Genomic DNA, 57,671 nt, shown 5'->3' on the forward strand with positions numbered 1-57,671 from the left:
TTGGGCCGCTCCGGGTCGGCGATCCAGGCGGCCCACGCGCGCTCGTCGGCCTCGTCGAGCTGGGACGGGTCGAACCAGGCGGCGGCGCCGTCGGCCGCGGCGAGGGCGACCTCGGCGACGCTGCCGGTGCCGAGCGCCCAGCTGTCGACGGTGGCGACACCGAGCGGCTGGGCGCCGTGCCCGTCGAGCCAGCCGGCGAGCTCGCCGGCGCCGAGGACGGTGAAGTCGAGCTCCACGCCGGCGGCGGGGGCCGGGGCGGCCTCCTCGGCGGAGCCGGGGTCGACGGCGAGGAGCCGCTCGCGCAGCGAGGGGTTGCGGATCTCCAGGGTGTCGAGGACGAGGGCGACGGCGGTGCGGTCGTACGGCTCGCGGGCCAGGTCCTGGACGCCCTTGGGCAGCTCCACGTCGCGGACCATCTCGGTGAGGCGGCGGTTGAGCTTCACCGACTCCAGGTGGTCGCGGAAGTTCTGCCCGGCCTTGCCCTTGACCTCCTCGGCGCGCTCCACGAGCTCGGCGAAGGAGCCGAACTGGTTGATCCACTTGGCGGCGGTCTTCTCGCCGACGCCGGGGATGCCGGGCAGGTTGTCCGACGGGTCGCCGCGCAGCGCGGCGAAGTCCGGGTACTGGTTGGGAGTGAGTCCGTACTTCTCCTGGACCTTCTCCGGGGTGAAGCGGGTCAGCTCGGAGACGCCCTTGGTCGGGTAGAGCACGGTGGTGTGGTCGGTGACCAGCTGGAAGGAGTCCCGGTCGCCGGTGACGATCAGGACCTCGAAGCCCTCCGCCTCGGCCTGGGTGGCGAGCGTCGCGATGACGTCGTCCGCCTCGAAGCCCTCGACGGCGAAGCGGGGCGCGTGCATGGCGTCGAGGAGCTCGCCGATCAGCTCGACCTGCCCCTTGAACTCGTCGGGGGTCTTGGAGCGGTTCGCCTTGTACTCGGGGAACTCGTCCGAGCGCCAGGTCTTGCGTGACACGTCGAAGGCGACGGCGAAGTGCGTGGGCGCCTCGTCGCGGAGCGTGTTCGCGAGCATGGACGCGAATCCGTAGATCGCGTTGGTCGGCTGCCCGGTCGCGGTGGTGAAGTTCTCCGCGGGCAGCGCGAAGAACGCCCGGTACGCCAGGGAATGCCCGTCCATGAGGAGCAGGCGCGGACGGTTCTCTTCGGTCATATCGGTCTTCTTCGCTGCTGTCTCGGCCACGGGACGATCCTGCCACGCGCCACCGACATTCCCGTCCACCGCTCGGTGGCCCGACCGGGCCTGGGCTCCTGTCGGTGGGGCGTGACAGGATCGGACCCGTACGAGAGTTCTTCCCCGGACCCGTCCGGGGCCCCACCGCTCAAGGGAGAGCGCGATGGTCAGCAAGCCGCCCGCCGGCGATCCGGTCCAGGACGCGCCGCAGGTCACGGCGCCGCAGCACGCCGCGGCCGGTCTGCCCGCCGTCGCGCACACACTGCGGATCGCGCAGGCGCAGATGGGCGTGCGGCGCACCGCGCAGACCCTGCTCAAGGTCAACCAGAAGGACGGCTTCGACTGTCCGGGCTGCGCCTGGCCCGAGGGCGACAAGCGGCACGTCGCGGAGTTCTGCGAGAACGGGGCGAAGGCGGTCGCCGAGGAGGCGACGCTGCGCCGGGTGACCCCGGAGTTCTTCGCCGCGCATCCGGTGGCGGACCTGGCGGCCCGCAGTGGGTACTGGCTGGGCCAGCAGGGCCGGATCACGGACCCCATGTACCTGGCGGAGGGGGCCGAGCGGTACGAGGCGGTGTCCTGGGAGCGGGCCTTCGCGATCCTCGCGGAGGAGCTGACGGCGCTCTCCTCACCCGACGAGGCGCTGTTCTACACCTCGGGGCGCACGAGCAACGAGGCCGCGTTCCTGCTCCAGCTGTTCGCCCGCGAGTTCGGCACCAACAACCTGCCGGACTGCTCCAACATGTGCCACGAGTCCTCGGGCTCCGCGCTCAACGAGACGATCGGGATCGGCAAGGGCAGCGTCTCCCTGGAGGACCTGCACCGGGCGGACCTGATCGTGGTCGCGGGGCAGAACCCGGGCACGAACCACCCCCGGATGCTGTCGGCCCTGGAGAAGGCGAAGGCCGCCGGCGCGCGGATCATCTCGGTGAACCCGCTCCCGGAGGCGGGCCTGGAGCGCTTCAAGAACCCGCAGACGCCGCAGGGCATGTTCAAGGGCGCCGCGCTCACGGATCTCTTCCTGCAGATCCGCATCGGCGGCGACCAGGCGCTGTTCCGGCTGCTCAACAAGCTGGTCCTGGAGACGCCGGGCGCCGTGGACGAGGAGTTCGTCGCCGCGCACACCCATGGGTACGAGGAGTTCGCCGCCGCCGCGCGGGACGCCGACTGGGACGAGACGCTGGCGGCGACCGGTCTGTCCCGGGCGGAGATCGAGCGGGCCCTGGAGATGGTGCTCGCCTCGGAGCGGACGATCGTCTGCTGGGCGATGGGGCTCACCCAGCACAAGCACTCCGTGCCGACCATCCGCGAGGTGGTCAACTTCCTGCTGCTGCGCGGCAACATCGGCCGGCCGGGCGCCGGGGTGTGCCCGGTGCGCGGTCACTCCAACGTGCAGGGCGACCGGACGATGGGGATCTTCGAGCGCCCCTCGGCGGCCTTCCTCGACGCGCTGGACAAGGAGTTCGGGATCGTCTCGCCGCGCCACCACGGCTTCGACGTGGTCCGCTCGATCGAGGCGCTGCGGGACGGCGAGGCGAAGGTGTTCTTCGCCATGGGCGGCAACTTCGTGGGCGCGACCCCGGACACCGAGGTCACCGAGGCGGCGATGCGCAGGGCCCGCCTGACGGTGCACGTGTCGACGAAGCTGAACCGCTCGCACGCGGTGACCGGCACGCGGGCGCTGATCCTGCCGACGCTGGGGCGCACGGACAAGGACGTGCAGAAGAGCGGCAAGCAGGTCGTCACGGTCGAGGACTCGATGGGCCTGGTGCACGCCTCGCGGGGCAACCTGCCGCCGGCGGGCCCGCGGCTGCTCTCCGAGCCGGCGATCGTGGCCCGGCTGGCGCGGGCGGTCCTCGGCGCGGGCTCGGCCACGCCGTGGGAGGCCTTCGAGGCGGACTACGCGACGATCCGCGACCGCATCGCCCGCGTGATCCCGGGCTTCGAGGACTTCAACGCGCGGCTGGCGGCGAACCCGGGCGGCTTCGCGCTGCCGCACGCGCCGCGCGACGAGCGGCGCTTCCCGACGGCGACCGGCAAGGCCAACTTCACGGCCGCGCCGGTCGAGTACCCGAAGGTGCCCGAGGGCCGGCTGCTGCTGCAGACCCTGCGCTCGCACGACCAGTACAACACCACGATCTACGGTCTCGACGACCGCTACCGCGGCATCACGGGCGGCCGCCGGGTGGTCATGGTGCACCCGGAGGACGCGGCGGCGCTGGGCTTCGCGGACGGGGCGTACGCGGACCTGGTGAGCGAGTGGACGGACGGCAGCGAGCGCCGGGCGCCCGGTTTCCGGGTGGTGCACTATCCGACGACCCGCGGCTGCGCGGCCGCGTACTACCCGGAGACGAACGTGCTGGTGCCGCTGGAGTCCACGGCGGACATCAGCAACACCCCGGCGAGCAAGTCCGTGATCGTGCGACTGGTTCCCCCGGCGGGTGACTGACCGGTCACGCGCCGCGCGGGAGGAGCGGGGATTCTGTATCCTCCACTCCCGCGCCGCGGCAGCCGGCCGACGGCCGAGGACGCCACGGGGGTCCTGTTGTCCACTCCTCCCTCCGGCGGACACCCGCCGGAGCAGCACCCGCCCGCACAGTCCCCGCCCCCACCGAGCGCGGCCCCACCGCCGCCGGTGCCGCAGAACCCGCCGGTGCCGCACAGCCCGCCGGTGCCGCAGAACCCGCCGATGGGGCAGATCCCGCCGGGGCGCCGGAGCCGGCCCGTGCCCCAGAGCCCTCCGGTCCCCCCGCAGAGCCCGTCGGCTCCCGCGCCCCCGACGACGCCACCTCCTCCCCCGCATCCACCCGCTCCACCCGCCTTACCGACCCCGCCCCCACCCCCGCCCTCACCCGCACCCGAGCCGCCCGCCCCGTCCCTCAGCGCCCTCGCCCTGGAGCGGATCGCACCGGGAAGTCCGGTGCCGCCGTCGCGGCGGGGCCGGTTGCGGGTGCTGGTCCGGGGGCTCCTGGTGATCGCCGCGGGCCTGCTGGCGACCGCGCTGCTCACCCAGGTCGTCACCTACGTCTACGACACCGTCTTCGCCGCCGACCGGGCCCGGGCGGAGGACGCCGCCCAGGACCGGCTGAACGACGAGAAGGCCCCGTTCACCGCCACGGCCGACTCCGACCTCTCGGCGCTCGACGGCGACGACTGGACGATCGTCCTCGACCGGACGCTCACCCCCGGGGAACAGCGCTCCCTGATGGCCGTGCCCGTCGAGGCCACCGGCTACGGCCGGAACGTCTGGCGGATCCTGGGGCCCCTCGGGGCGCGGGTCATCGGCACCACCCCGCACCTGGACGAGGGGAGGGACGGTGTCGTCTCGCCCCGGAGCGGGCCCACCACCCAGTTCCGTCTGAACCTCTTCAGCGACCGCACCTCCCAGCTGTCGGTCACCGGCATGGAGGCGGTCGACCTGCACTGCCGCCCCTCCGCCGCCCGCTTCGTCCTGGAGCACCCCGCCCAGGGCGAGGCGACCTATCCGGGCGTCCACTTCGATCTGCGCCGGCCGGCCGCCGACCCGGTCATCACCGACGAGGGGGACGACCAGGGGCAGCGGTACTTCGACCGGCGGCGGATCGACCTCGGCGGCGGCAGCGAGCCGGGCGGGCTGCGGATCGCGGCCACGGTCGGCACCGAGACCTGCGACTGGGCGATCAAGGCCGCCTACCGCGACGCGTCGGGGGCCCGCGGCGAGGTCGTGATCCGCGACGGGGACGAGCCGTTCCGCGCGGAGGCGCCGCCGGCCGCGCCCGACCAGTTCTACTTGGCACGGTTCGCCCCGTACCGGCTCACCCCGTGTCATGAGCCCGCGTACGCGGAGGACCGCCTCTGCCGTCTCTTCCTCGGGGGTGCATGACACAATCACCCACGCCTAAGCGTTTGCTCAGGCGTGGAAAGACGCAGCAGACCAGCCGTACGAAGACGAACGGAGCCGGACCCATGGGTGAGCAGCAGCATGTGAAGTTCCCGCAGGAGGTCATCGACGAGTACGCCTCGCTCGGTGTGGACCTGCCGGCGCTCTTCTCGGCCGGTCACCTCGGGAACCGGATGGGCGTGCAGATCCTGGAGGCCTCGGCGGACCGGGTCGTCGGCACCATGCCGGTGGAGGGCAACACCCAGCCGTACGGTCTGCTGCACGGCGGCGCCTCGGCGGTGCTCGCCGAGACGCTGGGCTCGATCGGCTCGATGCTGCACGGCGGGGTGTCCCGGATCGCCGTGGGCGTGGACCTCAACTGCACCCACCACCGCGGGGCGCGCAGCGGACTGGTGACCGGGGTCGCGACGCCCGTGCACCGGGGCCGGTCCACCGCCACGTACGAGATCGTGATCACCGACGAGCAGGACAAGCGGGTCTGCTCGGCGCGGCTGACCTGCATGCTGAAGGAGATCGGCCCGAAGGACGCGGGGAACCTGCCGGAGGCCGGTCACGCCACCGGGGCCTGACGCGCAGCACACCGGGGCCCCGGGACGGACTTCCGTCCCGGGGCCCCGTCGTATTCCCAACTCCCTTTACCTGATGGCCCCTTGCCCTCGGGCACGGCAAGCGCTTCACTGGCGGGCGACTCACACACCGAGGGGTTCCCGTTGAGGTCCACGCGCGCCACGACCAGGGTGACCGCCGGCACCGCCGCGGCTCTGGCGGGCTGCGTCCTCGCCCTGTCCACCGGGTGCGCGCGGGCGCCCGAGGAGCCGGCGCCGCGCGCGAGCTCACCCGCGGACGTGTGCGCGAGCCTGGTGTCGTACTGGGTGAAGGAAGCGCTCAAGGGGAGCAAGTGGGCGGGGCTCGACTGGGAGCAGAAGGGCCTGTCCAACGAGCAGTACGAGATCCACGACGAGGTCCTGCTCGCGGCGCGCGCCGAGGAGCGGCGGGCGGGCCGTGACGCCGCCTTCGCACTGGCCGACCGGGAGAGCCGGCGGCGCTGCGAGGAGGCGAAGGGAGCGACCGGAAGTTCGGAGAACTGGCGTCCGCCCAGCGAACAGAGAGTACCCACGGGCGGACTCTGACCCTCCTCTTCGTCACACTGCGTCACACCGGCGCAATAAAGGAGCGGAGCCCTCCGGTCAGACCGCGCGTCCGCTGGCACCGAGGCGAGTGTCCGATATCCGGAGAGGTAACAGGTTCGGTCGTCAGGAGCCAAAACCGCTCAAGCCCCTTAGCGGAACTGGGCGTTCTCAGCATGTGAACACCGCACTACCGACCGTTGTGCCCGGCTTTGCCCACCGCCCGCACACCGTCTCCCCCCGTCGGCATAACAAGACAGTCACATCCTGACCTCGGCGCTCCCCGACCTTCCCCACCTACGCCTAGAGTCACGGCCAGTCACCGCGCCGCCGGGCGCCTTCTCTGCACGGCACCCGCTCCACCCCGTACGGCCCGGCTTCGAAACGGCACCTCTAGCTACACAGCTTCACGGCACCGCCTCAGCTTGAGGGGGCCGCGCCAGGGAAAGGATTTCTTCGTGCGACACCGTTCTTTGCTCATCCTCACCAGCGTGCTCACCACGGGAGCGCTCACCCTCACCGCCTGCGGTTCGCGCGACGAGGGCAAGGGCGGCGGCGGCGACGACGCCGGCGGCACCACCACCGTGGTCATCGGTGTGGACGCCCCGCTCACCGGCTCGCTCTCCGCACTGGGCCAGGGCATCAAGAACTCCGTGGACCTGGCGGCCAAGACCGCCAACAAGAACAAGGAAGTCCCCGGGATCACCTTCAAGGTGGAGGCCCTGGACGACCAGGCCGTCCCCGCCTCCGGCCAGGCCAACGCCACCAAGCTGGTCGGCAACAAGGACGTCGTGGGCGTCGTCGGCCCGCTGAACTCCGGCGTCTCCCAGCAGATGCAGGGCGTCTTCGCCGCCGCCGGCCTCGCGCAGGTCTCCCCGGCCAACACGAACCCCTCGCTCAGCCAGGGCGACAACTGGGGCAAGGGCGAGTTCAAGCGCCCCTTCCCGACCTACTTCCGTACAGCCGCCACCGACGTGGTCCAGGGCAAGTTCGCCGCCCAGTACCTCTTCAAGGACGCCGGCAAGAAGAAGGTCTTCGTCGTCGACGACAAGCAGACCTACGGCGCCGGCCTCGCGGCGATCTTCACCGAGGAGTTCAAGCGCCTCGGCGGCCAGGTCGTCGGCACCGACCACGTCACCGTGAAGGAGACCGACTTCTCCTCCAGCGCCGACAAGGTCAAGTCCTCCGGCGCCGACTCCGTCTACTTCGGCGGCCAGTACCCCGAGGGCGGTCTGCTCTCCGACCAGGTCAAGAAGACCGGCGCCAAGATCCCCGTCATGGGTGGCGACGGCATCTACGACCCGGCCTTCATCAGCGCCTCCGGCGAGGCCAACGACGGCGACCTGGCCACCTCGATCGGTTACCCGGTCGAGAAGCTGGACACCGCCAAGAAGTTCATCGCCGACTACAACGCGGCCGGCTACAAGGACCCGTACGCGGCCTACGGCGGCTACTCCTACGACGCCGGCTGGGCGATCATCCAGGCCGTCAAGGCCGCCGTCGCCGCCAACAGCGGCAAGCTGCCGTCCGACGCCCGCGCCAAGGTCACCGAGGCCCTGGGCAAGGTCTCCTTCGACGGTGTGACCGGCAAGGTCTCCTTCGACGAGTTCGGCGACACCACCAACAAGCAGCTCACGGTCTACAAGGTCGAGGGCGGCAAGTGGGTCGACGTCAAGAGCGACACCTTCAACCAGTAGTACCCCGGTCCGCCCCCGGGCCCTGAGGCCCGGGCGGCGAGACCCGCCCCTCGCAGTACCGCACACCTGAACCAGCCCGCGCGAGGGCGCAAACAGCGCCCTCGCGCGGAGTCATATCCGACACGCTCATCGGAGGCCCTGCGGTGAACGAACTGCCGCAACAGCTGGCCAACGGCCTGGCCCTCGGTGCTCTCTATGGCCTCATCGCCATCGGGTACACCATGGTCTACGGCATCGTCCAGCTCATCAACTTCGCCCACGGCGAGATCTTCATGATCGGGGGCTTCGGCGCCCTCACCACCTACACCGCTCTGCCGAGCGGGACGTCCCTTCTGGTGGCGATACCGCTCATGATCGTCGGTGGCGCGATCGCCTCCGTGGCCGTCGCCACCGCCGCCGAGCGGTTCGCCTACCGTCCGCTGCGCAGCGCGCCGCGGCTGGCCCCGCTCATCACCGCGATCGGTCTGTCCATCGCGCTCCAGCAGCTGGTCTGGCAGTTCTACCCGGACGCCAAGAAGGCCGTCAGCTTCCCCGAGTTCAAGGGTGAGGCCTTCCAGCTCCTCGACAACCTGCAGATCCAGCGCGCCGACGCCTTCGTGCTCATCCTGGCACCGCTGTGCATGCTCGCCCTCGGCGTCTTCGTCTCCAAGAGCCGCAGCGGCCGGGCCATGCAGGCCACCGCGCAGGACCCGGACACCGCGAAGCTGATGGGCATCAACACCGACCGCATCATCGTCATGGCCTTCGCCATCGGTGCCGCGTTCGCCGCCGTCGCCGCCGTCGCCTACGGCCTCGACAAGGGCCAGATCAACTTCGAGATGGGCTTCATCCTCGGCCTCAAGGCGTTCACCGCGGCCGTCCTCGGCGGCATCGGCAACATCTACGGCGCCATGGTCGGCGGCGTGGTCCTCGGCATCGCCGAGTCCCTCTCGATCGCCTACATCGAGGACATCCCCGGCATGCAGCAGCTCGGCGGCGGTGCCTGGTCCAACGTGTGGGCCTTCGTCCTCCTCATCGTCGTCCTCCTCGTGCGGCCCCAGGGCCTGCTCGGCGAGCGCGTCGCGGACAGGGCGTGAGCGACATGAGCGAGAACCTCACCAAGACCGAAGCGGCCGAGGCCGCGGCCGCGACCCCGGCCGCCGGCAAGCCCGCGGGCCTGCTCTGGACGGTCGTCGGCGGCAGCGTCGCGACCGCCGCCAGCTCCTTCCTCGCCTGGACGTGGACCACCGCCTTCCCCGGCAACCTCACGATCTACGGCAACCCCGCCCCGCTCCAGCTGCTCACCCTCGTCGGAGCCGTCCTCACCGCCGCCTACGCGCTCTCCGCGCTGGGCGTCAAGGGACTCGGCTGGCTCACCCCGGCCGGCTCCCGCAAGGCGCTGTGGATCGTGGCCCTGGGCACCTTCGCCACCACCCTGTTCACGACGCTCTCGATCGTCGTCGAGCTGGGCGCCCTGGTGGACCTGGAGCCCGGCGCCGGCGTCGCCGTCATCGCCTCGGCCGTCCCGGCGCTCGCCGCGTACAAGCTGCCGGACGACAGCCGCCGGCCGGCCCGCGCCAAGGCCCTGCCCTCCTGGGCCGAGGTCCTGATCATCGTCGTCGTCTTCGCCCTCGGCCTCTTCGTGGTCACCTTCGGCATCGACACCGACGACTCGGAGCCGCAGCTCTTCATCGCGTACCTGATCCTGGTCGGCTTCTCCGCCACGGCCCTGGTCAAGTCCGGTATCACCGGGCGCCTTTCGCAGATGACGGCGCGCAACCGCCAGGTGACCGTCACGGCCAGCCTGGTCATGGCGATCGCCTTCCCGTTCATCCAGCAGAGCGGCGACACGTACACGCTGATCGCGGTCAACATCCTGATCTTCGCGACCGTCGCCCTCGGCCTGAACATCGTCGTCGGTCTCGCGGGTCTGCTCGACCTCGGTTACGTCGCCTTCCTCGGTGTCGGCGCGTACACCGCGGCCCTGGTCTCCGGTGCCACCTCCTCCGCCTTCGGCGTCCAGTTCCCGTTCTGGGCCGCGGCCCTCACCGGCATGGCCGCCTCGCTGGTCTTCGGCGTCGTCATCGGCGCGCCGACCCTGCGTCTGCGCGGCGACTACCTCGCCATCGTGACGCTCGGCTTCGGAGAGATCTTCCGCATCGCCATGGGCAACCTCGACGGCACCTCGGGCCCGCAGATCACCAACGGCCCGAACGGCATCCCGAACATCCCGCAGCTGGAGTTCTTCGGCTACAACTTCGGCGAGTCCCACACCGTCCTGGGTGTCGAGCTCGGCGCGTACGCCAACTACTACCTGCTCATGATCCTCATCATGGTGATCGTCGTGGTGGTGTTCTCCCGCGCCGGCAACAGCCGCATCGGGCGGGCCTGGGTCGCCATCCGCGAGGACGAGACCGCCGCCACCGCCATGGGCATCAACGGCTTCCGGGTCAAGCTGGTCGCCTTCGCCCTCGGCGCGGCCCTGGCCGGCCTCGCGGGCACGGTCCAGGCGCACGTCAACACCACGGTGGTGCCGGAGAACTACGTCTTCGCCGGCCCCGTGCCGCCGAACTCCGCCTTCCTGCTCGCGGCCGTCATCCTCGGCGGCATGGGCACGATCAGCGGTCCGATCGTCGGCTCCGCGCTGCTCTTCCTGATCCCGGCCAAGCTGTCCTTCCTGCAGGACTACCAGCTGCTCGGCTTCGGCATCGCCCTGATCCTGCTGATGCGCTTCCGCCCCGAGGGCCTGATCGCCAACAAGCGCGCCAAGCTGGAATTCCACGAGAACGACGAGCAGCCCGACGTACCGGAGCAGCGACAGCCCGCGGACGCGGAGTCCGGCGTCGGTACGGCGAAGGCGGGGGCGTGAACGCCATGACGACCACCACCGAGACCGGCACCGGGACGACCGCGACGGCGGCCGCCGTCCTGGAGGCGCGCGGGGTCACCATGCGCTTCGGCGGTCTGACCGCCGTCCGCGATGTCGACCTGACCGTCCGCCAGGGCGAGATCGTCGGCCTCATCGGCCCCAACGGCGCCGGCAAGACCACCTTCTTCAACTGCCTGACCGGTCTGTACGTCCCGACCGAGGGCCAGGTCAGCTACAAGGGGACGGTCCTGCCGCCCAAGCCGCACCTGGTCACCCAGGCCGGCATCGCCCGTACCTTCCAGAACATCCGCCTCTTCTCCAACATGACGGTCCTGGAGAACGTCCTCGTCGGACGCCACACCCGGACCAAGGAGGGCCTGTGGTCCGCGCTGCTGCGCGGCCCCGGCTTCAAGCGGGCGGAGGCGGCCTCCCGTGCCCGGGCCATGGAACTCCTGGAGTTCGTGGGCCTGGCCGCCAAGGCCGAGCACCTCGCGCGCAACCTGCCGTACGGCGAGCAGCGCAAGCTGGAGATCGCCCGCGCGCTCGCCAGCGACCCCGGTCTGCTGCTGCTCGACGAGCCGACGGCCGGCATGAACCAGGCCGAGACCCGCACCACCGAGGAGCTGGTCTTCGCGATCCGCGACCTCGGCATCGCGGTCCTGGTCATCGAGCACGACATGAAGTTCATCTTCAACCTGTGCGACCGGGTCGCCGTCCTCGTCCAGGGCGAGAAGCTGGTCGAGGGCACCTCCGAGGTCGTCCAGGGCGACGAGCGGGTCGTCGCCGCGTACCTGGGCACGCCCTTCGAGGGTGCGCCCGGCGCGGAGGAGGCCGCGGAGGTCGAGGCCGCCGAGGCCGCGGCCGGGGCGGAGTCCGAGCCGGAGTCCGAGTCGGAGTCGGAGCCGGAGCCGGAGTCGGAGGACGCGCCCGAGGAGGCCTCGGACGCCGAGGCCGAGCCGGCCACCGCCGAGGCTTCGGACGCCGAGGCCGCCGACGACGCCGAGGCCGCTCCGGCCGAGACCCCCGCGTCCCAGGACGCGGACAGCACCACCGAAGGAGACTCCAAGTGACCGCACTTCTGGAGGTCGAGGACCTCAGGGTCGCCTACGGCAAGATCGAGGCCGTCAAGGGCATCTCCTTCTCCGTCGAGGCGGGCCAGGTCGTCGCCCTGATCGGCACCAACGGCGCCGGCAAGACCACGACCCTGCGCACGCTGTCCGGTCTGCTCAAGCCCTCCGGCGGCAAGATCACCTTCGACGGCCAGGTACTGAACGGCATCCCGGCCCACAAGGTGGTCTCGCTGGGCCTCGCCCACTCCCCCGAGGGCCGGCACATCTTCCCCCGGCTGAGCATCGCCGAGAACCTCCAGCTGGGCGCGTTCCTGCGCAGCGACAAGGACGGCATCGAGCGGGACATCCAGAAGGCCTACGACCTCTTCCCGATCCTGGGCGAGCGTCGCAAGCAGGCCGCGGGCACCCTCTCCGGCGGTGAGCAGCAGATGCTGGCGATGGGCCGGGCGCTGATGTCCCAGCCGAAGCTGCTGATGCTGGACGAGCCCTCGATGGGCCTCTCCCCGATCATGATGCAGAAGATCATGGAGACCATCGCGGCGCTGAAGGCCGAGGGCATGACGATCCTGCTCATCGAGCAGAACGCGCAGGCCGCCCTCTCCCTCGCGGACTACGGTTACGTGATGGAGGTCGGCACGGTGAAGCTGTCCGGCACCGGCCGCGACCTGCTCGTGAACGACGACGTGCGCAAGACGTACCTCGGCGAGGAGTAGGCACCACGGACGAAGGCCCGCCCCACGACGACGTGGGGCGGGCCTTCCTCGTGTGTACGGGCCGGACTACTGCTCCTTGGCCTTCGCGGCCTTCTTCTCCTCGGCGTCCTCGATGACCGCCTCGGCGACCTGCTGCATCGACATGCGGCGGTCCATGGAGGTCTTCTGGATCCAGCGGAAGGCGGCCGGCTCGGTGAGTCCGTACTGGGTCTGGAGGATCGACTTGGCGCGGTCCACCAGCTTGCGGGTCTCCAGGCGCTGGGAGAGGTCGGCGACCTCCTGCTCCAGGGCGCGCAGCTCGGCGAAGCGGGAGACGGCCATCTCGATGGCCGGCACCACGTCGCTCTTGCTGAACGGCTTGACCAGGTACGCCATGGCGCCGGCGTCCCGGGCGCGCTCGACGAGCTCGCGCTGGGAGAAGGCGGTGAGCATGAGGACCGGGGCGATGGACTCGCCGGCGATCTTCTCGGCCGCGGAGATGCCGTCGAGGACGGGCATCTTCACATCGAGGATGACGAGGTCGGGGCGGTGCTCGCGGGCGAGCTCCACGGCGGTGGCGCCGTCACCGGCCTCGCCGACGACGGTGTAGCCCTCCTCCTCCAGCATCTCCTTGAGGTCCATGCGGATGAGGGCCTCGTCCTCGGCGATGACGACGCGGGTCGTCAGCGGCGGGACGTGCGACGTGTCGGCGTCGTCGTCGGCGGCGGGCTGGGGCGACTCGGGGGCGGTCACGCGGGCTCCTCGTTCAAGGCCTCGTTCGCAGGGTGATCGAGGCGGATACAGCTCCCCATGAGCCTACCCACCTCCTGTAAGGTAGGGGCACGGCGGGTGACCGCCCCCCTTCGTTTCGAAGGAAGCCCCGGTAGCCCAGCGGTAGAGGCAATGGTCTCAAACACCATCTAGCGTGGGTTCGAATCCCACCCGGGGTACATTAACGCGATTTCCAAGGTCACGCCCCGACTGCGGCTTCCGGGGGACCGTCACTCCGCCGGGGGTTCCCCGATGTGGTGGACCCGGACCAGGTTGGTCGAGCCCGGCACACCGGGCGGAGAACCGGCCGTGATGACCACGATGTCCCCCTTCTCGCAGCGCCCGATCCGCAGCAGCTCCTCGTCCACCTGCGCCACCATCGCGTCGGTGGAGTCGACGTGCGGGCCGAGGAAGGTCTCGACGCCCCAGGTGAGGTTGAGCTGGGAGCGGGTCGCCGGGTCGGGCGTGAAGGCCAGCAGCGGGATCGGCGAGCGGTAGCGGGAGAGCCGCTTCACGGTGTCGCCGGACTGCGTGAACGCGACCAGGAACCGGGCCCCGAGGAAGTCCCCGATCTCGGCGGCGGCCCGGGCCACCGCACCGCCCTGGGTACGGGGCTTGCTGCGCTCGGTCAGCGGCGGCAGCCCCTTGGCGAGGACGTCCTCCTCGGCGGCCTCGACGATCCGGCTCATCGTGCGCACGGTCTCGACCGGATACTTGCCGACACTGGTCTCACCGGAGAGCATCACGGCGTCGGTGCCGTCGATGACGGCGTTGGCCACGTCGGAGGCCTCGGCGCGGGTCGGCCGGGAGTTGTCGATCATCGAGTCGAGCATCTGGGTGGCGACGATGACCGGCTTGGCGTTCCGCTTGGCCAGCTTGACGGCCCGCTTCTGGACGATCGGCACCTGCTCCAGGGGCATCTCCACACCCAGGTCGCCGCGGGCGACCATGATGCCGTCGAAGGCCGCGACGATGTCCTCGATGTTCTCGACGGCCTGCGGCTTCTCGATCTTGGCGATGACCGGGACCCGGCGGTCCTCCTCGTCCATGATCCGGTGGACGTCCTCGATGTCCCGGCCGCTGCGGACGAAGGAGAGGGCGATGACGTCGGCGCCGGTGCGCAGGGCCCAGCGCAGGTCCTCGACGTCCTTCTCGGAGAGGGCGGGGACGGAGACGGCGACCCCCGGCAGGTTGAGGCCCTTGTTGTCGGAGACCATGCCGCCCTCGACGACCCGGGTGTTGACCCGGGGTCCTTCGACGGAGACGACCTCCAGGGTGACCCGGCCGTCGTCGACGAGGATGCGCTCACCGGCGGTGACGTCCTCGGCGAGGCCGGCGTAGGTGGTGCCGCAGCAGTGGCGGTCGCCCTCCATCGGCTCGACGGTGATGGTGAACTCGTCGCCGCGTTCAAGGAGTACGGGGCCCTCGCGGAATCGGCCGAGACGAATCTTCGGGCCTTGAAGGTCGGCGAGGACGCCGACGCTGCGGCCGGTCTCCTCGGAGGCCTTGCGAACGCGCTGGTAGCGCTCCTCGTGCTCGGCGTAGGAGCCGTGACTGAGGTTGAGACGGGCCACGTCCATCCCGGCTTCGACCAATGCCTTGATCTGGTCGTATGTTTCGGTGGCGGGCCCCAGGGTACAAACGATTTTTGCTCGGCGCATGAGGCGAGCCTAGGGCTTACCGGCGGGTAGCGAATGGGCCGGGCATGACTACTCAACAACCTTTCAGTGAAAGGTTGTTGACAAGTCTTGAATCTGTGCGAACGCCTGCTCTGATGAGCGATTTCCGCGGTCGGGGACCGGATGTCTCAGAGTGCGGGCGGGGCCATCGTGAACCGCGCGGCGACCTCGGCGGTGACCGTCTGCCGCTGCGGTTCGAGCTCCATCGGGGCCGGCGCGTCCACCGCCTCCGCCGCGAACGCCATCCGCATCCCGCCCATCGGCGCGGGGCCGCCCTGCCCGAGCCCGGTGTCGGAGAGTTCGAGCAGCGCCACCAGTGAGGAGCCCAGCGCCTGGGCGTACTCGCGCGCCCGGCGCACCGCCTCCCGCACGGCCTGCCGGCGGGCCTCCGCGTACGCCGGGGAGTCCGGGCGCAGCGCCCACCAAGGACCGTCCACCCGGGTCCACTCCAGATCGGCGAGGCGCGTGGTCAGCTCGCCGAGGGCGGTGAAGTCGGTCAGCTCCGCCGACAGGTGCACCCAGCCCTGGTAGCCGCGCACCCGCTCGCCGCGCCCGTGCCGGGCGGGCTCCGGGCTGACCGAGAGCGCGCCCGTCTCCAGCTTGGCGACAGCCTCCCCGTACGACTTGACCAGGGCGATCGCCTCGGCGTTGCGGCTCGTCAGGGTGGCCAGGACCGAGGAGCGGTCGGTGCCCCGGGCGCGTACCGAGACACCGATCCTCGCGAGTTCCGGATCGACCTCCAGGCGGCCTTCGCCACGGACCGTCACCTGGGGCGCCTCGGGGGTGGGCTGCTGCTGTGTCATACCGAACACTTTCCCACTCCGTAACCCGAAAGGTCTGTTGCGACCGTGCGGTCTGAGCCAGAATCTACGCGCGTTGTGCGCCACGGTCGGCGCCTTCGCCACAGAACCACAAGGGGAGAACACACATGCCGCTGAACCGCAGGACGTTCCTGGAGCGCTCGGCCGCCGCCGGGGCCGGAGTGGCCCTCACCGGCGCCGTCGCCGTTCCGGCCGAGGCCCACGACGGAGCCCCCGGCCACGGCCGCCCGCGTCCGCAGAAGCGGTACTCCTTCACCGTGATGGGCACCACCGACCTGCACGGGAACGTCTTCAACTGGGACTACTTCACCGACAAGGAGTTCGACGACAAGGCCCACAACGACGTCGGCCTCGCCAAGATCTCCACCCTGGTCGAGCAGGTCCGCGAGGAGAAGGGCCGCTGCAACACCCTCCTCATCGACGCCGGCGACACCATCCAGGGCACCCAGCTGTCCTACTACTACGCCAAGGTCGACCCCATCACCAAGGCGGGCGGCCCGGTCCACCCGATGGCGCAGGCCATGAACGCCATCGGCTACGACGCCGCCGCGCTCGGCAACCACGAGTTCAACTACGGCATCCCGGTGCTGCGCAAGTTCCAGGACCAGCTCGACTTCCCGCTGCTCGGCGCCAACGCGCTCGACGCGAAGACCCTGCGCCCGGCCTTCCCCCCGTACAGCATCCACCGGCTGCGCACCCCGCACGGGCGGGACGTCAAGGTCGCCGTCCTCGGCCTGACCAACCCGGGCATCGCCATCTGGGACAAGGCCAACGTCAGCGGCAAGATGGTCTTCCCGGGCCTCGAGGAGCAGGCCGCCAAGTGGGTGCCGAAGCTGCGCTCCCTCGGCGCCGACGTGGTCGTCGTCTCGGCGCACTCCGGCTCCAGCGGCACCTCCTCGTACGGTGACCAGCTCCCGTACGTCGAGAACGCGGCCGGGCTCGTCGCCGAGCAGGTCCCGGGCATCGACGCGATCCTCGTCGGGCACGCCCACACCGAGATCCCCGAGTACCGGATCACCAACAAGGAGACCGGCAAGGACGTCGTCCTGTCCGAGCCGCTCAAGTGGGGCCAGCGCCTCACCCTGTTCGACTTCGACCTGGTGTGGGAGAAGGGCCGCTGGACCGTCGAGAAGGTCGGCGCGCAGGTCCTCAACTCCAACACGGTCGCCGAGGACCCGGAGATCACCGGGCTGCTCGCGGACGAGCACAAGAAGGTCGTCGCCTACGTCAACCAGGTCATCGGCACCTCCACCGCCGCCATGACCACGGCCGACGCGCCGTGGAAGGACGAGCCGATCATCGACCTGATCAACGTCGTCCAGGCCGAGACGGTGAAGGCGGCCCTGGCCGGCGGCGCCTACGCGAACCTGCCGGTGCTCTCCCAGGCCTCCTGCTTCTCCCGCACGGCCCGCATCCCCTCCGGCACCATCTCCATCAAGGACGCCGCCGGGCTCTACCCCTTCGAGAACACCCTGGAGGCCCGACTGATGACGGGCGCCCAGCTCAGGGAGTACCTGGAGTACTCGGCGAGGTACTACGTCCAGACCCCGGCGGGCGCGCCCGTCGACACCGCGAAGCTCACCAACGCGGACAACACCCCGGACTACAACTACGACGCCGTGTCCGGGCTGACGTACGACATCGACATCGCCAAGCCCGCGGGGCAGCGGATCGCGAACCTGCTCTTCCAGGGCAAGCCGCTCGACCCGGCCGCGCAGTTCGTGCTCGCGGTGAACAACTACCGGGCCAGCGGCGGCGGCGCCTTCCCGCACGTGGCCAAGGCCCAGCAGCTGTGGGCGAACTCGGACGAGATCCGCAACACCATCATCCAGTGGGTGAAGGCCAAGGGCACGGTCGACCCGTCCCTGTTCGCCTCGGTGGACTGGAAGCTGACCCGGGACGGCGTGCCGGTGTTCTAGGACGGATCCGTCCCGGCACTCACACGTTCTGAGTGAGAGGCGTCAGCTTCTGGCCCTGGGCCGGGATGCTCGGCGCCTCTCGCGCGTCCAGGCCGAAGGTGGTGAAGGCGGTGCGGCGGGGCAGCGGGTACGGCTCCTCGCCGGTGACCGAGTTGAGGATGACGGCGCTGCGCCAGGCGGCGAGCCCCAGGTCGGGGGCGCCGACGCCGTGGGTGTGCTTCTCCGCGTTCTGGACGTAGACCGAGCCGGTGACCGAGTCGTCGAGCACCAGCCGGTACGCGCTGTCGATCCGGGGCCGGCCGGCGGAGTCGTGCCGCAGGTACGGGTCGAGGCCGGCGAGCATCCGGTCGACCGGGCGCTCGCGGTAGCCGGTCGCCAGGACCACGGCGTCGGTGGTGAGCCGGGAGCGGGTGTTCTGCTGGGCGTGCTCCAGGTGGAGCTCGACCTTGGTGGTGGCGACCCGGCCGGCCGTGCGGACCCGGACCCCCGGGGTGATGACCGCGTCCGGCCAGCCGCCGTGCAGGGTGCGCCGGTAGAGCTCGTCGTGGATGGCGGCGATGGTGTCGGCGTCGATGCCCTTGTGCAACTGCCACTGGCGGGGCACCAGTTCGCCGCGCACCGGCTCGGGCAGGGAGTGGAAGTAGCGGGTGTAGTCGGGGGTGAAGTGCTCCAGGCCCAGCTTGGAGTACTCCATGGGGGCGAAGGCCTCGCTGCGGGCCAGCCAGTGCAGCTTCTCGGCCCCCTCGGGGCGGGCGCGCAGCAGGTCGAGGAAGACCTCGGCGCCCGACTGCCCGGATCCGATGACGGTGACGTGCCCGGCGGCGAGCAGGGTCTCGCGGTGGGTCAGGTAGTCGGCGGAGTGGATCACGGGCACGCCGGGCGCGTCGGCGAGCGGGCGCAGCGGCTCGGGGACGTACGGCTCGGTGCCGACGCCGAGGACGACGTTGCGGGTGTACGCGCGGCCCAGCGCCTCGGCCTCGCCGTCGGCGTCCAGCTGGGTGAAGTCGACCTCGAACAGGCGCCGTTCGGGGTTCCAGCGGACGGAGTCGACCTGGTGCCCGAAGTGGAGCCCGGGGACCAGGCCGCTGACCCAGCGGCAGTAGGCGTCGTACTCGGCGCGCTGGATGTGGAACTTCTCGGCGAAGTAGAAGGGGAAGAGCCGGTCGCGGCTGCGGAGGTAGTTGAGGAAGCTCCACGGGCTGGCCGGGTCGGCGAGGGTCACCAGGTCGGCCAGGAAGGGGACCTGGAGGGTGGCGCCCTCGATGAGCAGGCCGGGGTGCCAGTGGAAGGCGGGCCGCTGCTCGAAGAAGGCGGTGGTGAGACCGCCCGGGACGCCCTGGGCGAGCGCGGCGAGGGAGAGGTTGAACGGGCCGATGCCGACGCCCACCAGGTCGTGCGGACGGTCGAGGTCGTGCTGGGGGGTGCTGCCGGTCATCGGTCGGTGCCGCCTTCCACGAGGGTGAGGATCTGTGCCAGGTCGCCGGGGGTGGCGTGGGGGTTGAGCAGGGTGGCCTTGAGCCAGAGCCGCCCGTCGGCCGCGGCCCGCCCGAGGACCGCGCGGCCCTCGGTGAGCAGGGTGCGGCGGATCCCGGCGACGGCCTCGTCGGGAGCGCCGTACGGCCGGAACAGCACGGTCGTGAGGGTGGGCCGGGCGTACAGCTCCAGGCCCGGGGCCTTCTCGACCCGTTCGGCCAGCTCCTCGGCGAGCGCCATGCAGGCGTCGACGAGGGCGCCGAGCCCCGAGCGGCCGAGGGCGCGCAGGGTGACGGCGGTCTTGAGGACGTCGGGCCGCCGGGTGGTGCGCAGCGACCGCCCGAGGAGGTCGGGCAGTCCGGCGTCGGTGTCGTCGTCGGCGTTCAGGTAGTCGGCGCTGTGTCCGAGGACGGCGAGGTCGTCGGCGTCCCGGACGGCGAGCAGCCCGGCGGCGGCCGGCTGCCAGCCCAGTTTGTGCAGGTCGACGGTGACCGTGCGGGCCCGGTCGAGGCCGGCGAGGAGCGGTCGGTGCCGGTCGCTGAAGAGGAGCGGGCCGCCGTAGGCCGCGTCCACGTGGAGGTCGGCGTTCCCGTGCGCCGCGCACAGCTCGGCGATCTCCGGGAGCGGGTCGATCAGTCCGGCGTCGGTGGTGCCGGCGGTGGCGGCGACCAGCAGCGGTCCGGGGAGGTCGGTGAGCGCCTGCTCCAGGGCGACCGGGTCCATGGTGCCGCTCGGGGCCGGCACGAGGACCGGCTCGGGCAGGCCGAGGAGCCAGGCGGCGCGCCGGAAGGAGTGGTGGGCGTTGGCTCCGACGAGCGTCTGCACGGTGCCGCCGCGTTCTCGCGCGAGGAGCAGGGCCAGCTGGTTGGACTCGGTGCCGCCGGTGGTGACCAGGGCGTCCGGGCGGGGCGCGGCCGGGAACGCCTCGGCGGCGAGGGCGGCCGTGACCAGGTCTTCGAGCACGGAGGCGGCGGGGGCCTGGTCCCAGGAGTCCAGCGACGGGTTCAGCACGGAGGCGGCGAGGTCGGCGGCGGCCGCGAGGGCGAGCGGCGGGGTGTGGAGGTGCGCCGCGCACAGCGGGTGCGCGGGGTCGGCCGCCCCGGCGGCGACCGCCCGCACGACGGCGGACAGCGCCTCGGCGGCCCCCGACCCGCTCCCGGGCAGCGCCTCCCCCAGGGCCTCCCGCACCTGATGGGCCACCGCCCGGGGGCCCCCGGCCGGGAGGGGGCCGCCGCGGTCCTCCGCTCCGGCGCGGAGGGCGTCGAGGACCGTGTCGAGGAGGGGACGGAGCTGCTCGGGGCCGGGGGCGCCTCCGGCGAGGGGTGCGGCACGCATGGACGACAGAGTGCCGGGGGTTCTGGGGGTTTGTCCGGAGAGTGGGGTGGTGTGACCCGAACGGGGGACGGGCGGGTGGGCCTTCGCCCCGCGGTGCGGGGCGAAGGCCCAGGATGGAGCGGGCTGCAGGTCGTGCCCGGGAAGCGGCGCGGTCGGCCCGAAGGGCGGGGCCACGGGCCGGGCGGGACCTCCCGGACGCGGCCTAGCCGCGCACGCGCAGCGCCCGGCGCAGGTCGTCGAGCTGGTCGACCAGCTTGCGGTGGAGGGCCGGGATGGCCTTGTCCTCGGCGAGGTGGCGGTCGCCGAGGGCGAGGGAGTCGGCGTCGACCGCGTCCGCGGGGAAGGCCCAGCGGCCGGCGGCCTCGGCGATGGCGGGGCCGCGGCGGTCGGCGAGGGCCAGGGCGGCCGGGTAGAAGCGGGCCACGTAGGGGTGCAGCAGCTCGGCCTGTTCGGGCTTCCAGAAGCCCTGGGCGGTGGCCGTGAACAGGTAGTTGGAGAGGTCGTCCGCGTCGAACATGGACGCCCAGGCGGCGGCCTTGGCCTCCTCGGTCGGCAGGGCGGCGCGACAGCGGGCGGCACCCTCCTGGCCGGTGGCGCTGGGGTCGCGGTCGAGTTCGGCGGCGATGGTGGCCTCGTCCGTGGCGCCGAGGACGGCGAGGCGGGCGAGGATGCGCCAGCGGAGCTCGGGGTCGAGCTCGGGGCCGCCGTGGACGGTGCCGTCGGCGAGCCAGGTGGCGATCTTGTCGGGGGTGGTGGCGCTGTCGATGTAGGTGCGCACGGCGGTGAGGCGCAGGCCGGGCGCGTCGCCGTCCTCGGTGCGGCGCATCAGGTCGCGGGCGATCTCGCAGATCGTGGCGAGGGCGGCGGGGCGGTCGGCGGCGGAGACGTACCGGTCGGCGATCTGGCCGCGGGCGAAGCCCAGGACGCCCTGGACGACGGCGAGTTCGGTCTCCTCGGGGAGGTGCGCGAGGGCGGAATCCAGGTAGTCGGCGGGCGCCAGTTCGCCGTCGCGGACCATGTCGCGGAGCGCGTTCCAGACGACGGCGCGGGTGAGGGCGTCGGGGACGCGGGAGAGGCCGCGCAGGACGGTCTCCTGTGACACCTCGTCGAAGCGGATCTTGGCGTAGGTGAGGTCGCCCTCGTTGAGGACGACGAGCGCGGGGCGCGGGCCGGTGAGTTCGAGCGGGGCGGCCTGGGGGACGTCGAGCTCGTGCCGGGCACGCAGCACGAGGTCGCCGGCGGCGTCCCGGTCGTACACGCCGACGGCGACGCGGTGCGGACGGCTGCCGTCGCGGTCGACGGTGAGCCGCCACTGCTTGCCCTCGCCCTCGACGCGCGGGGTGAGGACGTCGACGCCGGTGGTGCGCAGCCACTGCTCGGCCCAGCCGTGGACGTCGCGGTCGGTGGCGGCGGCGAGGTTGTCGATGAAGTCGGCGAGGGTGGCGTTGCCGAACTTGTGGCGCTTGAAGTGGATGTTGATGCCGGCGAGGAAGTCCTCCTCCCCCATCCACGCGACGAGCTGGCGCAGCGCGGAGGCGCCCTTGGCGTAGGAGATGCCGTCGAAGTTGAGGAGGGCGGAGGCGGTGTCGGGGACGGCGTCCGGGTCGGGGGCGACGGGGTGGGTGGAGGGCCGCTGGTCGGCCTCGTAGCCCCAGGCCTTCCGGGTCGCGCCGAAGTCGATCCAGGTGTCGGCGAAGCGGTCGGAGCAGGCCTCGTTGATGGTCTGGAAGCCCATGTACTCGGCGAAGGACTCGTTCAGCCAGATGTCGTCCCACCAGCGCAGGGTGACGAGGTCGCCGAACCACATGTGGGCCATCTCGTGGGCGATGACCATGGCGCGGGTCATCCGCTCGGTGTCGGTGACGGCGGAGCGGAAGACGAACTCGTCGCGGAAGGTGACGAGGCCGGGGTTCTCCATGGCGCCCGGGTTGAACTCGGGGACGAAGGCCTGGTCGTACGAGTCGAAGGGGTACGGCTCGTCGAACTTCTCGTGGTACCGGTCGAAGCAGGCCTTGGTGATGTCGAGGATCTCCTCGGCGTCGGCGTCGAGGTGGGGGGCGAGCGAGCGGCGGCAGTGGATGCCGAAGGGCAGGCCGGCGTGCTCGGTGCGGACGGAGTGCCAGGGGCCGGCGGCGACGCAGACGAAGTAGGTGGAGAGCAGCTGGGTGGGCGCGGCGGTCCAGCGCCCGTCGGCGCCGCGCTCCGTGACGCCGTTGGACAGGACGGTCCAGCCCTCGGGGGCGGTGACGGCGATCTCGAAGACGGCCTTGAGGTCGGGCTGGTCGAAGGCGGCGAACACCCGCTGGATGTCCTCCATGAACAGCTGGGTGTAGACGTACGCCTCGCCGTCGGTGGGGTCGGTGAAGCGGTGCATGCCCTCGCCGGTGCGGGAGTAGCGCATGGTGGTGGCGATGCTCAGGGTGTGCTCGCCCTCGGTGAGGGTGAGCGGGAGGCGGTTGCCGTCGAGGGCGGCGGTGTCGAGGGCTTCGCCGTCGAGGACGGCGGAGTGCAGGGCTTCCGGCTTGAGCTCGACGAAGCTGGTCCCGGCGGCGCGGGCGGTGAACCGGATGAGACTGGTGGACTCGAAGGTCTCGTCGCCGGTGGTGAGGTCGAGCTCCACGGTGTAGCGGTGGACGTCGAGGAGCTGGGCACGGGTCTGCGCTTCGTCGCGCGTCAGTACGGACATGGGGGCCATGCTGCCTGATGCCCCCCTGCCCCGGCAGGGGGGTTCGGATTTACGCCAGGCCGGCGCCGTCCAGGTGGGCGAAGGCCGCGGAGATCCGGGGCCGGTCGTAGCCGGCGGGGCCCTTGGCGCCGCTGGAGAGCAGGGCGTGCAGCAGGAGCCGGGCCTTGGCGGGGGCGAGCGGGCCGGCCGGGACGAGGCCGCGGTGCAGCAGGTCGTACTCGGAGCCGGGGCCGCGATAGGTGTGCGAGAGGGTCGCGCCCGCGCCCGTGCGGGAGGCGAGGACGACCGGGATGCGCTCGGCGAGCGCGGCGAGGGGTTCGACGAGCCCGGCGGGGACGTGGCCCGCGCCGAAGGCGGCGACGACGAGGCCGTCGTACCGGTCGGCGACGGCGTCGAGGAGTTCGCCGCGGTCACCGAGGGAGAGGGTGAGCAGGGCCACCCGTACGGCGGGGTCGACGGTGAGCGGGCAGAGCCGGGACGGCACGGCGGGGCGGAGCAGGATCCGCGGCTCGCCCTCGACGACGGCGCCGAGGGGTCCGGCGCCGGGCGAGGTGAACGTGGCGACGGAGGTGGTGTGGGCCTTGTGGGCGAAGCGGGCGGCGTGGATCTCGTCGGCGAGCACCACGAGGACGCCGAGGCCGCGGCAGCCGGGGTCGGCGGCGACGGCGAGGGCGGCGGCCAGGTTGGCGGGGCCGTCGGCGCCGGGCAGGTCGGGGCGGCGCATGGCGCCGGTGACGGCGATGGGCTCCTCGGTGGTGCAGAGCAGGTCGAGGAGGAAGGCGGTCTCCTCCAGGGTGTCGGTGCCCTGGACGACGACCGCGCCGGAGCCGGCGGCGACGGTCGCGCGCACCTCGTCGGCGAGGGCCGCGAGGTCCTCGAAGGAGAGCGAGGAGCTGGGCACGCGGCGGAAGTCGCGCAGCTCGACGTCGACGCCCTCGGGGGCGACGCCGAGTCCGGCGAGCACCTCGGTGCCGGTCATGCGGGCGGCGTCGCCGCCTCGCGCGGAGATGGTGCCTCCCAGCGTGAATACGGTGACCCGCGCCATCAGCGTGCTCCGTCCGCGATCGTCTCGTGGTGGCGGATGACCTCCGCGATGATGAAGTTCAGCAGCTTCTCGGCGAAGGCCGGGTCCAGTTTCGCGCTCCCGGCGAGTTCCCGCAGCCGGGCGATCTGCCGGGCCTCCCGGGCCGGGTCGGCCGGCGGCAGCTCGTGCTCGGCCTTGAGGACGCCGACCTGCTGGGTGCACTTGAAGCGCTCGGCCAGCATGTGGACCACGGCGGCGTCGATGTTGTCGATGCTCTCGCGCAGCCGGGTCAGCTCGGCGACGACGGAGGGATCGATGCCGCCGGTGCCCCCGGCCTCGCCGGTGCCGCTGGTGCCGTGGGTGCCACTGGTGTTGCCGGACTCGCTGGACTCGCTCATGAGCAGCGACCTTATCCGGATCTCGGCAGGATCGTGGGCGGGTGTTCGGGATCCGGAACGGTGGTGCTCCAGCCGCCCGGGACGCTTCTGCCCTGTTGTTCGCGGAAGCGGATGGGGGCGGTGCCGACACGGCGGGTGAACAGGCGGGAGAAGTAGGCGGGGTCGTCGTAGCCGACCCGGCGGGCGACGGCGGCGACCGGGAGGTCGGTCCCGGCGAGGAGTTCCTTGGCGCGGCCGAGGCGGACGGTGAGCAGGTAGTCCTTGGGGCTGCAGCCGGCGGCGCGGCGGACGGCGGTGCGCAGCTCGGCGGCGGTCATGCCGTGCCGGGCGGCGTGTTCGGCGACGGTGAGGCGGCTGAAGGCGTCGCGGGCGAGGGCGGTGAGGACGGGGTCGCCGTCGGCGTTGGTGTCGGCGCGGGAGCGGCGCAGGGCGACGAGGAGCTCGTGGACGGCGGCGCCGGTCTCGACCTCCAGGAAGGGGTTGCCGGGGCGGGCGGCGCGGGCGATGCGCCCGATCGCGGCGCGGGCGGGGGCGGCGTCGGCGAGGGGGACGACGGGCCGGTCGGGTTCGATGTAGCCGAGCTCGGTGTAGGTGGCGGTGGCGGGCCCGGTGAAGTCGACGAAGGACTCGTCCCAGCCGGTGCCGGGGTCGGCGGCGTAGTGGTGGGGCACGCCGGGGGTGAGCCAGATGACGGCGGGGGCGGTGACGGTGGTGCGGCGCCCGTCGGGGCCCCGGTACCAGCCGCCGCCCGAGCTGACGAGGACGGCGACGTGGTGGTCGAGGGTGCGCGGGCCGACGGTGGGCAGCGTGCCGTGCTGGAGTCCGACGCCGAGGCAGACCAGACCGAGGCGGTGGTGGACGGGTCCGGGCGTGAAGTAGCGCATCCAGGTGTGGTACATCGCGCGGCAGCCTCCTCAGCGCCCGTCGAAGGGTCCAAACTGCGACGATCTTTGTCCATGGACCGGTCCGCCGCCAGAGGGTGAAGGTGAGGCGCATGAGCGAGTTCGTGGTGGGTGACGAGGACTTTCTTCTCGACGGGCGGCCCGTGCGGCTGCTTTCGGGGGCGCTGCACTACTTCCGGGTGCACGAGGAACAGTGGGCGCACCGGCTCGGCATGCTGCGGGCGATGGGCCTCAACTGCGTCGAGACGTACGTGCCGTGGAACCTGTACGAGCCGGAGCCCGGCCGCTACGGGGACGTGGACGCGCTCGGGCGGTTCCTGGACGCGGTGGCGGACGCGGGGATGTGGGCGATCGTGCGCCCCGGCCCGTACATCTGCGCCGAGTGGGAGAACGGCGGCCTGCCGCACTGGCTGACCGGGCCGCTGGGGCGGCGGGTGCGCACGGACGACGCGGAGTACCTGGCGCACGTGGAGCGCTGGTTCCGGCGGTTGCTGCCGCAGGTGGTGGAGCGGCAGATCGGCCGCGGCGGTCCGGTGGTCCTGGTGCAGGTGGAGAACGAGTACGGCAGCTACGGCACCGACGCCGGCTATCTGCGGCGGGTCGCCGATCTGCTGCTCGCCTGCGGGGTGGAGGTGCCGCTGTTCACCTCGGACGGCCCGGAGGACCACATGCTGACGGGCGGTTCGGTGCCCGGGGTGCTCGCGACGGCGAACTTCGGCTCGGGGGCGCGGGAGGCGTTCGCGACGCTGCGGCGGCACCAGCCGGGCGGCCCGCTGATGTGCATGGAGTTCTGGTGCGGCTGGTTCGACCACTGGGGCACGGAGCACGTCGGGCGGGACGCGGCGGACGCGGCGGCGACGCTGCGGGAGATCCTGGAGTGCGGGGCGTCGGTCAACGTCTACATGGCGCACGGCGGGACCAGCTTCGCCGGGTGGGCGGGGGCGAACCGGGCCGGGCGGCTGCACGAGGGCGCGCTGCGGCCGACGGTCACCTCGTACGACTACGACGCGCCGGTCGACGAGGCGGGGCTGCCGACGGAGAAGTTCTGGCGCTTCCGCGAGGTGCTCGCCGCGTACGCGGAGGGGCCGCTGCCCGAGGTGCCGCAGCCGCCCACCCGGATCGGCGCGCCCGCGGCCGGGGCGATGGACGGGTGGGCGCCGCTCGCGGAGGTGCTGTCGGTGCTCGGTGGCGCGGAGACGGTCTCCCCGACGCCGCCGACCTTCGAACAGCTGGGCGTGGACCGGGGCCTGGTCCGCTACCGGGTGCAGGTGCCGGGCCCCCGGCAGCCGTACCCGCTGGCGGTGGCGGGGCTGCGCGACCGGGCCTCGGTGTACGTGGACGGGATCTTCGCCGGGGTGCTCGACACGGAGGAGGCCGTGCTGCCGGAGCCGGTGGCGGGGCCCGCGGTCGTCGAGCTGTGGGTGGAGTCCCTGGGCCGGGTGAACTACGGGCCGCGGCTCGCGGAGCCGAAGGGCGTCACGGGCGGCATCCGGCACGAGCGGCAGTACCTGCACGGGGTACGGGCCCGGGGCCTGCGGCTCGACGCCTTCGAGGCGGCGGCGGTGGACAAGGTCCCGTTCGTCCCGGCCCCTGCGGCCGCCGGCCCGGGGCTCCACCGCGGCACGGTGACGGTCCCCTCCCCCGGTGACGCGGCCCTGCGCCTGCCGGGCTGGACCCGCGGCTTCGTCTGGGTCAACGGCTTCTGTCTGGGCCGCTACTGGAACACCGGCCCGCAGGACGCGCTGTTCGTCCCGGGCCCGGTGCTGCGGGAGGGCCCGAACGAGGTGTGGGTGCTGGAGCTGGAGGGCGGGGCGGGGGGCGCGGTGGAGCTGGGGTAGCGGGCGCGGGGTTGCGCCGCGGGCGGCGGGGCGGCTCGCGCGGGGGTCAGCCGCGGGCGGCCGGGGCGGCTCGCGCGGGCGGGGGTGCGGGAGAACCCGTGCGCGCAGGAGGTGCCCTCGGGAGCCCCGTACGCACGGAGGTGCCCGGGGCTTCGCGCCCCGGGCACCCCGCGTCACGTGTCCGTCCGTCCGCTACAGCGAGGCAGCGGCCGCCTTGATCGCGGAGGCGAAGGTCGAGACCTCGGTGTAGACGCCGGGGTAGCCGGCGCGGGCGCAGCCCTCGCCCCAGCTCACGATGCCGACCTGGACCCAGGCGTTGGTGTTGTCCTTGCGGAACATCGGGCCGCCGGAGTCACCCTGGCAGGTGTCGACGCCGCCCTGGCTGAACCCGGCGCAGATCTCCTCGGCGGGGACGAGCGAGCTGCCGTACGCGGACTGGCAGGAGGCGTCCGAGACGAACGGGACGACCGCCTTGCGCAGGTAGCGCTGCTGGCTGCCGCCCTCGGTGGCGGCGCCCCAGCCGGCCACGGTGAAGTCGCCGTTGTTGTACGCGGTGGTCTCGGCGATCTTCAGGTTGGGCAGGCTGTTGATCGGCGAGGCCAGCTTGATGAGGGCCCAGTCCTTGCCCTGGCCGTTGTAGCCGGGGGCCTGGTAGACCTTGGTCGACCTGACCTTGATGGCGCTGCTGGACTGCAGGTCGACGACCCCGGCGGTGGCCGTGATGCTCGTGTTGGGGCCGGAGCCGTTCACGCAGTGCGCGGCGGTGAGGACGACCTGCGGGGTGATCAGGGAGCCGCCGCAGCCCATGGAGAGCCGGACCATCCAGGGGAACTCGCCCTGGGCGGCGCGGACGCCGCCGACGACCGGCGCGGGCGCGGCCGAGGCGGTGGTGGGCTGGAGGCTGACGGCGGCGAGGACGACGGCGCCGGCCGCAGCGATCTTCTGCAGCGCGCGGACCAGACTGTTCTTCTGCATGCGACTGCCTTCCTTCATGGGGGGTTGATCTTGATGGCATGAGCCCGTCAAGACGTGGTCCGGATTATGGACACCGCCCGACGGGGGCAACAAGAAGGCCTTTTCGGCCAGGCGGGGGACGCCCGGGGACACCGGCCACGCCGCCCGTACCCTGGACGGCAGGGGGTGGTCCGGGATGCCGCACAGCGACGAAGTCTCCCGTGTCGTCCACGGGTTCCCGCACCTCGACACGGTCCGGGCCGCCATCCGCGCGCTCTACCGACGTCTCTCCCCCGACGGCGTGCGGCGTTACGAGTCGAGCCTGCCCGCCTCCGACGTCGCCGTCGAGGACCCGGAGGGGCTCCACCTCGGCGCGCAGGCCGCGGCCCGCGCCCTCGTCCGGCACCTGCGGCTGCCCGACGCCCGGATGGTGGTGAGCTTCCGCGCGATGGAACACGCGGCGGGCGTCGAACTGACGGCCGGTCCGGAGTACTTCGTCGAGCTCAACGAACGCTTCGCCCGGCCGGCCCATCGCCGGGACATCGGCGCCGCCCTCGCCCACGAGATCACCCACGTCCTGCTGCACCGCCTCGGGCTCGCCTTCCCCACGACGCCCGAGAACGAGATCCTCACCGACGTCGTCACCACCTACCTCGGCGCGGGCTGGCTGCTGCTCGACGCGTTCCGGCAGGACGGCATGTCCAGTCAGAAGCTGGGCTACCTGACGCCCGAGGAGTTCGGCTACGTCCTCGCCAAGCGGGCCGAGGTCTTCGGTGAGGACCCGTCCCCGTGGTTCACCAGCGCGGTGGCGTACGACGCGTGGGTCCGGGGCCGGGAGGAGGCCGCCCGCGACTGGCGGCACCCTCCGCTCGTGGGCGCCGGCTGGGCCGCCCGGCGGCGCGCCCGGGCCGGCGGTGACGGCGTCTTCCCCTGCCCGGCCTGCGGTCAGCGGCTGCGCGTGGCGCCCGCGCGGGGGCGGGTCAGGGCCCGGTGCGGAGTGTGCGCCACCGTTCTGGAATGCGCACCCTGACCGCACGTCAAGGAATGGATTTGCGCCGTTCGGGCGACTCGGGTGAGGGTCGGGCGCATGAGCACGTTGTTCGAGGCGCTGTGGAACGGGGACGACGACGGGGTCGTACGGGCCCTCCGGGCCGGGGCGGACCCCGAGGCGCGGGAGGACGCCGAGACCGCGCTGTACCGCGCGGCCGTCGGCAACCAGCCGGTGGCGGTCCGGCTGCTGCTCGCCGCCGGAGCGGACCCGGCCCGGCGCGGCGGCGAGGACGACGCCGACCTGCCGCTGTGCGGGGCGGCCTGCGGCGGCCACGCCGAGGTGGTGCGGGCGCTGCTGGCCGCGGGCGTGGACCCGGACCAGGAGGAGGGCTACGGCTTCACCGCCCTGGCCTGGGCGATCCGGCTCGGCCACACGGAGGTGGTGCGTGAGCTGCTCGAGGCGGGCGCCGCCCCGGACCGGCCGGGACCCGACGGGCTCGCCCCGCTCGTGGCCGCCGCCCGGCGCGGCTCCACCTCGTGCGTACGGGCGCTGCTCGAACACGGCGCGGGCAGCCGGGCGGAGGCGCTCGACGAGGCCCGGCGGTGGATCGGCGCGGACATGGCGGCGGTGCTGCGGCGCGGGCTCGTCGAGGGCGGGGGCGCCGGGGACACGTACGAGGCGGTGGTGCGGCGGGTCCCCGAGGACGGCGGCGTGACCGTGATCGTCGAGCTGCTGCGCGAGGACGGCGCGCCGACCCGCGGCGACGAACGCCAGACCGGCCACGCGGCCATCGCCACCCTCCTGGAGGGCGCCCTCGGCCTCCGCACCCCGCACGAGGAGCTCGCGGGGCGCGCCCTGCGCTGCGGCGATCCGGCCCAGGACGCCTGGACGACGGCGGTCGCCGCGCTCACCGCCCGCCCCGACGACACCGTGGCGACGACCGCCACCACCTGGTGCGCCGCCCCCGACGCCCTCCGCCGCGCCCTGGGCGTCCAGGTCCTCGCCGCCCTGCCGGGTCACACGGCGCGGGCCCTGCCGGTGTTGCGGGGGCTGGCGCGGGAGGTGGGGGCGGAGTTGCGGGAGGCGGGCGCGGGGGGCGTGGCGGGTGCTGCGGCCGGGGCCGGGTCACCCTTCCCCCGCGAGCCCGCCCTCTCCCTCGCCGTCGCACTCGGGCAGTGCGCGGACGCGGGTGCCGTGCCCGGGCTGCTCGGGCTCGCCGGGCACCCGGACGGCGAGGTGCGGCGGCAGACGGCCGCCGCGCTGACCGGGCTCGTGCCCACGGGCCACGCCGAGGCGGTCGGGGTGCTCGTCGGGCTGAGCCGGGACCACGAGCCCCGGGTCCGGGACTGGGCCACCCTGGCGCTCGCCGAACTCCCCGACGACACCCCCGCCGTCCGCGAGGCCCTCGCCGCGCGACTCGCCGACCCGGACCCGGAGACGGCGGCCGAGGCCGCGCGGGGCCTGGCCATCCGTCAGGATCCGCGCGCCATAGAGGCACTGGCGCGCGTCCTGGCGGACGGCGACCCGGACGGCCCCGCCCGGGAGACGGCCCTGGCCGCCCTGGAACACGTGGCGGACCCCCGGACCCGGACCCGCCTGGAGTGGACGCCGCCGCGCGGGCGCTGACGGGGGGCGGCGGCGGGGCGGGCGGACCGGTCGGCCCGGGCCGCCTGTCCGCCCCCCTCGACCCGTCCCGGCCCACGGAAGGGCCCACGGAAGGGCCCGGGCGACGCCCGCGCCGACCCCGCCCGTTTCCACGGGTGACGACGGCGCCCCTCCCGCCCGGCCCCGTCGGCTGCTACCTTCCTCCCAGCACGGTCACCTAACAAGCGTTTGGTGGAAAGGGGGCTGATCCTTACGTGGGTGCCCACCGCCGAGGAGCTGCGACTGATCCGCGAGGTGATCGACCCCGAGGGCCTGCGGGACCGCGAGGTCCGGTCCTGATGACGGGGATCGGGACCCCACCGACCAAGCCGGTCGGCGCCGAGCACCCGATCGCGCAGACCGGCACGGGCCGGGTCGCCGGCCCCCGCCCCGTCCCGTGCCCCTGGTGGCTTCCACGGTCGAGGGCCGCACCGACCTCGGCGTCATGACCTCCGGACAGGTCGCGGAGGTGATCGAGGACCTGCCCGGCTGCGAGGAACTCGTCACCCGGACCGCGTCCGGGGCCGCGCACGTGCTCCGTACCCTCCCTTCTCTCCGACGGAGTCAGTCATGTCCCTCTCCAGACGCGCACTGCTGAGCACCGCCGGCGCCACCGCCATCCTGGCGGCCACCGCCCCGCCCGTCCTGGCCAGGCCACGGGTCCGCACCGCGAACGCCATCCGGCAGGTCCCCCTCCAGGGCGCGGTCAACGTCCGCGACCTGGGCGGATACCTCACCTACGACGGGGCCCGGGTCCGGCACGGCCTGGTCTACCGGGGCGACCACCTCGGCAAACTGACCGCCGCCGACCTGACCGTGCTGGGCGGCCTCGGCCTCGCCCGGGTGATCGACTTCCGGATCCCCCTCGAAGTCCAGTCCGACGGCACGGACCGCCTCCCGGCCGGCCCCGTTCTCGTCTCCCGCCCCGTCACCGACAACGGCCTGTACGGGCAGCTGCTCGCCGCGATCGGCTCGCGCGACCCGGTCCGGCAGGAGCAGATGCTGGGCGGCGGCCGGGCGGCGGCCTTCATGACCGAGGTGTACCGCACCTTCGTCACCAGCCCCGCCAACCGCGAAGGCTTCGGCACGACCCTGCGCGAACTGGCCGCCCCGGGCGCGGGCCCCCACCTCTACCACTGCACCTCGGGCAAGGACCGCACGGGCTGGACCAGCTGGCTGCTCCTCACCCTCCTCGGCGTACCGGAGCGGACGGCCACCGAGGACTACCTGGCCTCCAACACCTTCCGCGCCGCCAACGACGCCCGCGTCCGCGAGGGTCTCCGCCAGGCCGGCCTGATGCAGAACCCGGACCTGATCATCCCCCTCCAGGAAGTCAGCCGCCCCTACCTGGACGCCGCCCTCGCCGAACTCCGCACCGCCTACGGCAGCGTCTACCACTACCTGACGGACGGCCTGGGCCTGGACCTGCCGGTCCTGGCGGCACTGCGGCGGCGGTTGGTGGACTGACGGCGCGGGGGCATGGCGGCCCGCCGTCCCGGGCCGCCGTGGACCTCCGCACCAGGGCCTGCGACAAACCGACCGGAATTCCCCAACGCACCGATCCCATCGTGCAGTTAATCTTTCTGCGCCCACCGAAGCGTGATCGCGAAGCCTGATCGCACGAGCGTCTGGAGAGTGCCGCCGTTGAGTACCGATCTCAGCACCGCGACCGGCGCCCGGCAGTTTGTCACGGTCGTCTTCCCCGTACGGCTGCCTGCTCCGCCCCCGTGGGAGACCGGCCCCCTGCCGCTCCGGCTCGGCGCCCGCACGACCGACGCGGGAACCCGGCAGACCTACTTCACCCCCGCTGCCGCCCGCGCCCTGTACGGCACCCCCGAACGTCCGTGCCGCTGGCACACGTTCACGTCCGTGGCACACGGCGACCTCACGCTGCGGGCGATGGAGATCCTGCACACCGCCACCGCACAGCACCCGCGGCACGCCCTCGCCATCCTGCACCTCGACGTGAAGGGGCCGTCGCTGCTGACGACCCTGCGGGCCATCGGCCAACGGCCCACGGCGGGCCCCGACCCGCTCGACGGCCCACTCGACCCGGCCGTACTGCTCGCCGGCATCGCGGTGCCGATGACCGCCCAGGGCCCCTTCGCCATCGCCCGCCCCTACACCGTCGCCTTCCTGACCCCGCGCACCGAGCACACGGCCGCGTTACGGATCGACGGGCGGCTGCCGGACTCGGCCGACGGCTGGCTGTGGTCGCTCGCGTCCCGCTCCGCCGACGCGGACTTCCCCTCCGCGCCGGAGCAGTTCCCCCGGCAGACCGCCGACACGGTGCGCATCTCGGCGGACTGGAGCGCGCTGGTGCTGCGGCACGGAGCGGCGTTCCTGGGCCATCGCCCGGACACCGGCGACGGGGACTTCTACGAGTTCGCCGCGCTCCACTCCCGGACCGTGTACCTGGACGCGATCCTGCTCGGCACCATCCAGCGCGACCACGTCGACGAGCTCACCGAGGGCCTGTCGAACGTCTTCGACGGGCGGCGGCTGGCCCGCCGGGTGACCGCGCTGGAGCGCCACATCGCCGCCTTCCGCAGCACGTACTGGCGGCAGCACCTCACGGCGCACGGCCCGGCGAACGAGCTGCTCGTCGCCTTCCAGGCGCAGTACCGACTGGCCGACCGCTTCGCGGAGATCCTCGCCGAGGCCGCCGACTACAGCCGGCTCGTGCAGACACAGGACAACCAGCAGATCGCGGGCGCGCTCGGCGTACTGACGATCCTCGGCCTCCCCCTCAGCACCGCCCTGGGCATCCTCCAGGTCCTGGGGGACGAGAGCCCGGCGCACATGCTGATCGGCCTCGGCGCGGCCCTGGTCGCCACCGCCGGCGCCTTCGCCACCCGCTACGGCCGCATCGTCCTGGCCTCGCTGAGCGGGGACCGGCGGTAGCCGGACGAGGCGGAGAAGTGGCTGGCGGGCACCCGTCGGCCTTGGTAGCTTCCGCGAAAAACAGTGAAGAGGACACGGGCGACGTGACGGTGAACGAGGGGGAGCCGATCCGGTTGTACCGGAAGGCTTTGCGCTACGCGGAGGCGGACCCGGAGGTCTTCCTCAGCACGGCACGGAGGGCGGCGGAGTCGATCCTGTTGGATATCGCCATACAGCAAGCGGTCGGCTCGAAGCCGACGCTGGAGTCCTTGTTGACGACCCTCACGGCGAAGGGCCTGGTCCCGCAGAAGGTCGTGCTCGCCGTGCGGACCATCCAGAACTACGGCAACTACGGCAGTCACGCGCAGGACGCCGCCGATGAGGAGATCTCCACCGAGGACGTGCAGCCGTGCCTCAACGCCCTGACGCAGCTGGCGGTCTGGTACGGCAGGACCACCGCGTCGTTCGCGGAGGACGAGGCCCAGCACGAGCTGTCCGCGATCAAGCACCGTTCGGGGACGACCCGTCTCGCCGACTCGACGCTGATCGTCGTGAAGGCGGTGCTGCTGGGCTGCGGGTTCGACGAACTCCTCGGACGTCGCCGTCATCGCGTGGTGCATGTGCAGATGCCGTGGTCGGACAGACTGGTGACCGACGTCGCCGGGGGCCTGCTGGACCTCGCCGTCTACAACGAGCAGCGGTTGCTGCGCATGAGGGAGACGGACCCGGAGGTCGCCTCCCAGGTCGTCCCCGTCGGCCAGGTCGGCTACTCGATGGGCGGCCGCAACTTCTACCTCCTCGCCGCCCGGGACGGGCGCTGGGGAGACACCTCGGGCGAGGAGTTCCTGCGGGACCCCGCAGGGGCGACGATCGCCGTGCCCAAGCACAGCGACATGTTCGACAACATCCTGCGGGCGTTCTCGACGGACGAGGCGGGACTGGCGGAGAAAGGGGTGCGCATCCTCGACGTGCCGCACCACCTGGGCCTGGAACTGTTCCACCTCAACGGGGACGTCCTGGCGGTCGGCGGTCAGAACCTGCGGATGCACGCCCTGGAGGACGACGCGTACTTCGAGCTGCTGAACTCCGACATGCTGCCCGCGGAAGCCCAGGCCCAGCTGCGGTCCGCGGCCGCGAACGTCCTGCTGGCCAACCGCACCTGGCTGGAGGAGCTGAAGGTGCCGCCGGAGCAGTTGCACCAGGAGTCCATGCGTTCCTTCCACGATCTGAGTTCGGAGGAGGCGCGGTTCGAGGAACTGGTGCGCGACCTGGTCACGCACGCCTCGTTCCCGCTGCAGAACACCGGTGAGAGCAGGGAGCGGCTGGTGCGGCACGTCCTGTTCGAGAGTTACCGGCTGGGGCGCCCGTGACCCGGCCCCGCCGTGTGCTCGTGGCCGGGGGCACCAACTTCGACATCATCGTGCACGCCGGGCGGCTACCCGAGGAGCACGAGAAGCTGCGCGGCGGCGAGTACAGCGCCCAGCCGGGCGGCTCCGCCGCCAACACGGCGCTCGGCCTCGCCCGGCAGGGCTGCGAGGTGCGGCTGGTGTCGGCGGTGGGCGACGATCTGCTCGGCCGGGTGTGCCTGGAAGACCTGAGGGCGGGCGGGGTGGGCACCGGGCTGATCCACGTCGAGCCCGCCGCGAGGACCGGCATGGCGATCGTCCTGGCCGCCGGTGACGGCAAGCGGATGATGACCTTCCCCGGTGCCGACCGCGACGCGGCGATCGCCTCGGTCACCGCGGACGACGTCCGCGGGGTGGACCACGTCCACCTCGTCGGGGAGCCTCGGCCGGCGCTGGCCCGCCTCGCGTCGCTAGCCCGGGAGGCCGGCCGTTCCGTCTCCGTGGAGTGGAACGGGCGGGACATGGGGGCGTCCCTCGGGCGGGGGGCGCTGAACTTCATGAACGCGGACGAGGCCGCCCGCCTGCCCGACGCGGTCCCCGGCGACCCCGAGGGCACGGCCCTCAGGTACGCCGCTGCCCTGTCCGGTCATGTGATCCTGACTCTGGGGCCGAGCGGCGCGCTGTGGGCGTCGCCGGACGGCAGGGTCGTCACCGAACCGACCGTGGCCGTCCGCCCGGTGGACCGGACCGGGGGCGGCGACGCGTTCGACGCGGGTTTCCTCGCCGGCTGGTTGAGCGGGGAGGACCCGGCGTCCTGCCTGCGCCGAGGGCTCGACGCCGCACTGCACGTGATCACGAAGATTGGAGCTCAGCCGTGACGAGATGGCTCGGCATCGCCCTGTTGCCCAGCGCGGAACACCGCACGACCGCGATTCGCCTCCAGGGGGAGGTGGGCGGCGACCACGTGTTGCGGCCGCCGCTGAGCCCGGAGGGCAACCTGCCCCATGTCACGGTGTTCCAGGGCCCGTTCCTCGACTCCCTCGACCCGGCGGCCGAGCTCGACCGGATAGTCGACACCGTGGACGCACCGGAGCGGATCGCCCTGGCTTCGCACGGGGTCGTCTACCAGCCCACCGGCTGGGTGTTCCTCTCGCTGGAGCGACCCGCCCTGCTGGAGAGGATCCAGCAGGCGACGCTGAAGGCGCTGGAGCCGCATCTGGACCGGGCGGCGTTCGACCCGTCCAAGGACGTCTCTCGGTTCACCCCGGACGAGCGGGAGAGCTTCGAGCGGTACGGGTACAGGTACACCGGACCCGCGTACGCGCCCCACATCACGTTGGGGCGTGCCGAGGAGGCGGTGGCCAAGGAGCTGGTCCGGTCGGCGCCCGAGCGGGTGGACGTGCCGGGGACCTGGGACTTCGACCGCTTCAGCTTCTACGTGATGGGCGAGAACGGCGCTCATGCGGAGATCCTGGAGGAGAGGATGCTGACCCCGAGGTGACATCGGAGAGTGAGCTCCTCGCCGTCGCGGGTGAGGCTGTCGACGCGGGGGCGCGCTGGCTGGCCGGGGCGGACGCGGACTGGGCCCGGGCCCGGCGCAAGCCCTCGGGTGAGGAGGTCACCGACGCCGATGTGGAGATCGAGCACCGGGTCTCCGCGTTCCTGCGCCGGCGGACCCCGGACATCCCGGTCATCGGCGAGGAGAGCTTCGCCGGGGGGCCGTTGCCGGACCGGTGCTGGCTGCTCGACCCCGTCGACGGCACGATGAACTTCGCCCGCGGCGCGCCGCTGTACGGCATCTCGCTGGCGTACGCGGAGGGCGGATCGCCACGGCTCGGGGTGGTCGACGCACCTGCGCTCGGCCGCCGCTGGTCGGCCGGCGGGAGCGTTCCGGCCGACCCGATCGCCACCGAGCCGCCCGAGGCCGTACGGGAAATCCGGCGGGCGGTCGTCGGCCTGACCGGCACCGGCTCCGGCGATCCACGGGCGCGGATCCTGCTGGCACTGCTGTACGACGAGGCCTACCGGATCCGGCTGCAGGGCGCGATGAGCCTGGACCTCGTCGGGGTCGCAGAGGGCTGGATCGACGCCTGTCTCTGCGTCGGCCCGAAGCCCTGGGACGTGGCGGCGGGAGTCCCGCTGGTGCGGGAGCGCGGTCTGGCGGTCCTGGGCGCGGACGGGGCGGACTACGGCTTCGGCTCGCCCGTGCTCGCGGCGGGCAGCCGCCGGGCGGCGCGGGAGCTGCTCGAACGGTGGGGGCAGGCCGGCGTGGCCGGCCCCTGACCGGGCCGGGGGCCGTGGGCGGTCGATAGGGCGTCCGGGAGCTCCGTGGGGCTAAGCGCGTACGGCGATTCCGTCCAGGACCATCGACAGGTACTGGCGGGCGATCTCCTCCGGGGTGTGCCGGCCGCCGGGGCGGTACCAGGACGCGGCGACCCAGACGGTGTCGCGCACGAAGCGGTAGGTGAGCCGGAGGTCGAGGTCGGGGCGGAAGACGCCGGCGGCGACCCCGCGCTCCAGGGTGCCGAGCCAGGCCTTCTCGAACCTGACCTGCGAGTCGGCGAGGTACTGGAAGCGGTCCTGGTCGACGAGGTGGCGGGACTCCTTCTGGTAGATGGCGACGGCGGCGCGGTGCCGGTCGATCTCCCGGAAGGATTCGGTGACGAGGGCCTCGATGGTCTCCCGGGGGCCGAGGCCGGCGGCGAGCACGGTGTCGTAGCCCTCCCACAGCTCGTTCAGGAAGGTCGAGAGGATCTCGTCGAGCATCGACTCCTTGGAGTCGAAGTGGTAGTAGAGGCTGCCCGCGAGCATGCCGGCCTCATCCGCGATCCTGCGGACGGTGGTGGCGTTGTAGCCCTGGGCGGCGAACACCTCGGCGGCGATGTCGAGGAGCTCGCGGCGCCGCTCGGGCGACGCGGTCACCTGGGGCTTCTTCTTGGCGGATGTCTTGGTCGTCGGCACACGTCCATTCTGGTACCACGCGTGCCGGCTGCCGACCGGGACCGGCCCGACGGTCGTGCGCGAGGAGCAGGGGGCCGGTCGGGGCACGACGACGGTCCTGGTGTCGGCCCGGGTGGTTCCTTCGGCCTCATGACTCGCGTGCGGGCGCGTCGTCGTTCCCGCGCCGGATCGTCCGCAGCGGCCGGCCCGGCACCCAGGTGCGCAGGATGAGCTCCTCGCCCTCGACCGCGGTGCGGACGACCTCCGTCGGCTCGACCCGGAAGAGGTGGAACGGCAGGGGCTGGCCGGCCTCCTTCGCGTACCACTCCAGGGTCCGCGGGTCGGTGACCTCGACCGCCCGGCCGGAGACGCGGACGTCGCCGCCGCCCATGCCGGTGCCCTCGCCGGGGTTCGCCAGCAGCGAGCAGCGCGGGTCGCGCAGGAGGTCGAGCGCCTTGCGGGAGTGCGGCATCATGCCGAGCCACAGCTCGTCGCCGCGGAAGTCCGCCTCGATGCCGCTCAGCCGCGGCGAGCCGTCCTTGCGGAGGGTCGCGAGGGCGTGGTGGGTGTACTGCCCGAAGCGCTCGCGGACGGTGGTGGCGAAGGCGGGCTCGGCGGCCTCGAAGGCGGCCCAGGTGGCGGGGGCCTCGGGGGCGTCGGCGTTCGGGGTGGCAGTGGTTCCGGTGTCTCCCATGACTCAAGGAGACAACGGAAACCCGACAACCTCTGTCCTGATTACTCCGAAATCACTCCGGAGTCAGTCCGGAGTGGGTCCGGAGTGGGTCCGGAGTGGGTCCGGAGTCAGTCCGGACTGCACCTGGGGCGTCCCGGGTCACTCCGCGTGCTCGGCCGCTGCCCGCTCCCCCTTGCTGCGCTCGACGCAGAACTCGTTCCCCTCCGGGTCGGCCAGGACCGCCCACCCCAGGCCGTCCGGGCGGCGCTGGTCGTCGACGAGGGTGGCGCCGAGGGCGAGGAGGCGCTCGACCTCCTCCTCGCGGGTGCGGTCCTCCGGCTGGAGGTCGAGGTGGATCCGGTTCTTCACCGACTTCTTCTCCGGCACCTGGATGAAGAGCAGGCCCGCGCCCGGCGACTCCACCAGTACTTCGGTGTCGCCCGGCCGGTCGTCGTCGGAGAGCTTGGAGTCGAGGACCTGGGCCCAGAAGCCGCCCAGGGCGTAGGCGTCGGCGCAGTCGATGGTGATGTGGCGTACGAGAGAGCTCATCCGGTCACTATCGCCCGCGGGGAACGCTTCTGACCATCCGTTTTCTCACGGTCGTCCGCCGTCCCGTACAGGCCACTCGATCGTGCGCGGGCTCAGTGCCGCGGGCGGTTCCTCTCCAGCTCCTCGATGTCCGCGAGCATGGCGTCGGCCAGGTCGCGCTCGGCGGCGTAGTACCGCTCGGCCCACTTGAGGGTGAGCAGCGGGTACGCCCAGGAGGCGTCGGCCCCGGCGTCGGCGACGTCCGCCTCGGCGCGCAGCCGCATGGTCTCGGCGTGCTCCCGGTGTCCGGCGAGGATCTCGCGGGTCCGCTCGGGTTCGAGGAGGTGCCCGAGCCAGAGGCGCAGCATCGGCCCGTGCTTGAGGACCGGCGGGTCGAGGGGGGCGGTGCGCGCCCAGGCCCGGACGGCGGCGAGGCCCTCGTCGGTGATGCGGTAGACGCGCTTGTCTCGGGAGCCGGACTCGGGGGCGACCAGGCGGGAGGTGGCGTAGCCGGCCGCCTCCAGGCGCTTGAGCTCGGCGTAGATCTGGCTGAAGGACGGGCTCCAGTAGAAGAGGCCGAGCGAGCGGTCGGACCACTTCTTCAGGTCGTAGCCGGACAACTCCCGCCCGAAGGAGAGCAGTCCGAGCACGGCCCAGCTGGTCGCGGGCAGCGCGGGCACCTTCTCGTCGTCCACCACGGTGGGCAGTCTACGGCTCTCTTCCCTCCTCTCCCTATGCCTGCTAGAAGTATTTCGATTAGGCATAGAGCCGATCGGTTTCGGGAGGAGCTCCCCGTGAAGTTCTCGATGATCTTCGAAGCACAGCTCGTCGACCCCACCCCCGCCCGCGAACAGCAGGTCATCCACGACTGCGTCGAACAGGCCGTCCACGCCGAGGAGATGGGCTTCGACCGCATCTGGGCGGTCGAACACCACTCCCTCACCCAGTACGCCCACATGAGCGCGTCCGAGATCTTCCTGACCTGGGTCGCCGCCCGCACGCGCACCATCCGGATCGGCCACGGCGTGGTGACCCTGCCCTTCGGCTACCAGCACCCGGTGCGGGTGGCCGAGCGCACCGCCATGCTCGACGTGCTCTCCGGCGGCCGGGTCGACATCGGCGCCGGCCGTGGCGCGACCCGGCAGGAGACCCGCATGTTCGGCGTGGACCCGGCCGACACCCGGCCGCAGATGGAGGAGGCCCTGCGGATCCTCGCCGCCGCCTGGCGCGAGCCGGAGTTCGAGTGGCACGGCTCCCTCGACATCGGCCCCGGCGCCGTCCTGCCCCGGCCCGTGCAGGGCCCGCACCCGCCGCTCTTCATGGCCTGCTCGCAGCACGACTCCCTCAAGCGTGCCGCCGAACTCGGCATCGGCGCCCTGGTGATGGGCTTCGCCGGCGCCGACGACGTCCGCGCGATGCGCGAGGCGTACGACGAGGCCATCGCCGCACGGGACGGCTCTCAGCTGGTGTCCACCGAGGTCAACGACCACTTCTCCGCGCTCTGCCCGACGATCGTCCTGGACGACGCCGCCCGCGCCCTGCGCCTGGGCACCCGCGGCCAGCGCTTCTTCGCCGAGTCCATCGCCCACTGGTACGGCGGCGCCCCCGCGCCCACCGGATACGCCGAGGACGAGGACCACGCCGGAGCCCTCGCGCAGGAGCGGCGGGAGCTGGTCGCCCGGCTGCACGAGGCGAACATCCCGGCCCGGCCCGTCGACACCGGCACCTACAACACCGACCACGCCTACGGGGACGCGGACACCGCCATCGCCTACGTCGAACGGCTGCGGCGGATCGGTGTCGACGAGGTCATGTGCCTGATCCAGATGGGGACCGTGCCGCAGGAGGTCTGCATGGAGACCATCCGGCAGTGGGGCGAGAAGGTCATCCCGCACTTCCGCACGCCGGCGGCCGCCGCGTGAGCCGGCTCGACGGCCGGACCGTCGTGGTGACCGGCGCGGCCCGCGGGCAGGGCGCCGCCGAGGCGCGGCTGCTCGTCGCGGCGGGCGCGCGGGTGGTCCTCACCGACGTACGCGAGGAGGAGGGCCGCGCGGTCGCCGCGGAGCTGGGGCCGGCGGCGCTCTTCGTGCGGCACGACGTGACCTCGGCCGAGGAGTGGCGGGCCGTGACGGACGCCGCGCTCGGCACGTACGGGCGGCTCGACGGCCTGGTCAACAACGCGGCCCTGTGGCGGACCGCGCCCGTGGAGTCGGAGACGTACGAGAACTTCGAGCTCCTGCTGCGGGTCAACCTCCTCGGCCCCTTCCTCGGCATGCGGGCGGTGCTCCCGGCGCTGCGCGCGGCGGGCGGGGGCTCGGTCGTGAACGTGTCGTCGACGGCCGGTCTCGTCGGTGTCCCGGGCCACGCGGCCTACGGGGCGGGCAAGTTCGGGCTGCGCGGGCTCAGCCGCTCGGCGGCCCGGGACCTCGCCCCGTACGGCGTCCGCGTCAACTCGGTGCATCCCGGCGCCGTCGACACCCCGATGACGGCGGCGGTCGCGGACCGGGACTGGTCGCACGTGCCGCTCGGCCGGATGGGCCGGCCCGAGGAGGTCGGCGAGCTGGTCGCCTACCTGCTGTCCGACGCCGCATCGTACGTGACGGGCGCCGAGTTCACCGTGGACGGAGGGCTCACCGCATGACGGCCGACCCCCTGACCCCGGGCGCCCGCGCCCTGTGCGACGCCCTGTCGGCCGGCTTCCCCCGTCCCGGGGCGGGCGCGGCGGCGCTGCGGGCGGCGGCGCGGGCGCACCTGGGCGCGCTCCCGCCGGGCGCCACGGACACGGAGGCGGGCGGCGTCCCGGTGCGCGTGTACGCGGGGGCGGCCGGGCTCGTCGTCGTCTTCGCGCACGGCGGCGGCTGGGTGCTGTGCGACCTGGACACCCACGACCGGCTGTGCCGCGCGCTCGCCTCCCGCACCGGGGCGACCGTCGTCTCGGTCGGCTACCGGCGCGCGCCCGAGCACCGCTTCCCGGCGGCCGAGGACGACGTGTACACGGCCCTGGGGTGGGCGGCGGCCCGGTACCCGGGGCGTCCGCTGGTCCTGGCCGGCGACTCCAGCGGCGGCAACCTCGCCGCGGCCGCCGCCCTGCGCGCCCGCGGTCCCGGCGGGCCCGAGGTCGCCGGGCAGCTCCTGTTCTACCCGGTTCTGGACCACCGTCTGGCCGGGGCGTCGGCGGAGACGTACGCGGAGGGCTTCTTCCACACGACGGCCCACATGCGCTGGTACTGGGAGCAGTACGTGGGCCCCGGCGGCGACCCGGCGCCCGCCTCGCCCGGTCTGGCGCCCGACGTCGCCGGCCTTCCGCCGGCCCTGTTCGTCCTCGCCGACTGCGACCCGCTGCGCGACGAGGGCCTCGCCTACGCCCGCCGCCTGTCCGCCGCGGGCGTCCCGGCGCAGGTCCGCGTCCACACCGGCATGTTCCACGGCTTCCTCGGCGGCGCGGGCGTGCTGCCGGAGGCGGACGAGGCCCTGGACGGGGCGGCGGACTGGCTGGGGCGGCTGACCGACCGAGGAGCTGGTCGACCGGGGGGCTGATCTGCCGAGGGGCTGACCGAACACAGGGGCTGACCTGCTGAGGGTCTGACCGACCGAGGGGCCGACCGGCGCTCCCGGGCACCGCAGCGGCCTCGGAGCGGCGCTTCGCGGGTCCCCGCAACGAGCACCGGCGCCCTACCCAGTCGTCCGGTCGGGGACATTCGGGGGGCGCCGCGCTCAGTTCCGCACGTCGTTGTACGGGACGTTCTCGGGGGGTCCGGCCGGTCAGACCGTCAGGGAACGGTCCGTCGGACGGATGGGGGCCGGCAGGGAGCTGGCGCCCGTCAGGCGGCGGTCCACGCCACGGGCGGCCGAGCGGCCCTCGGCGATGGCCCAGACGATCAGCGACTGGCCACGGCCGGCGTCGCCGGCGACGAAGACACCATCGACGTTGGTGGCGAAGTCCGCGTCACGGGCGATGTTACCCCGCGCGTCGAGGTCCAGACCAAACTGCGCCACCAGGCCGTTCTCCACGTCCGTGCCGGTGAAGCCCATGGCGAGGGTGACCAGCTCGGCGGGGATCTTCCGCTCGGTGCCCGGCTTCTGGGTCAGCTTGCCGTCGACGAACTCGACCTCGACCAGGTGCAGGAAGCGGACGTTGCCCTCCTCGTCGCCCTCGAAGTGGGTGGTGGAGACGGAGTAGACCCGCTCGCCGCCCTCCTCGTGGGCCGAGGTGACCTTGTAGAGCATGGGGAAGGTCGGCCAGGGCTGGCCCGGGTTCCGCTCCTCGCCCGGCTTGGGCATGATCTCCAGCTGGGTCACGGAGGCCGCGCCCTGACGGTGCGCCGTGCCGACGCAGTCCGCGCCGGTGTCGCCGCCGCCGATGACGACCACGTGCTTGCCCTCGGCGGAGATCGGCGAGGAGACGAAGTCGCCCTCGACGACCTTGTTGGCGAGCGGCAGGTACTCCATCGCCTGGTACACGCCCTTGAGCTCCCGGCCCGGGACGGGCAGGTCGCGGGCGGTGGTGGCGCCGGCGGCGACGACCACCGCGTCGAACCGCTTGCGCAGGTCCGTCGCGGTGAGGTCGCGGCCGATCTCGATGCCGGTGCGGAACTTGGTGCCCTCCGCGCGCATCTGCTCGATGCGGCGGTTGATGTGCCGCTTCTCCATCTTGAACTCGGGGATGCCGTAGCGCAGCAGTCCGCCGATGCGGTCGGCCCGCTCGTACACGACCACGGTGTGGCCGGCCCGGGTCAGCTGCTGGGCGGCGGCGAGACCCGCCGGGCCGGAGCCGATGACCGCGACGGTCTTGCCGGACAGGCGCTCGGGGGCCTGCGGCCGGACGTCGCCGCCGTCCCACGCCTTGTCGATGATCGAGACCTCGACGTTCTTGATGGTCACGGCCGGCTGGTTGATGCCGAGCACGCACGCCGCCTCGCACGGAGCCGGGCACAGGCGGCCGGTGAACTCCGGGAAGTTGTTGGTGGCGTGCAGCCGCTCCGACGCCGCCGACCAGTCCTCGCGGTAGGCGTAGTCGTTCCACTCGGGGATGAGGTTCCCCAGCGGGCAGCCGTTGTGGCAGAACGGGATGCCGCAGTCCATGCAACGGCCGGCCTGCTTGCTGATGATCGGCAGCAGGGAGCCGGGGACGTAGACCTCGTTCCAGTCCTTGACTCGCTCGCCCACCGGCCGGGTCTTGGCGACCTCGCGCCCGGTGGTCAGGAAGCCCTTGGGGTCAGCCATGGGTCGCCGCCTCCATCATCTTCTCGGTGGTCTCGGCCTCGGAGAGACCGGCGAGCTCAGCGGCGTCCTTGGCGGCGAGCACTGCCTTGTACGTGGTGGGGATGATCTTGCTGAACCGGTCCGCGTGGGCGGGCCAGTCGGCCAGCAGCTTCTGGGCGACGGTCGAGCCGGTCTCCTCGGCGTGGCGGCGCACGACGTCGTGCAGCCACGCCTTGTCGGTGTCCGACAGGGCCTCGACGGCACCCAGGTTGCCGGAGTTGACGTTGTTCCGGTCGAGGTCGATCACGTAGGCGACGCCGCCCGACATGCCGGCCGCGAAGTTGCGCCCGGTCTCGCCGAGGACGACCGCCGTGCCGCCGGTCATGTACTCGCAGCCGTGGTCGCCCACGCCCTCCGAGACGACCAGCGCGCCGGAGTTGCGGACGCAGAAGCGCTCGCCGGTGCGGCCGCGCAGGAACAGCTCGCCGCCGGTCGCACCGTACGCGATGGTGTTGCCCGCGATGGTGGAGTACTCGGCCAGGTGGTCGGCGCCGCGGTCCGGGCGGACCACGACCCGGCCGCCGGAGAGGCCCTTGCCGACGTAGTCGTTGGCGTCGCCCTCCAGGCGGAGGGTGACACCGGCCGGCAGGAAGGCGCCGAAGGACTGGCCGGCGGAACCGGTGAAGGTGATGTCGATGGTGTCGGCGGGCAGGCCCGCGCCACCGAACTTCTTCGTCACCTGGTGGCCGAGCATGGTGCCGACGGTCCGGTTGATGTTGCGGATCGGGACCTGGGCGCGGACCGGCTGGGCGGCCTCGGCGGACTCGGCGCCCAGGGCCTCGGCGGCGAGCTCGATCAGCTCGTTGTCGAGGGCCTTCTCCAGGCCGTGGTCCTGCTCGACCAGGGCGTGGCGGACCGCGCCCTCGGCCAGCTCGGGCACGAAGAACAGCGGCTCCAGATCCAGGCCCTGCGCCTTCCAGTGGGAGACCGCACGGCTGGTGTCGAGGAGCTCGGCGTGGCCGACCGCCTCCTCCAGGGTGCGGAAGCCCAGCTCGGCGAGGAGCTCGCGGACCTCTTCGGCGATGAACTCGAAGAAGTTGACGACGAACTCGGGCTTGCCCGAGAAGCGGTCGCGCAGCACCGGGTTCTGGGTGGCGATGCCGACCGGGCAGGTGTCCAGGTGGCAGACGCGCATCATGACGCAGCCGGAGACCACGAGCGGCGCGGTGGCGAAGCCGAACTCCTCGGCACCGAGGAGCGCGGCGATGACCACGTCGCGGCCGGTCTTGAGCTGGCCGTCGGTCTGGACGACGATCCGGTCGCGCAGGCCGTTGAGCAGCAGGGTCTGCTGGGTCTCGGCGAGGCCGAGCTCCCAGGGGCCGCCCGCGTGCTTCAGCGAGGTGAGCGGGGAGGCGCCGGTGCCGCCGTCGTGGCCGGAGATCAGCACGACGTCCGCGTGGGCCTTGGACACACCGGCCGCGACCGTGCCGACGCCGACCTCGGAGACCAGCTTCACGTGGATGCGGGCCGCCGGGTTGGCGTTCTTGAGGTCGTGGATCAGCTGGGCCAGATCCTCGATGGAGTAGATGTCGTGGTGCGGCGGCGGGGAGATCAGGCCGACGCCGGGCGTCGAGTGACGCGTCTTGGCGACCCACGGGTAGACCTTGTGGCCGGGCAGCTGCCCGCCCTCGCCGGGCTTGGCGCCCTGGGCCATCTTGATCTGGATGTCGTCCGCGTTGACCAGGTACTCGCTGGTGACGCCGAAGCGGCCGGAGGCGACCTGCTTGATCGCGGAGCGGCGCTCCGGGTCGTAGAGGCGGTCCGGGTCCTCGCCGCCCTCACCGGTGTTGGACTTGCCGCCCAGCTGGTTCATCGCGATGGCGAGGTTCTCGTGGGCCTCGCGCGAGATGGAGCCGTACGACATGGCGCCGGTGGAGAAGCGCTTGACGATCTCGGAGACCGGCTCGACCTCGTCGAGGGGGATCGACGGGCGGTCGGTGCCGAAGCCGAACAGGCCGCGGAGCGTCATGAGGCGCTCGGACTGCTCGTTCACCCGCTCCGTGTACTGCTTGAAGATGTCGTACCGCTTGGAGCGCGTGGCGTGCTGCAGGCGGAAGACCGTCTCCGGGTCGAACAGGTGCGGCTCGCCCTCACGGCGCCACTGGTACTCGCCGCCGATGTCCAGGGCGCGGTGCGCCGAGGGGATGCCGGTGGCGGGGTACGCCTTGGCGTGGCGGGCGGCGACCTCCTTGGCGACGACGTCGAGGCCGGCGCCGCCGATCTTGGTGGCGGTGCCGTTGAAGTACTGCTCGACGAAGGCGGCGTCGAGGCCGACGGCCTCGAAGACCTGCGCGCCGCGGTAGGAGGCGACCGTGGAGATGCCCATCTTGGACATGACCTTGAGGACGCCCTTGCCCAGCGCGTAGATCAGGTTGCGGATGGCCTGCTCGGCCTCCAGGCCCTCGATGAAGGTGCCGGCCCGGACCAGGTCCTCGACGGACTCCATGGCCAGGTACGGGTTGACCGCGGCGGCGCCGTAGCCGATGAGGAGGGCCACGTGGTGGACCTCGCGGACGTCGCCGGCCTCGACCAGCAGGCCCACCTCGGTGCGCTGCTTGGTGCGGATGAGGTGGTGGTGGACGGCCGCGGTGAGCAGCAGCGACGGGATCGGCGCGTGCTCGGCGTCGGAGTGCCGGTCGGACAGGACGATCAGGCCGGCACCGCCCTCGATCGCCGTGTCGGCCTCGGCGCAGATCTCCTCGATGCGGGCGGCCAGCGCGTCGCCGCCGCCGGAGACCCGGTAGAGGCCGGAGAGCGTCGCGGCCTTCATGCCGGGCATGTCGCCGTCGGCGTTGATGTGGATGAGCTTGGCCAGCTCGTCGTTGTCGATCACCGGGAAGGGCAGCGTGACGCTGCGGCAGGACGCGGCGGTCGGGTCGAGCAGGTTGCTGCCGGGGCCGAGCGAGGAGCGCAGCGAGGTCACGAGCTCTTCGCGGATGGCGTCCAGCGGCGGGTTGGTGACCTGCGCGAACAGCTGGGTGAAGTAGTCGAAGAGCAGCCGGGGCCGCGCGGACAGGGCCGCGATGGGCGAGTCGGTGCCCATGGAGCCGATCGGCTCGGCGGCACTGCGGGCCATCGGGGCGACGATGACGCGGAGCTCTTCCTCGGTGTAGCCGAAGGTCTGCTGGCGGCGGGTGACCGAGGCGTGGGTGTGCACGATGTGCTCGCGCTCGGGGAGGTCGGAGAGCTCGATCTCGCCGGTCTCCAGCCACTCCGCGTACGGCTGCTCGGCGGCGAGGGCGGCCTTGATCTCGTCGTCCTCGATGATGCGGTGCTCGGCGGTGTCGACGAGGAACATCTTGCCGGGCTGCAGGCGGCCCTTGCGGACGACCTTGGCGGGGTCGATGTCGAGGACGCCGACCTCGGAGGAGAGCACGACGAGGCCCTCGTCGGTGACCCAGTAGCGGCCGGGGCGCAGACCGTTGCGGTCGAGGACCGCGCCGACCTGGACGCCGTCGGTGAAGGTGACGCAGGCCGGGCCGTCCCAGGGCTCCATCAGGGTGGAGTGGTACTGGTAGAACGCGCGCCGGGCCGGGTCCATGGAGTCGTGGTTCTCCCACGCCTCGGGGACCATCATCAGGACCGCGTGCGGGAGGGAACGGCCGCCGAGGTGGAGCAGCTCCAGGACCTCGTCGAAGGAGGCGGAGTCGGAGGCGTCCGGCGTACAGACCGGGAAGATCCGCTCGATGCCCCGGCCGTCGGCGCCGCTGCCGAAGACGTCGCCGGCGAGCTGGGCCTCGCGGGCCGTCATCCAGTTGCGGTTGCCCTTGACCGTGTTGATCTCGCCGTTGTGCGCGACGAAGCGGTACGGGTGGGCGAGCGGCCAGCTCGGGAAGGTGTTGGTGGAGAACCGGGAGTGGACCAGGGCCACGGCGGTGGCGCAGCGACGGTCCGACAGGTCCGGGAAGAAGGGCTCCAGCTGGCCGGTGGTCAGCATGCCCTTGTAGACGATCGTGCGGGCGGAGAGCGACGGGAAGTAGGTCCCGGCCTCGCGCTCGGCGCGCTTGCGCAGGACGAAGGCCTTGCGGTCCAGCGCGATGCCGCTGTTCTCGCCGTCGGCGACGAAGAGCTGGCGGAAGACCGGCATGGTGGCGCGGGCGGAGGCGCCGAGCAGCTCGGGGGCGACGGGGACCTCGCGCCAGCCGAGGACGTTCAGACCCTCCTCGGACGCGATCGTCTCGATCCGCGAGACGGCCTGTGCGGAGCCGTCGGCGGGGAGGAAGGCGATGCCGACGGCGTACGCGCCGGCTTCGGGGAGCTCGAACCCGGCCACCTCGCGCAGGAACGCGTCGGGGACCTGGAAGAGGATTCCGGCGCCGTCCCCGGAGTCGGGCTCGGAGCCGGTGGCGCCTCGGTGCTCGAGGTTGCGCAGTACGGTCAGCGCCTGCTCGACCAGCGCGTGGCTGGCTACACCGGTGAGGGTGGCCACGAACCCGACACCGCAGGCGTCGTGTTCGTTACGGGGGTCGTACATCCCCTGCGGGGCGGGGCGACCGTCCATGGGCGACCAGGCGTCGGAACGCATCGGCTCTCCCGTCGTCGTCGTGGCATATGCAGCAGCCGAGGGACGACGTTGGCCCTCCGCGAAATTTCGTGCAGGTTACATGATGGCTGGCTTCTCGGAAAGTGGATAGCTCATTCCAGCATGCGGACACCGCGCGTGCGAGCGGTGGCAATGATCCAGCGGTGGGACATGGGAACTGAAGGGCTCCCATGGCTCCCATGGGGGGGGGACGGATCGAGATTTCCGGGGGTCTTCCGCGACCCGTCACAGAGCGGGCCTCATTGCCCGCGGCGCTTACGCCTCATGCCCGGTGGTCAGGCTTTCGAAACCGCCGGGTAACCGGCTAGTTATGTGGCGCTGCGCATAGTGTCTCACCGGAACGGTGGATCCGCTCCGGGAGATACGTCACAGAGACAGGGGCCCTCGGTCGTGTCTTCGGACATGCGAAAGGCCCCCGGGTCAGGGACCGGGGGCCTTCGCAACACGTGCGGGGCGGGCGGGGCCTACAAGGCGGCGCCGAAGAGCATGCCGAGCCCGTACGTGAGGGCGGCGGCGGCGCCACCGAGGACGAGCTGGCGCAGGCCGCTGAACCACCAGCTGCGGGCGGTGACCCGGGCGACCAGGGCGCCGCAGGCGAAGAGCCCGAGGAGCGCGAGCAGCACGGCCGGCCACAGCGCGGTCGCGCCGAGCAGGAACGGCAGCACGGGCAGCAGGGCGCCGAGCGCGAACGAGCCGAACGACGACACCGCGGCGACCATCGGCGACGGCAGGTCGTCGGGGTCGATGCCCAGCTCCTCGCGGGCGTGGATCTCCAGCGCCTGCTCCGGGTCCCGGGACAGCTGCATGGCGACCTCGCGGGCGAGTCCGGGCTCGACGCCACGGGAGACGTAGAGCGCGGCCAGCTCCTCCATCTCGTCGACCGGGTGCTTGCGCAACTGACGGCGCTCCACGTCGAGTTCGGCCTGGACCAGCTCGCGCTGCGAGGCGACCGAGGTGTACTCGCCGGCGGCCATCGAGAAGGCGCCGGCCGCGAGACCGGCGAGGCCGGTGATCACGACGGTCTGCGTGGAGACGGCGCCGCCGACGACACCGGTCATGAGGGCGAGGTTGGAGACGAGTCCGTCCATCGCGCCGAAGACCGCCGGGCGCAGCCAGCCGCCGTTGACGTCACGGTGGCTGTGGTTGTCGCGGTGGGCCTCGTGGAGCGGTGCGACGGCTTCGATGATGGACATGCTTCTCCCCTGTCTTTCCAGCGGGTTCGGCACGCCCGCCCCCTTCGACATCATCGAAAATACGCCCGATGTAAGGGTCGCGCCAGCAAGGCAGGCCGTACTTACTAAGGCTCGCTTTACTGAGGCAACCCTGCCTGACCTGCTGTCACCCGGGTGACAGAAACGTTTCCTTGGAGGGTCGGACCCCCTCGCGTGGCAGGCATTCGGGCGAGCGCGAGAGGGGAGCGAACATGATCGGCGAGACGGTGTGTGACATCCGGGAGCGCGCGAGGGGCGCGCTGCTCGGACTCGCGGTGGGCGACGCGCTCGGCGCGCCCGCCGAGAACCTGCGCCCCTCGGAGATCCGGCGCCGGTGGGGCCGGATCGAGGGCTTCGTGACGGACCGCCCCGCGGGCACGGACGACACCGAGTACGCCATCTTCTCCGGCCTGCTGCTCGCCCGGCACGGCTCGGCGCTGACCGTCGCCCACGTGGAACGGGCCTGGCACCACTGGATCGCCGACCTCGACGAGGGCCCGTTCCGCGGCGCCGGCTTCTCCGAGCGCGGCACCCTGGAGAACCTGCGCCGGGGCCTGGCCGCCCCCATCTCCGCCCAGCACCGGCACGCCTGGAGCGACGGTCTCGCCATGCGGGCCGCACCCTTCGGGGTCTTCGCGGCGGGCCGCCCCGCCGAGGCGGCCCGCCTGGTCGCCATCGACGGGAGCGTCAGCCACGAGGGCGAGGGCATCTACGGCGGCCAGGCCGTCGCCGCGGGCGTCGCGGCGGCGATGGGCGGCGCCTCGGTCACCTCGGTGATCGCGGCGGCCCTGTCCGTCGTCCCGATGGACTCCTGGACGGCCCGTTCGATGCGGCGCGCGGTGGTCGCGGCGCAGCGCGTCCAGCCCGACCCGCTGACCCGCGAGCGCACGGTCCGCTCGGCGGTCGTCATCGGCGGCTACCCCTGGACGGACCTGGCCCCCGAGGCCGTCGCCCTCGCCTTCGGCGCCTTCGCCGCCGCCCGCGGCGACTTCCGCACCGCGGTCCTGACCGCCGTCAACATGGGCCGCGACGCCGACACGACGGCTGCCGTGGCAGGCGCCCTGGCCGGCGCGTCGGGCGGCCTCGCCGCCGTCCCGGAGGAATGGTCCACCGCCATCAGCCCGGTCACCGGCAGCTGCCTGCCGTCGATGCGGGGGTACCACGTGCTGGACATCGCGGACTTGCTGACACCGGAGGAGGACGCCCTATGAGTGGTGACACGACGCTGGCAGCCGGAGACAGGCCGGCGGCCCCGGGGAACAGGCCGACGGCCCCGGGGGACAGGGCGGCAGCCCCGGGGGACAGGGCGGCGGCGGGCCACGCCGCCCCGGACCCCGCTCCCGAGAACCCGCCCCCCGTACGCCGCCGCGCACGACGCGCCCCCGTGCTGGGCACCCGGAGCCCCGCGTCCCGCGCCAGGGCGACGCGCCGCGACACCGTCGAGGGCCTCCTCCTGGGCCTGGCCGCGGGCGACGCCGCCGGCTGGCCGGCCGCCCGGCACCGCGCCTCCCGCATGCCCGAATGGACCCGTCGTCTCACCCGCGAACTCGACACCTTCGCCGAACAGAACGCGACGACCACCCTCCCCGTCCCCATCGCCCTCAACCAGCCCCCCGAGCCCCTCCGCCTCGGCCCCTCCGACGACGCCGAATGGGCGGTGTTCACCGCCGAGGCCCTGCTCGCGTCCGCGGGCCCGCTCTTCGCCTCCCTGCCGCCCGAGCGCCGGCTGCGCGCCGCCGTCGACATGGCCTGGAACGCGCTCGCCAGCCAGGTCGCAGCCGCCGCCGACCGCGCCCCCGAGGTCGAGTCCGCCGTCCTTCCCCTCCGCGCCCGGATCTCGGTCCGGGCCGGGCTCGGCAACCTCGCCGCCGGTCTCCGCCCGCCCGCCACCGGCCACGACAACCCGCACTACTTCGACGACGCGGCCTGCGTACGCGCCGCCGTACTCGCCCTGGTGCACCCCGGCGACCCGGCCGCCGCCGCCGAACTCGCCGAGTTCGACGCCCGCTACACGCAGGACGGCGACGGCGTGCACGGCGCCCGGGCGATGGCCGCGGCCACGGCGGCCGCCGTCGGCGGGGCCACGCCCGACGAGGCCGTGGCGGCGGCCCTGGCACAGCTGCCGCCCGCCACCGAGATCGGCCGCAACGGCCGGTACGCCGTGGAGCTGGCCCGCACCGCGGCCTCCGCGTTCGAGCTCGTGCCGCTCCTGGAGCACCGGATCGTCGACCACGTGTACAGCTACGGCATCGCCGCCGCCGAGACCGTGCCGGTCGCCCTCGCGCTGACCGTCGCCGCGCGCGGCGAGATCGCCGTCGCCGTACCGGCCGCGGCCTGTCTGTCGCGGGTCGCCGACTCGGCCCCCGCGCTCGTGGGCGCGCTCACCGGCGCGCTGGGCGGCGGCGGTTCGGTCCCGGCGACCTGGCGGGAGGCCTGCCGCACGCTCGCGGGCTGCGCGCTGCCCCGGCTCGCGGGCACCGACCTGGTGGAACTCGCCGGTCTCCTCGGAGCCACGGAACCGGCCGACCCGGGTGGACAATTCCGACATGACACCCACTCTGGATGACCGGATCACCGGCAGCCTCATCGGTGCCGCCGTCGGCGACGCCCTCGGCGGCCCCGTCGAGGGCTACACGCCCGCCCAGATCCTGGAACGCCACGGCGGCCGCGTCACCGGCATCGTCGGCCCCTGGAACGGCGAGGCCTGGCGCACGGCGCGCCCCCTCGCGCCGTACCACAAGGGCGACGGGCACGTCACCGACGACACCTTGATGACCCACGCCCTGATCAGGGTGTACGTGAAGGTCCGCGACCACCTCGACGCGTACGCCGTCGCCGAGCACCTGGTCCCCGAACTCATGGGCCGCCCCGTGTGGATCCCCGAGCTGGAGGCGGAGGCCCTCCCCCTCCAGCGGGTGTTCCTCGCCGAGAAGTGGATCGTGACCCGGCTCCACTACGCCCACGCCGACCCGCGCGAGGCCGGCACCGGCAACATCGTCAACTGCGGCGCGGCGATGTACATGGCCCCGGTCGGCCTGGTGAACGCGGCGAACCCGGCGGGAGCCTACGCCGAGGCGCTCGACCTGGCCGGCGCCCACCAGTCCTCGTACGGCCGGGAGGCGGCCGGCGTCTTCGCGGCGGCGGTCGCCGCGGCCTGCGTCCCGGGCGCCACCCCGCGCTCGGTCGTCGACGCGGCGCTGGCGCTCGCCAAGGACGGCACCCGCGCGGCGATCCACGCGGTCGCCGAAGTGGCCGACGCCTACCGGGACTTCGAGTCCGCACTCGATCCGCTGCGCCGTGCGGTCGCCCCGTACGACTCCGTCGGCCCCGACTACCGCGCCCCCTCCCTCGACGCCCGCCGCCCTTCCCGGGTCCACGCGATCGAGGAACTGCCCGTCGCCCTCGGGATGCTGCTCGTCGGCGCGGGCGACTACCGGCGGACGGTGCTGGGTGCGGTCAACTACGGGCGGGACTGCGACTCGATCGCCACGATGGCGGGCGCGATCAGCGGCGCCCTCGGCGGCGAGGCGGTGGTCCCCGCGGAGTGGGCGAAGCGGGTGGCGGAGGCCAGCCGTCTCGACCTGCACGCCCCGGCGACCGCCCTGGCCGCGGTCTCCCGTGAGATCCACACCCGCGACACCGCCCGCCGCCGCGCCCACGAGTCGGCCTACGCGGCCCTGACGGGCCCGGCCCGATGACGACCGCCGAAGCCGGGGCACCGGCCCGGACCCGTGCACCCGCCGGACCGGCGGCGGACCCGTCCGGCGCGGCCGCCGCCCCGCTGCGGCTGACCTGGGTGCAGCCCGAGGACCTGGTCGGGCACGAGCTGCGCCAGGCCGCGGAGGACGGGCGCGACGCCACGGAACTCGCCGCCCGCTGGTACGCGGCCGGCGGCCCCCCGGCCCCACGGACCTCCGGGGCGTCCCCCGGCACCCGCCCCGGACTACGCCCCTTGGCCGAGGAGATCCTGGACGCCCTGGCCGCGCTCCCCTCCCCCCTGGCCACCCGCGAACCGACCGCCCTCGCCGCCATCGTGGCGGCCTGCCCGGACTGGCCCGCGCGGCCGGACCGGACCGCCCGGCCGGACCGGCTGGGCAGTGCGGGAGGTGCGAGCGGCGCGGAAGGTGCGAGCGGCGCGGGAGAGTCCGACGGGCGGCCCCGCCCGGTGCCGCCGCCGGACTCGCCCGACGGCGCCCTGCTCTCCCGTCTGCACGCCGCCTGGCTCGGCCGGGCCGTCGGCTGTCTGCTCGGCAAGCCCGTGGAGAAGCTGCCCCTGGACGCGATCCGGGCCCTCGCCCGCGCCACCGGCAACTGGCCGCTCGCCGACTGGTTCACCGCCCGCGGCGTACCCGCCGCCCTGCTCGCCGCGCACCCCTGGAACCGGCGCTCCGCCCCCACCTCCCTCGCCGAGAACATCGCCGGGATGCCCGAGGACGACGACCTCGACTACCCGCTCCTGGCGCTGCTCCTGCTCCGCCGCCACGGCCGGGAGTTCAGCACCGCCGACGTCGCCCGGCTCTGGCTCGACGAACTGCCGGCCGGCCGTACGTTCACCGCCGAGCGGATCGCCTACCGCAATCTGCTCGACGGCGTCGAACCCCCGCTGACCGCCGTCCGCCGCAACCCGTTCCGGGAGTGGATCGGCGCCCAGATCCGCGCCGACGTGCACGGCTGGACCCACCCGGGTGACCCGGCCGCCGCAGCCCGCCAGGCGTACCGGGACGCGGTGCTCAGCCACACCGGCAACGGCGTCTACGGCGCCCTGTTCGTCGCCGCCACCCTCGCCACCGCCGCCACCGGCACCGCCGACGTGCACGCGTCCCTGGCGTCCGGACTGGCCGTCGTACCACCGGAGTCGCGGCTGGCCGAGGCGGTCCGGTACGGCATCGCCGCCGCCCGCGGCGCCCGGACGCCCCACGCCTTCGACTCGGTCGTGGACCGGCTCCACGCCCAGTACGGCGGGTATCACTGGGTGCATGCCGTCCCCAACGCCGCGCTGCTCGCCGCCGCCCTCACCCACGCCGACGGCGACTTCACGCGCTCCGTCTGCGCGGCCGTCTCGGGCGGCTGGGACACCGACTCCAACGGCGCCACGGCCGGCTCCGTCGCCGGTCTGCTCGCCGGCCACCCGGACCGGCTCCCCGCCCACTGGACCTCCCCCCTCGAGAACCGCCTCTCCACCTCGGTGCCGTCCTTCGACGGCATCGGCTTCGACACCCTGGCCGCACTGACGCACTCGGAGGCCGTACGCCCATGACCAGCATCGTCGTGCTCGGCAGCACGAACATGGACCTCGTGGCCTATGTGCCCAGGGCCCCCGCCCGCGGCGAGACCGTGACCGGCCGCGAGTTCCGCACCGTCCCCGGCGGCAAGGGCGCCAACCAGGCCGTCGCCGCCGCCCGGGCCGGTGCCGAGGTGTCGATGATCGGCGCGGTCGGCGCCGACGACTTCGGCGCCCGGCTCCGGTCGGCGCTCGAACACAGCGGCGTCGACACCGACCTGCTGCGCACCGTCGAGGGCCCCTCCGGCACCGCGCACATCGTCGTCGACGACGAGGGCGGCAACGCGATCGTCGTCGTCCCCGGCGCCAACGGCACCGTCACCTCCCTGAGCCACGGCGACGAGGCCCTGATCGGCACCGCCGACGCCCTGCTCCTCCAGCTCGAACTCCCCCTCCCCGTCGTCGTCGAGGGCGCCCGCACCGCCCGCGGCCTCGGCGTGCGCACCGTCCTCACGCCCGCCCCGGCCCGGGCCCTGCCCGCCGAACTCCTCGCCGCGACGGACCTGTTGGTACCCAACGAGCACGAGGCCGCCGCCCTCACCGGTCACACCGAGCCGCACGCCGCCGCGCAGGCCCTGCTGCGGTTCGTCCCGGAGGTGGTGATCACCCTCGGCGCCACCGGCTGCCTGTACGCCACGCGCGGCGCCGAGCCGGTCACCGTGCCCGCGCCCCGCGTCCGGGCGGTGGACACCACCGCCGCCGGCGACACCTTCGTCGGCACGCTGGCCGTCGCCCTCACCGAGGGCCGGCCCGCACCGGAGGCGCTCGCCTGGGCGTCGGCCGCCGCCGCGCTCTCCGTCCAGCGCCCGGGCGCGTCCACCTCGATGCCGTACCGCTCCGAGATCGAGGCGGCGGCCGGCGAACCGGAGGCCGACCGCACATGACCGCCGCCGACCCGCACGCCACCACCGCTCCCGCCCCGCCCCTGCGCGGACTGCGCGTCCTCGACCTCGCCACCCTCTTCGCCGGTCCGCTCGCCGCGATGATGCTCGGCGACTTCGGCGCCGACGTGATCAAGGTCGAGCACCCCCGGCGGCCCGACCCCTCGCGCGGCCACGGCCCGGCGAAGGACGGCGTCGGCCTGTGGTGGAAGGTCCTCGGCCGCAACAAGCGGACGATGACCCTCGACCTGTCCACCCCCGGCGGCCGCGACACCCTGCTGCGGCTCGCCACCGACGCCGACGTGATCGTGGAGAACTTCCGCCCCGGCACCCTGGAGCGCTGGGACCTCGGCTGGGACGAGCTGTCCACCGTCAACCCGCGCCTCGTGCTCGCCCGGGTCACCGGCTTCGGCCAGTTCGGCCCGTACGCCCACCGGCCCGGCTTCGGCACCCTCGCCGAGGCCATGAGCGGCTTCGCCGCCATCACCGGCGAACCCGACGGCCCGCCGACCCTGCCGCCCTTCGGCCTCGCCGACTCGATCGCCGCCCTCGCCACCGCGTACGCGGTGATGACGGCGCTCACCGCCAGGGCCACCACGGGCCGCGGCCAGGTCGTCGACATGGCCATCATCGAACCGATGCTCTCCGTCATCGGACCCCACCCCCTCTGGTACGACCAGCTCGGCTACGTCCAGCCCCGCACCGGCAACCGCTCCCGCAACAACGCCCCGCGCAACACCTACCGGACCGCCGACGGCTCCTGGGTCGCCGTCTCCACCTCCGCCCAGTCCATCGCCGAACGCGTGCTGCGCCTCGTCGGCCGCCCGGAGCTGATCGACGAGCCCTGGTTCGCCGACGGCACCGGCCGGGCCGCGCACGCGGAGCTCCTCGACGAGGCCGTCGGCTCGTGGATCGCCCGCCACACCCGCGACGAGGCCATGGCCGCGTTCGAGAAGGCGGAGGCCGCCATCGCCCCGGTCTACGACGTCCGGGACGTGCTCGCCGACCCCCAGTTCCAGGCGCTCGGCACCGTCACCGAGGTCCCGGACCCCGAGCTCGGCCCGCTCCGCATGCAGAACGTCCTCTTCCGGCTCTCCGAGACCCCCGGCGGAATCCGCTGGGCCGGACGCGGCCACGGCGCCGACACCACCGAACTCCTCACCGAGCTGGGCCTCACCGACGCCGAGATC

General features: G+C 73.0%; 46 protein-coding genes, 1 tRNA gene and 1 pseudogene (2 of these 48 only partly in view). 30 read left to right on the forward strand and 18 right to left on the reverse strand.

The window, feature by feature from the left end; all coding sequences use genetic code 11:
- Positions 1-1,196 carry the start of a DNA polymerase I gene (polA, locus tag OG309_RS09480; protein WP_329419720.1) on the reverse strand. The gene continues 1,525 nt to the left of window position 1, outside the view, so only the first 1,196 of its 2,721 coding nucleotides appear in the window; the start codon lies at positions 1,194-1,196; its stop codon lies beyond the left edge, outside the window.
- 154 nt (positions 1,197-1,350) lie between these two features.
- On the opposite strand from polA, the gene OG309_RS09485 reads away from it, so the two are divergent.
- The 9 genes from OG309_RS09485 (at position 1,351) to OG309_RS09525 (ending at position 12,519) form a co-directional block, all read left to right on the forward strand.
- Positions 1,351-3,633, forward strand: coding sequence for an FdhF/YdeP family oxidoreductase (locus OG309_RS09485; RefSeq protein ID WP_329419723.1), 2,283 nt, complete (start codon positions 1,351-1,353; stop codon positions 3,631-3,633).
- A 471-nt stretch (positions 3,634-4,104) separates the two neighbouring features.
- On the forward strand, positions 4,105-5,046 hold the full coding sequence (locus tag OG309_RS09490; protein WP_329419725.1) for a hypothetical protein: 942 nt from the start codon (positions 4,105-4,107) through the stop codon (positions 5,044-5,046).
- A gap of 83 nt (positions 5,047-5,129) precedes the next feature.
- Positions 5,130-5,633 (forward strand): PaaI family thioesterase, encoded by a 504-nt coding sequence (locus tag OG309_RS09495; protein ID WP_329419726.1) that lies wholly within the window; start codon positions 5,130-5,132, stop codon positions 5,631-5,633.
- A 141-nt stretch (positions 5,634-5,774) separates the two neighbouring features.
- Positions 5,775-6,194, forward strand: a complete 420-nt coding sequence (locus OG309_RS09500) for a hypothetical protein (RefSeq protein ID WP_329419727.1) — start codon at positions 5,775-5,777, stop codon at positions 6,192-6,194.
- A gap of 455 nt (positions 6,195-6,649) precedes the next feature.
- Positions 6,650-7,888: a branched-chain amino acid ABC transporter substrate-binding protein gene (locus OG309_RS09505; protein WP_329419729.1), complete on the forward strand. Its 1,239-nt coding sequence runs from the start codon at positions 6,650-6,652 to the stop codon at positions 7,886-7,888.
- A 143-nt stretch (positions 7,889-8,031) separates the two neighbouring features.
- The gene (locus tag OG309_RS09510) at positions 8,032-8,964 is read left to right on the forward strand and encodes a branched-chain amino acid ABC transporter permease (protein WP_329419730.1); all 933 of its coding nucleotides are present in this window, start codon (positions 8,032-8,034) and stop codon (positions 8,962-8,964) included.
- A 5-nt stretch (positions 8,965-8,969) separates the two neighbouring features.
- Positions 8,970-10,736 carry a branched-chain amino acid ABC transporter permease gene (locus OG309_RS09515; RefSeq protein ID WP_402546346.1) on the forward strand — a complete coding sequence of 589 codons (1,767 nt, stop codon included), beginning with the start codon at positions 8,970-8,972 and terminating at the stop codon, positions 10,734-10,736.
- 5 nt (positions 10,737-10,741) lie between these two features.
- On the forward strand, positions 10,742-11,806 hold the full coding sequence (locus OG309_RS09520) for an ABC transporter ATP-binding protein (RefSeq protein WP_329428236.1): 1,065 nt from the start codon (positions 10,742-10,744) through the stop codon (positions 11,804-11,806).
- Positions 11,803-12,519 (forward strand): ABC transporter ATP-binding protein, encoded by a 717-nt coding sequence (locus tag OG309_RS09525; protein WP_132915501.1) that lies wholly within the window; start codon positions 11,803-11,805, stop codon positions 12,517-12,519. The genes OG309_RS09520 and OG309_RS09525 overlap by 4 nt, the downstream gene beginning before the upstream one ends.
- Positions 12,520-12,585: 66 nt before the next feature.
- Here the strand turns inward: OG309_RS09525 and OG309_RS09530 are convergent, their stop codons facing one another.
- Positions 12,586-13,251 carry an ANTAR domain-containing response regulator gene (locus OG309_RS09530; RefSeq protein ID WP_329419736.1) on the reverse strand — a complete coding sequence of 222 codons (666 nt, stop codon included), beginning with the start codon at positions 13,249-13,251 and terminating at the stop codon, positions 12,586-12,588.
- A gap of 124 nt (positions 13,252-13,375) precedes the next feature.
- Here OG309_RS09530 and OG309_RS09535 point away from each other — a divergent pair.
- A tRNA-Leu gene (locus OG309_RS09535) sits at positions 13,376-13,448 on the forward strand.
- Positions 13,449-13,499: 51 nt separating this feature from the next.
- Here OG309_RS09535 and pyk read toward each other — a convergent pair.
- Positions 13,500-14,930, reverse strand: a complete 1,431-nt coding sequence (gene pyk / locus OG309_RS09540) for a pyruvate kinase (RefSeq protein WP_329419737.1) — start codon at positions 14,928-14,930, stop codon at positions 13,500-13,502.
- Positions 14,931-15,076: 146 nt separating this feature from the next.
- On the reverse strand, positions 15,077-15,751 hold the full coding sequence (locus OG309_RS09545) for an SIMPL domain-containing protein (protein WP_329419739.1): 675 nt from the start codon (positions 15,749-15,751) through the stop codon (positions 15,077-15,079).
- Positions 15,752-15,876: 125 nt separating this feature from the next.
- On the opposite strand from OG309_RS09545, the gene OG309_RS09550 reads away from it, so the two are divergent.
- A complete protein-coding gene (locus OG309_RS09550) occupies positions 15,877-17,688 on the forward strand; it encodes a bifunctional metallophosphatase/5'-nucleotidase (protein ID WP_329419740.1) in 1,812 nt (603 codons plus the stop codon).
- A 19-nt stretch (positions 17,689-17,707) separates the two neighbouring features.
- On the opposite strand, the gene OG309_RS09555 is transcribed toward OG309_RS09550, so the two are convergent.
- The 6 genes from OG309_RS09555 to OG309_RS09580 form a co-directional block, all read right to left on the reverse strand.
- Complete coding sequence (locus OG309_RS09555; RefSeq protein ID WP_329419742.1) at positions 17,708-19,123, reverse strand: lysine N(6)-hydroxylase/L-ornithine N(5)-oxygenase family protein; 1,416 nt, start codon at positions 19,121-19,123, stop codon at positions 17,708-17,710.
- Complete coding sequence (locus tag OG309_RS09560) at positions 19,120-20,496, reverse strand: pyridoxal phosphate-dependent decarboxylase family protein (RefSeq protein ID WP_329419743.1); 1,377 nt, start codon at positions 20,494-20,496, stop codon at positions 19,120-19,122. The genes OG309_RS09555 and OG309_RS09560 overlap by 4 nt, the downstream gene beginning before the upstream one ends.
- Positions 20,497-20,698: 202 nt before the next feature.
- On the reverse strand, positions 20,699-23,182 hold the full coding sequence (pepN, locus tag OG309_RS09565) for an aminopeptidase N (protein ID WP_329419744.1): 2,484 nt from the start codon (positions 23,180-23,182) through the stop codon (positions 20,699-20,701).
- 49 nt (positions 23,183-23,231) lie between these two features.
- Positions 23,232-24,227: an asparaginase gene (locus OG309_RS09570; RefSeq protein WP_329419745.1), complete on the reverse strand. Its 996-nt coding sequence runs from the start codon at positions 24,225-24,227 to the stop codon at positions 23,232-23,234.
- A complete protein-coding gene (locus OG309_RS09575) occupies positions 24,227-24,604 on the reverse strand; it encodes a chorismate mutase (RefSeq protein WP_329419746.1) in 378 nt (125 codons plus the stop codon). The genes OG309_RS09570 and OG309_RS09575 overlap by 1 nt, the downstream gene beginning before the upstream one ends.
- 11 nt (positions 24,605-24,615) lie before the next feature.
- Positions 24,616-25,503 (reverse strand): helix-turn-helix domain-containing protein, encoded by an 888-nt coding sequence (locus tag OG309_RS09580; RefSeq protein ID WP_329419748.1) that lies wholly within the window; start codon positions 25,501-25,503, stop codon positions 24,616-24,618.
- A gap of 95 nt (positions 25,504-25,598) precedes the next feature.
- On the opposite strand from OG309_RS09580, the gene OG309_RS09585 reads away from it, so the two are divergent.
- Positions 25,599-27,344 carry a glycoside hydrolase family 35 protein gene (locus OG309_RS09585; protein ID WP_329419750.1) on the forward strand — a complete coding sequence of 582 codons (1,746 nt, stop codon included), beginning with the start codon at positions 25,599-25,601 and terminating at the stop codon, positions 27,342-27,344.
- Between the two features lie 192 nt (positions 27,345-27,536).
- Here the strand turns inward: OG309_RS09585 and OG309_RS09590 are convergent, their stop codons facing one another.
- Positions 27,537-28,319, reverse strand: a complete 783-nt coding sequence (locus OG309_RS09590) for a S1 family peptidase (protein ID WP_329419751.1) — start codon at positions 28,317-28,319, stop codon at positions 27,537-27,539.
- Between the two features lie 175 nt (positions 28,320-28,494).
- Between OG309_RS09590 and OG309_RS09595 the strand changes: the two genes are divergently transcribed.
- From OG309_RS09595 to OG309_RS09640, 9 genes and pseudogenes are all read left to right on the forward strand, one after another.
- A complete protein-coding gene (locus OG309_RS09595) occupies positions 28,495-29,328 on the forward strand; it encodes a hypothetical protein (protein WP_329419753.1) in 834 nt (277 codons plus the stop codon).
- Positions 29,329-29,385: 57 nt separating this feature from the next.
- Positions 29,386-30,915 carry an ankyrin repeat domain-containing protein gene (locus OG309_RS09600; protein ID WP_329419755.1) on the forward strand — a complete coding sequence of 510 codons (1,530 nt, stop codon included), beginning with the start codon at positions 29,386-29,388 and terminating at the stop codon, positions 30,913-30,915.
- A 240-nt stretch (positions 30,916-31,155) separates the two neighbouring features.
- Positions 31,156-31,233 (forward strand): annotated as a pseudogene (locus OG309_RS09605) (CoA-transferase); the annotation flags it as partial.
- 270 nt (positions 31,234-31,503) lie between these two features.
- A complete protein-coding gene (locus tag OG309_RS09615; protein ID WP_329419756.1) occupies positions 31,504-32,400 on the forward strand; it encodes a tyrosine-protein phosphatase in 897 nt (298 codons plus the stop codon).
- A 168-nt stretch (positions 32,401-32,568) separates the two neighbouring features.
- Positions 32,569-33,837: a hypothetical protein gene (locus OG309_RS09620; RefSeq protein ID WP_443067553.1), complete on the forward strand. Its 1,269-nt coding sequence runs from the start codon at positions 32,569-32,571 to the stop codon at positions 33,835-33,837.
- A gap of 83 nt (positions 33,838-33,920) precedes the next feature.
- Positions 33,921-35,186, forward strand: coding sequence for a DUF4145 domain-containing protein (locus OG309_RS09625; RefSeq protein WP_329419760.1), 1,266 nt, complete (start codon positions 33,921-33,923; stop codon positions 35,184-35,186).
- The gene (locus tag OG309_RS09630) at positions 35,183-36,040 is read left to right on the forward strand and encodes a carbohydrate kinase family protein (protein WP_329419761.1); all 858 of its coding nucleotides are present in this window, start codon (positions 35,183-35,185) and stop codon (positions 36,038-36,040) included. The genes OG309_RS09625 and OG309_RS09630 overlap by 4 nt, the downstream gene beginning before the upstream one ends.
- Positions 36,037-36,663, forward strand: a complete 627-nt coding sequence (locus OG309_RS09635) for a 2'-5' RNA ligase family protein (protein ID WP_329419763.1) — start codon at positions 36,037-36,039, stop codon at positions 36,661-36,663. The genes OG309_RS09630 and OG309_RS09635 overlap by 4 nt, the downstream gene beginning before the upstream one ends.
- Positions 36,660-37,445 (forward strand): inositol monophosphatase family protein, encoded by a 786-nt coding sequence (locus tag OG309_RS09640; protein ID WP_329419764.1) that lies wholly within the window; start codon positions 36,660-36,662, stop codon positions 37,443-37,445. The genes OG309_RS09635 and OG309_RS09640 overlap by 4 nt, the downstream gene beginning before the upstream one ends.
- A 51-nt stretch (positions 37,446-37,496) precedes the next feature.
- Here the strand turns inward: OG309_RS09640 and OG309_RS09645 are convergent, their stop codons facing one another.
- The 4 genes from OG309_RS09645 to OG309_RS09660 form a co-directional block, all read right to left on the reverse strand.
- Complete coding sequence (locus OG309_RS09645; RefSeq protein WP_329419765.1) at positions 37,497-38,123, reverse strand: TetR/AcrR family transcriptional regulator; 627 nt, start codon at positions 38,121-38,123, stop codon at positions 37,497-37,499.
- A 127-nt stretch (positions 38,124-38,250) separates the two neighbouring features.
- Positions 38,251-38,796, reverse strand: a complete 546-nt coding sequence (locus OG309_RS09650; protein WP_329419766.1) for a pyridoxamine 5'-phosphate oxidase family protein — start codon at positions 38,794-38,796, stop codon at positions 38,251-38,253.
- A 138-nt stretch (positions 38,797-38,934) separates the two neighbouring features.
- Entirely contained in the window at positions 38,935-39,324 is a 390-nt protein-coding gene (locus OG309_RS09655; RefSeq protein ID WP_329419768.1) for a VOC family protein, read from the reverse strand.
- Between the two features lie 92 nt (positions 39,325-39,416).
- On the reverse strand, positions 39,417-40,001 hold the full coding sequence (locus OG309_RS09660) for a helix-turn-helix transcriptional regulator (protein ID WP_329419769.1): 585 nt from the start codon (positions 39,999-40,001) through the stop codon (positions 39,417-39,419).
- Positions 40,002-40,097: 96 nt separating this feature from the next.
- On the opposite strand from OG309_RS09660, the gene OG309_RS09665 reads away from it, so the two are divergent.
- The 3 genes from OG309_RS09665 to OG309_RS09675 are packed head-to-tail and all read left to right on the forward strand — an operon-like array spanning position 40,098 to position 42,840.
- Positions 40,098-41,225 carry an LLM class flavin-dependent oxidoreductase gene (locus tag OG309_RS09665; protein WP_329419770.1) on the forward strand — a complete coding sequence of 376 codons (1,128 nt, stop codon included), beginning with the start codon at positions 40,098-40,100 and terminating at the stop codon, positions 41,223-41,225.
- Positions 41,222-41,944, forward strand: a complete 723-nt coding sequence (locus OG309_RS09670) for a glucose 1-dehydrogenase (RefSeq protein ID WP_329419772.1) — start codon at positions 41,222-41,224, stop codon at positions 41,942-41,944. The genes OG309_RS09665 and OG309_RS09670 overlap by 4 nt, the downstream gene beginning before the upstream one ends.
- Complete coding sequence (locus OG309_RS09675) at positions 41,941-42,840, forward strand: alpha/beta hydrolase (protein WP_329419774.1); 900 nt, start codon at positions 41,941-41,943, stop codon at positions 42,838-42,840. The genes OG309_RS09670 and OG309_RS09675 overlap by 4 nt, the downstream gene beginning before the upstream one ends.
- A 225-nt stretch (positions 42,841-43,065) precedes the next feature.
- On the opposite strand, the gene OG309_RS09680 is transcribed toward OG309_RS09675, so the two are convergent.
- From OG309_RS09680 to OG309_RS09690, 3 genes are all read right to left on the reverse strand, one after another.
- Positions 43,066-44,526: a glutamate synthase subunit beta gene (locus OG309_RS09680; protein ID WP_329419775.1), complete on the reverse strand. Its 1,461-nt coding sequence runs from the start codon at positions 44,524-44,526 to the stop codon at positions 43,066-43,068.
- Entirely contained in the window at positions 44,519-49,090 is a 4,572-nt protein-coding gene (gltB, locus tag OG309_RS09685; RefSeq protein ID WP_329419776.1) for a glutamate synthase large subunit, read from the reverse strand. Before gltB ends, OG309_RS09680 begins: the two co-directional genes overlap by 8 nt.
- Positions 49,091-49,572: 482 nt before the next feature.
- Positions 49,573-50,301 carry a VIT1/CCC1 transporter family protein gene (locus OG309_RS09690; RefSeq protein ID WP_329419778.1) on the reverse strand — a complete coding sequence of 243 codons (729 nt, stop codon included), beginning with the start codon at positions 50,299-50,301 and terminating at the stop codon, positions 49,573-49,575.
- Positions 50,302-50,531: 230 nt separating this feature from the next.
- Between OG309_RS09690 and OG309_RS09695 the strand changes: the two genes are divergently transcribed.
- The 6 genes in view from OG309_RS09695 to OG309_RS09720 are tightly spaced (each overlapping or abutting the next) and all read left to right on the forward strand, a layout consistent with a single transcriptional unit that may run on beyond the window.
- Positions 50,532-51,530 carry an ADP-ribosylglycohydrolase family protein gene (locus OG309_RS09695; protein WP_329419779.1) on the forward strand — a complete coding sequence of 333 codons (999 nt, stop codon included), beginning with the start codon at positions 50,532-50,534 and terminating at the stop codon, positions 51,528-51,530.
- The gene (locus OG309_RS09700) at positions 51,527-52,885 is read left to right on the forward strand and encodes an ADP-ribosylglycohydrolase family protein (RefSeq protein ID WP_329419780.1); all 1,359 of its coding nucleotides are present in this window, start codon (positions 51,527-51,529) and stop codon (positions 52,883-52,885) included. Before OG309_RS09695 ends, OG309_RS09700 begins: the two co-directional genes overlap by 4 nt.
- Positions 52,866-54,017, forward strand: a complete 1,152-nt coding sequence (locus OG309_RS09705; RefSeq protein ID WP_329419782.1) for an ADP-ribosylglycohydrolase family protein — start codon at positions 52,866-52,868, stop codon at positions 54,015-54,017. Before OG309_RS09700 ends, OG309_RS09705 begins: the two co-directional genes overlap by 20 nt.
- On the forward strand, positions 54,014-55,576 hold the full coding sequence (locus OG309_RS09710; RefSeq protein ID WP_329419784.1) for an ADP-ribosylglycohydrolase family protein: 1,563 nt from the start codon (positions 54,014-54,016) through the stop codon (positions 55,574-55,576). The genes OG309_RS09705 and OG309_RS09710 overlap by 4 nt, the downstream gene beginning before the upstream one ends.
- A complete protein-coding gene (gene rbsK / locus OG309_RS09715) occupies positions 55,573-56,484 on the forward strand; it encodes a ribokinase (RefSeq protein ID WP_329419786.1) in 912 nt (303 codons plus the stop codon). Before OG309_RS09710 ends, rbsK begins: the two co-directional genes overlap by 4 nt.
- Positions 56,481-57,671, forward strand: partial view of a CaiB/BaiF CoA transferase family protein gene (locus tag OG309_RS09720; RefSeq protein ID WP_329419787.1) — the 5' portion only. The gene runs 30 nt beyond the window's last position; the window shows 1,191 of its 1,221 coding nt (coding positions 1-1,191); the start codon lies at positions 56,481-56,483; the stop codon falls past the right edge of the window. Before rbsK ends, OG309_RS09720 begins: the two co-directional genes overlap by 4 nt.

Origin of the sequence: Streptomyces sp. NBC_01268 (assembly GCF_036240795.1) — a bacterium.
Taxonomy (GTDB): Bacteria; Actinomycetota; Actinomycetes; order Streptomycetales; family Streptomycetaceae; genus Streptomyces.

Excerpts from the sequence above, each read along its gene's own strand:
- OG309_RS09710 (WP_329419784.1), top strand. The coding sequence starts at position 54,014 with ATGACGACCGCCGAAGCCGGGGCACCGGCCCGGACCCGTGCACCCGCC.
- OG309_RS09555 (WP_329419742.1), bottom strand. The coding sequence starts at position 19,123 with ATGACCGGCAGCACCCCCCAGCACGACCTCGACCGTCCGCACGACCTG.
- OG309_RS09680 (WP_329419775.1), bottom strand. The coding sequence starts at position 44,526 with ATGGCTGACCCCAAGGGCTTCCTGACCACCGGGCGCGAGGTCGCCAAG.
- OG309_RS09570 (WP_329419745.1), bottom strand. The coding sequence starts at position 24,227 with ATGGCGCGGGTCACCGTATTCACGCTGGGAGGCACCATCTCCGCGCGA.
- OG309_RS09650 (WP_329419766.1), bottom strand. The coding sequence starts at position 38,796 with ATGGGAGACACCGGAACCACTGCCACCCCGAACGCCGACGCCCCCGAG.
- OG309_RS09690 (WP_329419778.1), bottom strand. The coding sequence starts at position 50,301 with ATGTCCATCATCGAAGCCGTCGCACCGCTCCACGAGGCCCACCGCGAC.
- OG309_RS09700 (WP_329419780.1), top strand. The coding sequence starts at position 51,527 with ATGAGTGGTGACACGACGCTGGCAGCCGGAGACAGGCCGGCGGCCCCG.
- OG309_RS09615 (WP_329419756.1), top strand. The coding sequence starts at position 31,504 with ATGTCCCTCTCCAGACGCGCACTGCTGAGCACCGCCGGCGCCACCGCC.
- OG309_RS09545 (WP_329419739.1), bottom strand. The coding sequence starts at position 15,751 with ATGACACAGCAGCAGCCCACCCCCGAGGCGCCCCAGGTGACGGTCCGT.
- gltB (WP_329419776.1), bottom strand. The coding sequence starts at position 49,090 with ATGCGTTCCGACGCCTGGTCGCCCATGGACGGTCGCCCCGCCCCGCAG.
- OG309_RS09485 (WP_329419723.1), top strand. The coding sequence starts at position 1,351 with ATGGTCAGCAAGCCGCCCGCCGGCGATCCGGTCCAGGACGCGCCGCAG.
- OG309_RS09705 (WP_329419782.1), top strand. The coding sequence starts at position 52,866 with ATGACACCCACTCTGGATGACCGGATCACCGGCAGCCTCATCGGTGCC.
- OG309_RS09600 (WP_329419755.1), top strand. The coding sequence starts at position 29,386 with ATGAGCACGTTGTTCGAGGCGCTGTGGAACGGGGACGACGACGGGGTC.
- OG309_RS09695 (WP_329419779.1), top strand. The coding sequence starts at position 50,532 with ATGATCGGCGAGACGGTGTGTGACATCCGGGAGCGCGCGAGGGGCGCG.
- OG309_RS09560 (WP_329419743.1), bottom strand. The coding sequence starts at position 20,496 with ATGCGTGCCGCACCCCTCGCCGGAGGCGCCCCCGGCCCCGAGCAGCTC.
- OG309_RS09520 (WP_329428236.1), top strand. The coding sequence starts at position 10,742 with ATGACGACCACCACCGAGACCGGCACCGGGACGACCGCGACGGCGGCC.
- OG309_RS09580 (WP_329419748.1), bottom strand. The coding sequence starts at position 25,503 with ATGTACCACACCTGGATGCGCTACTTCACGCCCGGACCCGTCCACCAC.
- OG309_RS09495 (WP_329419726.1), top strand. The coding sequence starts at position 5,130 with ATGGGTGAGCAGCAGCATGTGAAGTTCCCGCAGGAGGTCATCGACGAG.
- OG309_RS09515 (WP_402546346.1), top strand. The coding sequence starts at position 8,970 with ATGAGCGAGAACCTCACCAAGACCGAAGCGGCCGAGGCCGCGGCCGCG.
- OG309_RS09595 (WP_329419753.1), top strand. The coding sequence starts at position 28,495 with ATGCCGCACAGCGACGAAGTCTCCCGTGTCGTCCACGGGTTCCCGCAC.
- OG309_RS09590 (WP_329419751.1), bottom strand. The coding sequence starts at position 28,319 with ATGCAGAAGAACAGTCTGGTCCGCGCGCTGCAGAAGATCGCTGCGGCC.
- OG309_RS09550 (WP_329419740.1), top strand. The coding sequence starts at position 15,877 with ATGCCGCTGAACCGCAGGACGTTCCTGGAGCGCTCGGCCGCCGCCGGG.
- OG309_RS09585 (WP_329419750.1), top strand. The coding sequence starts at position 25,599 with ATGAGCGAGTTCGTGGTGGGTGACGAGGACTTTCTTCTCGACGGGCGG.
- OG309_RS09655 (WP_329419768.1), bottom strand. The coding sequence starts at position 39,324 with ATGAGCTCTCTCGTACGCCACATCACCATCGACTGCGCCGACGCCTAC.
- pepN (WP_329419744.1), bottom strand. The coding sequence starts at position 23,182 with ATGTCCGTACTGACGCGCGACGAAGCGCAGACCCGTGCCCAGCTCCTC.
- OG309_RS09575 (WP_329419746.1), bottom strand. The coding sequence starts at position 24,604 with ATGAGCGAGTCCAGCGAGTCCGGCAACACCAGTGGCACCCACGGCACC.
- rbsK (WP_329419786.1), top strand. The coding sequence starts at position 55,573 with ATGACCAGCATCGTCGTGCTCGGCAGCACGAACATGGACCTCGTGGCC.
- OG309_RS09675 (WP_329419774.1), top strand. The coding sequence starts at position 41,941 with ATGACGGCCGACCCCCTGACCCCGGGCGCCCGCGCCCTGTGCGACGCC.
- pyk (WP_329419737.1), bottom strand. The coding sequence starts at position 14,930 with ATGCGCCGAGCAAAAATCGTTTGTACCCTGGGGCCCGCCACCGAAACA.